This is a genomic window from Pseudomonas sp. B20(2017) (assembly GCF_002113125.1).
Classification (GTDB): domain Bacteria; phylum Pseudomonadota; class Gammaproteobacteria; order Pseudomonadales; family Pseudomonadaceae; genus Aquipseudomonas.
Genome location: NZ_NEJP01000007.1, coordinates 1 through 56,442 on the forward strand (window position 1 = coordinate 1; position 56,442 = coordinate 56,442).

The 56,442-nt window shown below is 61.9% G+C and carries 52 protein-coding genes and 1 pseudogene (1 of these 53 only partly in view); 28 read left to right on the forward strand and 25 right to left on the reverse strand.

The window, feature by feature from the left end; translation table 11 throughout:
* Positions 1 to 375 precede the first annotated feature (375 nt).
* Entirely contained in the window at positions 376 to 1,869 is a 1,494-nt protein-coding gene (locus CAF63_RS11955; RefSeq protein ID WP_085690637.1) for a CoA-acylating methylmalonate-semialdehyde dehydrogenase, read from the reverse strand.
* Between the two features lie 77 nt (positions 1,870 to 1,946).
* Entirely contained in the window at positions 1,947 to 3,296 is a 1,350-nt protein-coding gene (locus CAF63_RS11960) for an aspartate aminotransferase family protein (RefSeq protein WP_085690636.1), read from the reverse strand.
* A gap of 139 nt (positions 3,297 to 3,435) precedes the next feature.
* Between CAF63_RS11960 and CAF63_RS11965 the strand changes: the two genes are divergently transcribed.
* From CAF63_RS11965 to CAF63_RS11990, 6 genes are all read left to right on the forward strand, one after another.
* Positions 3,436 to 4,356, forward strand: a complete 921-nt coding sequence (locus tag CAF63_RS11965; protein WP_085690635.1) for a LysR family transcriptional regulator — start codon at positions 3,436 to 3,438, stop codon at positions 4,354 to 4,356.
* Between the two features lie 95 nt (positions 4,357 to 4,451).
* Positions 4,452 to 5,102 carry a TetR/AcrR family transcriptional regulator gene (locus CAF63_RS11970; protein ID WP_085690634.1) on the forward strand — a complete coding sequence of 217 codons (651 nt, stop codon included), beginning with the start codon at positions 4,452 to 4,454 and terminating at the stop codon, positions 5,100 to 5,102.
* Positions 5,103 to 5,110: 8 nt separating this feature from the next.
* Positions 5,111 to 5,692 carry a YigZ family protein gene (locus CAF63_RS11975; RefSeq protein ID WP_085690633.1) on the forward strand — a complete coding sequence of 194 codons (582 nt, stop codon included), beginning with the start codon at positions 5,111 to 5,113 and terminating at the stop codon, positions 5,690 to 5,692.
* A 537-nt stretch (positions 5,693 to 6,229) separates the two neighbouring features.
* Complete coding sequence (locus CAF63_RS11980) at positions 6,230 to 7,780, forward strand: ABC transporter ATP-binding protein (protein ID WP_085690632.1); 1,551 nt, start codon at positions 6,230 to 6,232, stop codon at positions 7,778 to 7,780.
* 12 nt (positions 7,781 to 7,792) lie between these two features.
* Entirely contained in the window at positions 7,793 to 8,899 is a 1,107-nt protein-coding gene (locus CAF63_RS11985) for an ABC transporter permease (RefSeq protein WP_085690631.1), read from the forward strand.
* Positions 8,899 to 9,825, forward strand: coding sequence for an ABC transporter permease (locus CAF63_RS11990; RefSeq protein WP_085609257.1), 927 nt, complete (start codon positions 8,899 to 8,901; stop codon positions 9,823 to 9,825). The genes CAF63_RS11985 and CAF63_RS11990 overlap by 1 nt, the downstream gene beginning before the upstream one ends.
* Here CAF63_RS11990 and CAF63_RS11995 read toward each other — a convergent pair.
* Entirely contained in the window at positions 9,822 to 10,238 is a 417-nt protein-coding gene (locus CAF63_RS11995; protein WP_085690639.1) for a hypothetical protein, read from the reverse strand. The genes CAF63_RS11990 and CAF63_RS11995 overlap by 4 nt on opposite strands.
* Positions 10,239 to 10,321: 83 nt before the next feature.
* Here CAF63_RS11995 and CAF63_RS12000 point away from each other — a divergent pair, with 83 nt between their 5' ends.
* From CAF63_RS12000 to CAF63_RS12010, 3 genes are all read left to right on the forward strand, one after another.
* The gene (locus tag CAF63_RS12000) at positions 10,322 to 10,672 is read left to right on the forward strand and encodes a MerR family transcriptional regulator (RefSeq protein ID WP_011332318.1); all 351 of its coding nucleotides are present in this window, start codon (positions 10,322 to 10,324) and stop codon (positions 10,670 to 10,672) included.
* A 36-nt stretch (positions 10,673 to 10,708) separates the two neighbouring features.
* Positions 10,709 to 11,395, forward strand: a complete 687-nt coding sequence (locus CAF63_RS12005; protein WP_085690638.1) for an SDR family oxidoreductase — start codon at positions 10,709 to 10,711, stop codon at positions 11,393 to 11,395.
* Positions 11,396 to 11,654: 259 nt separating this feature from the next.
* Positions 11,655 to 13,013 (forward strand): 8-oxoguanine deaminase, encoded by a 1,359-nt coding sequence (locus CAF63_RS12010; protein ID WP_085690630.1) that lies wholly within the window; start codon positions 11,655 to 11,657, stop codon positions 13,011 to 13,013.
* 142 nt (positions 13,014 to 13,155) lie between these two features.
* On the opposite strand, the gene CAF63_RS12015 is transcribed toward CAF63_RS12010, so the two are convergent.
* Positions 13,156 to 14,247: a calcium:proton antiporter gene (locus tag CAF63_RS12015; RefSeq protein WP_085690629.1), complete on the reverse strand. Its 1,092-nt coding sequence runs from the start codon at positions 14,245 to 14,247 to the stop codon at positions 13,156 to 13,158.
* A 287-nt stretch (positions 14,248 to 14,534) separates the two neighbouring features.
* On the opposite strand from CAF63_RS12015, the gene CAF63_RS12020 reads away from it, so the two are divergent.
* The 3 genes from CAF63_RS12020 to CAF63_RS12030 all read left to right on the forward strand — a co-directional run bounded on the left by CAF63_RS12020 (position 14,535) and on the right by CAF63_RS12030 (position 17,774).
* Positions 14,535 to 15,608 carry a BMP family ABC transporter substrate-binding protein gene (locus tag CAF63_RS12020; RefSeq protein ID WP_085690628.1) on the forward strand — a complete coding sequence of 358 codons (1,074 nt, stop codon included), beginning with the start codon at positions 14,535 to 14,537 and terminating at the stop codon, positions 15,606 to 15,608.
* Between the two features lie 166 nt (positions 15,609 to 15,774).
* Positions 15,775 to 16,740 carry a 2-oxoglutarate and iron-dependent oxygenase domain-containing protein gene (locus CAF63_RS12025; RefSeq protein ID WP_085690627.1) on the forward strand — a complete coding sequence of 322 codons (966 nt, stop codon included), beginning with the start codon at positions 15,775 to 15,777 and terminating at the stop codon, positions 16,738 to 16,740.
* An 80-nt stretch (positions 16,741 to 16,820) separates the two neighbouring features.
* Positions 16,821 to 17,774 carry an adenosine deaminase gene (locus CAF63_RS12030; protein WP_007958502.1) on the forward strand — a complete coding sequence of 318 codons (954 nt, stop codon included), beginning with the start codon at positions 16,821 to 16,823 and terminating at the stop codon, positions 17,772 to 17,774.
* A gap of 120 nt (positions 17,775 to 17,894) precedes the next feature.
* Here CAF63_RS12030 and CAF63_RS12035 read toward each other — a convergent pair whose 3' ends face one another.
* The 3 genes from CAF63_RS12035 to CAF63_RS12045 form a co-directional block, all read right to left on the reverse strand.
* Positions 17,895 to 19,277, reverse strand: coding sequence for an MFS transporter (locus CAF63_RS12035; RefSeq protein ID WP_085690626.1), 1,383 nt, complete (start codon positions 19,275 to 19,277; stop codon positions 17,895 to 17,897).
* Positions 19,278 to 19,403: 126 nt separating this feature from the next.
* Positions 19,404 to 20,138, reverse strand: coding sequence for a helix-turn-helix transcriptional regulator (locus CAF63_RS12040; RefSeq protein ID WP_007958496.1), 735 nt, complete (start codon positions 20,136 to 20,138; stop codon positions 19,404 to 19,406).
* 305 nt (positions 20,139 to 20,443) lie between these two features.
* Positions 20,444 to 21,373: a LysR family transcriptional regulator gene (locus tag CAF63_RS12045; protein WP_085690625.1), complete on the reverse strand. Its 930-nt coding sequence runs from the start codon at positions 21,371 to 21,373 to the stop codon at positions 20,444 to 20,446.
* A gap of 116 nt (positions 21,374 to 21,489) precedes the next feature.
* On the opposite strand from CAF63_RS12045, the gene CAF63_RS12050 reads away from it, so the two are divergent.
* The 3 genes from CAF63_RS12050 (at position 21,490) to CAF63_RS28830 (ending at position 23,168) form a co-directional block, all read left to right on the forward strand.
* Entirely contained in the window at positions 21,490 to 21,783 is a 294-nt protein-coding gene (locus CAF63_RS12050) for a putative quinol monooxygenase (RefSeq protein WP_011332308.1), read from the forward strand.
* Positions 21,784 to 21,814: 31 nt separating this feature from the next.
* A complete protein-coding gene (locus CAF63_RS12055) occupies positions 21,815 to 22,828 on the forward strand; it encodes a zinc-binding alcohol dehydrogenase family protein (RefSeq protein ID WP_085690624.1) in 1,014 nt (337 codons plus the stop codon).
* A gap of 166 nt (positions 22,829 to 22,994) precedes the next feature.
* Complete coding sequence (locus CAF63_RS28830) at positions 22,995 to 23,168, forward strand: hypothetical protein (RefSeq protein WP_166496092.1); 174 nt, start codon at positions 22,995 to 22,997, stop codon at positions 23,166 to 23,168.
* 10 nt (positions 23,169 to 23,178) lie between these two features.
* Here CAF63_RS28830 and CAF63_RS12060 read toward each other — a convergent pair whose 3' ends face one another.
* Together CAF63_RS12060 and CAF63_RS12065 are read right to left on the reverse strand one after the other, a co-directional pair.
* The gene (locus CAF63_RS12060; protein WP_085690623.1) at positions 23,179 to 24,381 is read right to left on the reverse strand and encodes a multidrug effflux MFS transporter; all 1,203 of its coding nucleotides are present in this window, start codon (positions 24,379 to 24,381) and stop codon (positions 23,179 to 23,181) included.
* 103 nt (positions 24,382 to 24,484) lie between these two features.
* Positions 24,485 to 24,682, reverse strand: coding sequence for a heavy-metal-associated domain-containing protein (locus tag CAF63_RS12065; protein ID WP_007958490.1), 198 nt, complete (start codon positions 24,680 to 24,682; stop codon positions 24,485 to 24,487).
* 148 nt (positions 24,683 to 24,830) lie between these two features.
* On the opposite strand from CAF63_RS12065, the gene CAF63_RS12070 reads away from it, so the two are divergent.
* The 3 genes from CAF63_RS12070 to cueR all read left to right on the forward strand — a co-directional run bounded on the left by CAF63_RS12070 (position 24,831) and on the right by cueR (position 28,237).
* Positions 24,831 to 25,214, forward strand: coding sequence for a hypothetical protein (locus CAF63_RS12070; protein WP_085690622.1), 384 nt, complete (start codon positions 24,831 to 24,833; stop codon positions 25,212 to 25,214).
* A 219-nt stretch (positions 25,215 to 25,433) separates the two neighbouring features.
* Complete coding sequence (locus tag CAF63_RS12075; RefSeq protein WP_085684870.1) at positions 25,434 to 27,827, forward strand: heavy metal translocating P-type ATPase; 2,394 nt, start codon at positions 25,434 to 25,436, stop codon at positions 27,825 to 27,827.
* Positions 27,824 to 28,237, forward strand: coding sequence for a Cu(I)-responsive transcriptional regulator (cueR, locus tag CAF63_RS12080; RefSeq protein ID WP_011332302.1), 414 nt, complete (start codon positions 27,824 to 27,826; stop codon positions 28,235 to 28,237). The genes CAF63_RS12075 and cueR overlap by 4 nt, the downstream gene beginning before the upstream one ends.
* Here cueR and CAF63_RS12085 read toward each other — a convergent pair.
* Positions 28,191 to 29,405 carry an MFS transporter gene (locus CAF63_RS12085; RefSeq protein ID WP_085685428.1) on the reverse strand — a complete coding sequence of 405 codons (1,215 nt, stop codon included), beginning with the start codon at positions 29,403 to 29,405 and terminating at the stop codon, positions 28,191 to 28,193. The two genes, cueR and CAF63_RS12085, sit on opposite strands and share 47 nt — an antisense overlap.
* A 59-nt stretch (positions 29,406 to 29,464) precedes the next feature.
* Positions 29,465 to 30,361 carry a PA4780 family RIO1-like protein kinase gene (locus CAF63_RS12090; protein WP_085684872.1) on the reverse strand — a complete coding sequence of 299 codons (897 nt, stop codon included), beginning with the start codon at positions 30,359 to 30,361 and terminating at the stop codon, positions 29,465 to 29,467.
* Between the two features lie 598 nt (positions 30,362 to 30,959).
* On the opposite strand from CAF63_RS12090, the pseudogene CAF63_RS29230 reads away from it, so the two are divergent.
* Together CAF63_RS29230 and CAF63_RS29235 are read left to right on the forward strand one after the other, a co-directional pair.
* Positions 30,960 to 31,892: pseudogene (locus CAF63_RS29230) on the forward strand (cache domain-containing protein); the annotation flags it as partial.
* A gap of 129 nt (positions 31,893 to 32,021) precedes the next feature.
* Positions 32,022 to 32,750 carry a methyl-accepting chemotaxis protein gene (locus CAF63_RS29235; protein ID WP_371807402.1) on the forward strand — a complete coding sequence of 243 codons (729 nt, stop codon included), beginning with the start codon at positions 32,022 to 32,024 and terminating at the stop codon, positions 32,748 to 32,750.
* Between the two features lie 49 nt (positions 32,751 to 32,799).
* On the opposite strand, the gene CAF63_RS12100 is transcribed toward CAF63_RS29235, so the two are convergent.
* Positions 32,800 to 34,077, reverse strand: a complete 1,278-nt coding sequence (locus CAF63_RS12100) for an acetyl-CoA C-acetyltransferase (RefSeq protein WP_085684876.1) — start codon at positions 34,075 to 34,077, stop codon at positions 32,800 to 32,802.
* 279 nt (positions 34,078 to 34,356) lie between these two features.
* On the opposite strand from CAF63_RS12100, the gene CAF63_RS12105 reads away from it, so the two are divergent.
* From CAF63_RS12105 to CAF63_RS12120, 4 genes are all read left to right on the forward strand, one after another.
* Entirely contained in the window at positions 34,357 to 35,709 is a 1,353-nt protein-coding gene (locus CAF63_RS12105) for a 3-oxoacyl-ACP reductase (RefSeq protein WP_085684878.1), read from the forward strand.
* 2 nt (positions 35,710 to 35,711) lie between these two features.
* The gene (locus CAF63_RS12110) at positions 35,712 to 36,566 is read left to right on the forward strand and encodes a MaoC family dehydratase (protein WP_085684880.1); all 855 of its coding nucleotides are present in this window, start codon (positions 35,712 to 35,714) and stop codon (positions 36,564 to 36,566) included.
* A 306-nt stretch (positions 36,567 to 36,872) separates the two neighbouring features.
* A complete protein-coding gene (locus CAF63_RS12115) occupies positions 36,873 to 38,420 on the forward strand; it encodes a collagen-like triple helix repeat-containing protein (RefSeq protein ID WP_178081285.1) in 1,548 nt (515 codons plus the stop codon).
* Positions 38,421 to 38,553: 133 nt separating this feature from the next.
* On the forward strand, positions 38,554 to 40,221 hold the full coding sequence (locus CAF63_RS12120) for a ShlB/FhaC/HecB family hemolysin secretion/activation protein (protein ID WP_085684882.1): 1,668 nt from the start codon (positions 38,554 to 38,556) through the stop codon (positions 40,219 to 40,221).
* Between the two features lie 41 nt (positions 40,222 to 40,262).
* On the opposite strand, the gene CAF63_RS12125 is transcribed toward CAF63_RS12120, so the two are convergent.
* From CAF63_RS12125 to cpaB, 8 genes are read right to left on the reverse strand one after another with little or no spacing between them, the layout of a single operon-like run.
* The gene (locus tag CAF63_RS12125; protein ID WP_085684884.1) at positions 40,263 to 40,532 is read right to left on the reverse strand and encodes a DUF3613 domain-containing protein; all 270 of its coding nucleotides are present in this window, start codon (positions 40,530 to 40,532) and stop codon (positions 40,263 to 40,265) included.
* A gap of 16 nt (positions 40,533 to 40,548) precedes the next feature.
* Positions 40,549 to 41,271, reverse strand: a complete 723-nt coding sequence (locus CAF63_RS12130; protein WP_085684887.1) for a tetratricopeptide repeat protein — start codon at positions 41,269 to 41,271, stop codon at positions 40,549 to 40,551.
* Between the two features lie 22 nt (positions 41,272 to 41,293).
* Positions 41,294 to 42,178, reverse strand: coding sequence for a type II secretion system F family protein (locus tag CAF63_RS12135; RefSeq protein WP_085684889.1), 885 nt, complete (start codon positions 42,176 to 42,178; stop codon positions 41,294 to 41,296).
* A 1-nt stretch (position 42,179) separates the two neighbouring features.
* Complete coding sequence (locus CAF63_RS12140; RefSeq protein WP_085684891.1) at positions 42,180 to 43,064, reverse strand: type II secretion system F family protein; 885 nt, start codon at positions 43,062 to 43,064, stop codon at positions 42,180 to 42,182.
* An 18-nt stretch (positions 43,065 to 43,082) separates the two neighbouring features.
* Positions 43,083 to 44,351 (reverse strand): CpaF family protein, encoded by a 1,269-nt coding sequence (locus CAF63_RS12145; RefSeq protein WP_085684894.1) that lies wholly within the window; start codon positions 44,349 to 44,351, stop codon positions 43,083 to 43,085.
* On the reverse strand, positions 44,348 to 45,538 hold the full coding sequence (locus CAF63_RS12150) for a pilus assembly protein (protein WP_085684896.1): 1,191 nt from the start codon (positions 45,536 to 45,538) through the stop codon (positions 44,348 to 44,350). Before CAF63_RS12150 ends, CAF63_RS12145 begins: the two co-directional genes overlap by 4 nt.
* Positions 45,535 to 46,758 carry a type II and III secretion system protein family protein gene (locus CAF63_RS12155; protein WP_085684898.1) on the reverse strand — a complete coding sequence of 408 codons (1,224 nt, stop codon included), beginning with the start codon at positions 46,756 to 46,758 and terminating at the stop codon, positions 45,535 to 45,537. Before CAF63_RS12155 ends, CAF63_RS12150 begins: the two co-directional genes overlap by 4 nt.
* 20 nt (positions 46,759 to 46,778) lie before the next feature.
* A complete protein-coding gene (cpaB, locus tag CAF63_RS12160; protein WP_085684901.1) occupies positions 46,779 to 47,720 on the reverse strand; it encodes a Flp pilus assembly protein CpaB in 942 nt (313 codons plus the stop codon).
* Positions 47,721 to 48,049: 329 nt separating this feature from the next.
* Between cpaB and CAF63_RS12165 the strand changes: the two genes are divergently transcribed.
* Both CAF63_RS12165 and CAF63_RS12170 read left to right on the forward strand, forming a co-directional pair.
* Entirely contained in the window at positions 48,050 to 48,268 is a 219-nt protein-coding gene (locus CAF63_RS12165) for a Flp family type IVb pilin (protein WP_178081286.1), read from the forward strand.
* 77 nt (positions 48,269 to 48,345) lie between these two features.
* Positions 48,346 to 48,753 carry a response regulator gene (locus tag CAF63_RS12170; protein WP_085684903.1) on the forward strand — a complete coding sequence of 136 codons (408 nt, stop codon included), beginning with the start codon at positions 48,346 to 48,348 and terminating at the stop codon, positions 48,751 to 48,753.
* Positions 48,754 to 48,775: 22 nt separating this feature from the next.
* Here CAF63_RS12170 and CAF63_RS12175 read toward each other — a convergent pair whose 3' ends face one another.
* On the reverse strand, positions 48,776 to 49,552 hold the full coding sequence (locus tag CAF63_RS12175) for a response regulator transcription factor (protein WP_085685437.1): 777 nt from the start codon (positions 49,550 to 49,552) through the stop codon (positions 48,776 to 48,778).
* Between the two features lie 125 nt (positions 49,553 to 49,677).
* Entirely contained in the window at positions 49,678 to 50,148 is a 471-nt protein-coding gene (locus CAF63_RS12180; protein WP_085684905.1) for a prepilin peptidase, read from the reverse strand.
* A 75-nt stretch (positions 50,149 to 50,223) separates the two neighbouring features.
* Between CAF63_RS12180 and CAF63_RS12185 the strand changes: the two genes are divergently transcribed.
* Together CAF63_RS12185 and CAF63_RS12190 are read left to right on the forward strand one after the other, a co-directional pair.
* Positions 50,224 to 50,670, forward strand: coding sequence for a TadE/TadG family type IV pilus assembly protein (locus CAF63_RS12185; protein ID WP_085684907.1), 447 nt, complete (start codon positions 50,224 to 50,226; stop codon positions 50,668 to 50,670).
* Positions 50,667 to 53,414 carry a PAS domain-containing sensor histidine kinase gene (locus tag CAF63_RS12190; protein WP_085684909.1) on the forward strand — a complete coding sequence of 916 codons (2,748 nt, stop codon included), beginning with the start codon at positions 50,667 to 50,669 and terminating at the stop codon, positions 53,412 to 53,414. The genes CAF63_RS12185 and CAF63_RS12190 overlap by 4 nt, the downstream gene beginning before the upstream one ends.
* Here the strand turns inward: CAF63_RS12190 and CAF63_RS12195 are convergent.
* The 3 genes from CAF63_RS12195 to CAF63_RS12205 all read right to left on the reverse strand — a co-directional run.
* The gene (locus CAF63_RS12195) at positions 53,411 to 55,399 is read right to left on the reverse strand and encodes a pilus assembly protein TadG-related protein (protein ID WP_085684911.1); all 1,989 of its coding nucleotides are present in this window, start codon (positions 55,397 to 55,399) and stop codon (positions 53,411 to 53,413) included. The two genes, CAF63_RS12190 and CAF63_RS12195, sit on opposite strands and share 4 nt — an antisense overlap.
* A gap of 150 nt (positions 55,400 to 55,549) precedes the next feature.
* Complete coding sequence (locus CAF63_RS12200; protein ID WP_085684914.1) at positions 55,550 to 56,107, reverse strand: DUF4136 domain-containing protein; 558 nt, start codon at positions 56,105 to 56,107, stop codon at positions 55,550 to 55,552.
* 54 nt (positions 56,108 to 56,161) lie between these two features.
* A protein-coding gene (locus CAF63_RS12205; RefSeq protein WP_085684916.1) for a DUF4136 domain-containing protein crosses the window boundary here: on the reverse strand, positions 56,162 to 56,442 show its final stretch. It continues 331 nt past the right edge of the window; only the last 281 of its 612 coding nucleotides appear in the window; its start codon lies beyond the right edge, outside the window — the gene reads right to left on this strand; it ends in the stop codon at positions 56,162 to 56,164.

Here is a 56,442-nt window from a genome sequence, read left to right on the forward strand (position 1 = left end):
AACAACTTCAACCACTTGCGCTTCCGATCTCTCGTTAGCGGGAGGCGAATTCTACAGCGTTACACGCTGCTGTCAACACCTCTTTTTCTCCACTTTCGACCGAGAAGATCGAACCGTTGAAAGCACCAGAACCAGCCGGCATTTCCAACTCCTTCCAGGCTTCGATGAACTGAAGCGACCCGCTCTCGAAACCTACTTAACTCATTGAATCTCAAGGAGTTTTCCGTTTCGGCTGCGCCGGAAGTGGGGCGAATTATAGAGACTCAGAATCTGCCGTCAACCCCTACTTTCATAAATCTGTCATATCAGTCAAAAAAGCCCTGAAACGCGAAGGCCGACCTTAAAAGGTCGGCCTTCTTTGCACTGCCCTTCTACTTACAAGCTAGGGAAAGCGAATTGCGAAGCCTCATGGCTCGCACGCTGCGGCCAGCGCTGGGTGATCGCCTTGCGACGCGTATAGAAGCGCACACCATCCGGGCCATAGGCATGCAGGTCGCCGAACAACGAACGTTTCCAACCACCGAAGCTGTGGTAAGCCACCGGCACCGGCAATGGAACGTTGACGCCGACCATGCCGACTTCAATCTCGTCGCAGAACAGACGCGCCGCTTCACCGTCACGGGTGAAGATGCAGGTGCCGTTACCGTATTCGTGATCGTTGATCAGCTGCATCGCCTCTTCCAGGCTGTTCACCCGGACGACACACAGCACCGGCCCGAAGATCTCTTCTTTATAGATACGCATATCGGGAGTGACGTTGTCGAACAGGCAGCCCCCCAGGAAGAAGCCTTCTTCGTGACCGGCAACGCTCAGACCACGACCGTCGACCACCAGGGTCGCGCCCGCCGCCACGCCGTCTTCGACATAGCCACTGACCTTGTCGCGCGCCTGACCGGTGACCAGCGGCCCCATGTCCAGACCGCAAGAAGTACCGGCACCGATTTTCAGCGCCTTGATCTGTGGAACCAGTTTGGCCACCAGTGCATCAGCCACCTGATCGCCCACACACACGGCTACCGAAATCGCCATGCAGCGTTCGCCGCAGGAACCGTAAGCCGCGCCCATCAGTGCGCTGACCGCGTTGTCCAGATCCGCATCCGGCATCAGTACCGCATGGTTCTTCGCGCCGCCCAGTGCCTGCACGCGTTTGCCGCGCTTGGTGCCTTCGGCATAGATGTATTCGGCAATCGGCGTCGAACCCACGAAGCTCAGCGCTTTGACTTCCGGCGCGTCGATCAGCGCGTCCACTGCAGTCTTGTCACCGTGCACCACGCTCAGCACACCTTTCGGCAGACCGGCTTCCAGCAGCAGTTGCGCGATCAGCAGGGTCGAGCTCGGATCACGCTCGGACGGCTTGAGGATGAAGCAGTTGCCGCAGACGATCGCCAGCGGATACATCCACAGCGGCACCATGGCCGGAAAGTTGAACGGGGTGATACCGGCCACCACGCCCAGCGGCTGGAAGTCCGACCAGGCATCGATGTTCGGGCCGACGTTGCGGCTGTACTCGCCCTTGAGGATTTCCGGCGCTGCGCAGGCGAACTCGACGTTCTCGATACCGCGCTTCAGTTCACCGGCAGCGTCTTCCAGAGTCTTGCCATGTTCTTCGCTGATCAATTGCGAGATGCGTGCTTCGTTCTGCTCCAGCAGTTGCTTGAAACGGAACATCACCTGGGCACGTTTGGCCGGTGGCGTGTTGCGCCAGGCCGGGAACGCAGCCTTGGCGGCATCGATGGCATGCTGGATGGTTTCGCGGCTGGCCAGCGGCAGCTTGTGGATAGCCTGACCGGTGGACGGGTTGAACACATCGACCGCGCGACCGTTCTCGGTCACCAGTTCGCCATTGATCAAATGCGGGATAACGCTCATCGGGGAACTCCTGAATTCTTGTGCGCAGACGCCCGCAAGGGGCGCCTGCCATTGGCGTATCTATATAGAAGGAAAAATCAGTCGAGCTTGTTCAGCACTTCGCCGACCGCGTCGAACAGACGATCAAGGTCCTGCGGCTTGCTGTTGAAGGTTGGGCCGAACTGCAGGGTGTCGCCACCGAAGCGCACGTAGAACCCGGCTTTCCACAAGGCCATGCCCGCTTCGAACGGACGCACGATGGCGTCACCGTCACGGCCCGCGATCTGGATTGCACCGGCCAGACCGAAGTTACGAATGTCGATGACGTTCTTCGCGCCTTTCAGGCCATGCAGGGCATTTTCGAAATGCGGTGCGACTTCGGCCACGCTCTGCACCAGGTTTTCCTTTTGCAGCAGGTCGAGTGCCGCCAGGCCAGCGGCACACGCCACCGGGTGCGCCGAGTAGGTGTAGCCATGCGGGAATTCCACGGCGTATTCCGGCGTTGGCTGGTTCATGAAGGTCTGGTAGATCTCGGAGCTGGCAATCACCGCGCCCATCGGGATCGCGCCGTTGGTGACTTGCTTGGCGATGCACATCAGATCCGGGGTCACACCGAAGGTGGTGGCGCCGAACATGGTGCCGGTACGACCGAAACCGGTGATCACTTCGTCGAACACCAGCAGGATGTTGTGCTGATCGCAGATTTCACGCAGACGCTTCAGGTAACCCTGCGGCGGAACCAGCACGCCAGCGGAACCAGCCAGAGGCTCAACGAACACCGCTGCGATGTTCGAAGCATCGTGCAGCTCGATCAGCTTCAACAGCTCATCGGCCAACGCGATACCGCCCTGCTCCGGCATGCCACGAGAGAAGGCATTGCTCGCCAGCAGGGTGTGCGGCAGGTGATCGACGTCCATCATCGCCTGACCGAACAGTTTGCGGTTGCCGTTGACGCCACCGAGGCTGGTGCCGGCGATGTTCACACCGTGATAGCCACGGGCGCGGCCGATCATTTTGGTCTTGGTCGACTGGCCTTTCAGGCGCCAGTACGCACGGACCATTTTCACCGCGGTATCGGCACACTCGGAACCGGAGTCGGTGAAGAACACGTGATTCAGGTTGCCCGGCGTCAGGTCGGTGATTTTCTCCGCCAACTGGAACGACAGCGGGTGGCCGTACTGGAAGCCCGGCGAGTAATCGAGGGTGCCCAACTGCTTGGCCACCGCTTCCTGGATTTCCTTGCGCGTATGTCCGGCGCCGCAGGTCCAAAGACCGGACAGCGAGTCGTACACCTTGCGGCCCTTGTCGTCGATCAGCCAGCTGCCTTCGGCACCGACGATCAGGCGCGGGTCGCGCTGGAAGTTGCGGTTGGCGGTGTAGGGCATCCAGTGCGCGTCCAGCTTCAGTTGGCTGGCCAGGGGCGACGGCGCGTTTTCAGGCATGTTCATCGGGCAAAACCTCGCAGGGCAATAGGCTTCAGAGAAACGGAAAGCGTTGTTGCAGCTAAATTGCCACGCGGATAAAGTCGGTGAAATTCAACTCTTCTAACCTTCAGTTAGAACTTTGCTAAACAATGAGAACAACAGCATGAGCAGCCGTCGCCCCGATCCACTGGCCCAGGTCAGTGACTTTGACATTCGCCTGCTGCGGATTTTTCGCAGTGTGGTGGAGTGCGGCGGCTTCTCGGCGGCGGAAACCGTGCTCGGCATCGGTCGCTCGGCGATCAGCCAGCAGATGAGCGATCTGGAACAACGCCTCGGCCTGCGTCTGTGCCAACGCGGGCGCGCCGGTTTCTCCCTGACCGAAGAAGGTCGCGAGGTCTATCAATCGGCGTTGCAGCTTTTAAGTGCGCTGGAAAGTTTCCGCACCGAGGTCAACGGCCTGCACCAGCACTTGCGCGGCGAGTTGATCATCGGCCTGACCGACAACCTCGTCACCCTGCCCCACATGCGCATCACCCACGCGCTCGCGCAGTTGAAGGAGCGCGGGCCGGACGTGCAGATCCAGATCCGCATGATCGCCCCCAACGAAGTCGAACAAGGCGTACTCGACGGACGCTTGCACGTCGGCGTGGTGCCGCAGGCCAGCGCGTTGTCGGGACTGGAATATCAGCCGCTGTACAGCGAACGTTCGCTTCTCTACTGTGCAGTGGGTCATCCGCTGTTTTATGTCGACGATAAACAGCTGGATGACAAGCGCCTCAACAGCCAGGACGCCATCGCCCCGACCTTCCGTTTGCCGGCAGAGATTCAGGCGCACTATCAAGCCCTCAACTGCACCGCCAGCGCATCCGACCGTGAGGGCATGGCGTTCCTGATTCTGACCGGGCGCTACATCGGCTATCTGCCGGATCACTACGCCAGTCTCTGGGTACAGCAAGGTCGCCTGCGCGCGCTCAAGGCCAGTACCCGCTTCTACGATTTGAGTCTGGCTTCGGTCACCCGCAAGGGCCGTCGCCCTCATCTGGTACTGGAAAGTTTTCTCGAAAGCCTCGCCGCCACCCGCTGACGACCGGGGTTTTATTCGCCCGGGGCTTGTCCCGCGCCGGTGGTTGCGCTATCAACGCAACTGGTTGCACCCCACAGACCAACCCGGAAGTGCCTATGACCTTTGAAGTCCCCGCTCACGGTGGCAAACCTGCCAGCCGCATTCGTCAGAAGAACGAAGAGACCATCATCAAAGCCGCCGAAGACGAGTTCGCCCGTCACGGGTTCAAAGGCACGAGCATGAACACCATCGCCACCAAGGCCGGGCTGCCCAAGGCGAACCTGCATTACTACTTCACCAACAAGCTCGGGTTGTACGTGGCGGTGCTGAGCAACATCCTTCAATTGTGGGACAGCACCTTCAACACCCTGACGGCCGAGGACGATCCGGCCGAAGCGCTGACCCGCTACATCCGCGCGAAAATGGAATTTTCCCGTCGCCAGCCGCAAGCGTCGCGAATCTTCGCGATGGAAGTGATCAGCGGCGGCGAATGTCTGACCGAATATTTCAACCAGGATTACCGCGCCTGGTTCCAGGGCCGCGCCGGCGTGTTCCAGGCCTGGATCGACGCGGGCAAAATGGACCCGGTCGACCCGGTACACCTGATCTTCCTGTTGTGGGGCAGCACTCAGCATTACGCCGACTTCGCCACCCAGATCTGCCGCGTGACCGGTCGCAGCAAGTTGACCAAACAGGACATGGAAGACGCCGGCAACAACCTGATCCGCATCATCCTCAAAGGCTGCGGCCTCACTTCTTCTATATAAGTCGTTTTATGCCATTCACCCTCAGCGGCTTTTGCGAATTCCGCGAAGAGATTCGCAAAAGCCGTTTCATCACTTTCGCCGCGCCGATCGGCAGACCCGCTGAGGCGCAAGCCTTCATCGAGCAGCACAGCGACTTGAACGCTTCGCACAATTGCTGGGCATGGAAACTCGGCGATCAGTACCGCAGCAACGACGACGGCGAACCCGGTGGCACTGCCGGGCGACCGATTCTCGCGGCCATCGAAGCGCAGGATTGCGATCAGGTCGCGGTGCTGGTGATCCGCTGGTACGGCGGCATTCAACTGGGCACCGGCGGTCTGGCCCGGGCCTATGGCGGCGGCGCCAACAAATGTCTGCAAGCCGCGCCGAAGATCGAGTTGATCAGTCGCGTGCCCGTGCGTTGCGCCTGCGCCTTTGGCGAACTGGCGCTGGTGAAACTGCGGGTCGCGGATCTGGGCGGATTGGTGATCGAAGAAAACTTCACCGCCAATGGTGTCGAGTTACAACTGGCCGTGGGCGAAGCGCACATCGAACTCTTGCAGAATCAGTTGGCCGACCTGAGCCGTGGGCGAATCCTGCTGCAGCGTTGAAGCCCCGCCATGTTTTAGGGCACAAGCCGATTAGCTTATACCCGAGACTTGCCCACATCCGCTGTGCACCCGGCTGTGGATAACCTGAGCACAGGATGCTGTAACCCTTCTGTCACGTGGCTTTGCGGGATTTGCTCACTTTTCGTCCAATCGCCCATCACAACGAACAATTTCACGTAAAAACAATCGCTTAGCGTTGTTTATCGCCTTTAGAAGAAAGGCCGGCAGTGCTTATGCCCGGGATTTTGTCTTGCGCACAAATACTGTGGAGCAACCTGTGGATAAGCCGTTCATGGCTGGCGCAGTCGCAGGTTCTGCATGGCTTCTGCGGGATTGCTCGTTTTTTGATCAGCCCGGTGCGGGCAAAACTGGAGCCTGATCAAAGGCTTTGCCCTCAAGTGGTGCCGCGCAAGACGTCGAATTCATTTCACAGGCTCTACGCCACAGGCTGGCAAACAGCGGTCGTGCAGGTTCCTGACTCAATGGCCAGGAAATTGCTTTATCCACAGGCACAACTCCAAGCGACCCGAGCCTGTCATGTCAAACCCCACGCCCATACCGCGCCTGCAACTGCGCCATATCAGCAAACGTTATCCCGGTTGCCTCGCCAATGACGCCATCGACCTCAGCATCGCTCCCGGTGAAATCCACGCACTGCTCGGTGAAAACGGTGCAGGCAAAAGCACCTTGATGAAGATCATCTACGGCGTCACCCAGGCCGATTCGGGCGAGATGCTCTGGCAGGGCCAACCGGTGACCATGCGCAACCCGGCCCAGGCGCGGCAGTTGGGCATCGGCATGGTGTTTCAGCATTTTTCGCTGTTCGAGACTCTGAGCGTTGCGCAAAACATCGCACTGGCGATGGGCCCGGCGGCCGGTTCGCCGAAACAGCTTGAAGCGAAAATCTCTGAAGTGTCGCGCCGATATGGCATGGCGCTGGAACCCCAGCGACTTGTCCACAGCCTGTCGATCGGCGAGCGGCAACGGGTCGAGATTGTTCGTTGCCTGATGCAGGACATTCGCCTGCTGATTCTCGATGAGCCGACCTCGGTGCTCACGCCGCAGGAAGCCGATGAGTTGTTCATCACCCTGCGCCGGCTCGCGGCCGAGGGCTGCAGCATTCTGTTCATCAGCCACAAACTCGGCGAGGTGCGCGCCTTGTGTCACAGCGCCACGGTGCTGCGTGGCGGTCGGGTGGCCGGTCATTGCGTACCGGCCGACTGCACTGATCGGCAACTGGCGCAATTGATGGTGGGAGAAGCCGCGACATTGATCGGCGAGTTCACGAAAGCCACCGGCGGCGCGGCGTTTTTGCAGGTCAGCGGATTGAACTGGTACAACCCGGACCCGTTCGGCTGCTCCCTGAGCGACATCGACCTGCAGGTGCGCAGCGGTGAAATCGTCGGCATCGCTGGCGTGGCAGGCAACGGTCAGGACGAGTTACTCGCATTGCTCAGCGGCGAACAGACACTGCCCCGCGACGCAGCGCAGACCATCCGCTTCCGAGAACACGCCGTCGCCGATCTGCGCCCGGATGCGCGACGCAAACTCGGTCTGGCGTTCGTCCCCGCCGAACGCCTCGGGCATGGCGCGGTGCCGGACATGAGCCTGGCGGACAACGCCCTGCTTACCGCCTTCCAACAAGGCCTGATCAGCCACGGCTTGATCGAGCGCGGCAAAGTCGAAGCCCTCGCCGAAACGATCATCCAGCGCTTCGGCGTGAAAACCCCGGACACTCAAACCGCTGCCCGCAGCCTGTCCGGCGGCAACCTGCAGAAATTCATCCTCGGCCGGGAAATCCTCCAGCAACCGAAACTGCTGATCGCCGCGCATCCGACCTGGGGCGTGGATGTCGGCGCGGCGGCCACCATTCATCGGGCGCTGATTGCCCTGCGCGATGCGGGGGCGGCGATTCTGGTGATCTCCGAAGACCTCGACGAACTGTTCCAGATCAGCGATCGCCTCGGCGCGCTGTGCGGCGGGCGTCTGTCGGCGTTGCAGGACACCGCGCTGACCCGACTCAGCGACGTCGGCGGCTGGATGGCCGGCCAGTTCGACACCCCTCAATCACAACCGGCCACGGTTTAACGGAGTTTTCCCATGTTGCTTTCCCTCGAACCCCGTGGCCGGCAATCGCGCTTGATGCTGTGGTGCTCGCCAGTGCTTGCGGCGACGCTGACGCTGATCTGCGGATCGTTGCTGTTCGTCGCCCTTGGCCACGATCCACTGAAAACTTTGCACACCTTGTTGATCGCCCCGGTCAGCGACCTGTACGGCGTCTCCGAACTGCTGGTCAAAACCCTGCCGATCCTGCTGTGTGCGCTGGGCCTTGCGGTGGCCTATCAGGCGCGGATCTGGAACATCGGCGCCGAAGGCCAGTTGCTGCTCGGCGCCCTGGCCGGCAGTGCGCTGGCGGTGAACATCATCGACATGCAAAGCCGCTGGGCGCTGGTGCTGATCCTGCTCACCGGCACCCTCGCCGGCGCCGCGTGGGCCGGGCTCACTGCCTGGTTGCGCACACGCTTCAACGCCAACGAAATCCTTACCAGCATCATGCTCAATTACATCGCGCTGAACCTGTTGCTGTTCTGCGTGCACGGGCCGCTGAAAGATCCGGCCGGGTTCAACTTTCCCGAGTCGGCGATGTTCAGCGATGCCAGCCGCCTGCCGCTGTTGATGGAGGACGGTCGGGCGCATATCGGCGTGTATTTCGCCTTGCTTGCGCTGGTTGCGGTGTGGGTGTTGTTGCAGAAAAGCTTCGTCGGTTTCCAGATCAAGGTCTTGGGGCTGGACAAGCGTGCGGCAGGATTTGTCGGGTTTCGCGAGAAGCGTCTGATCTGGCTGGCGCTGTTAATCAGCGGTGGATTGGCCGGGCTTGCCGGTGTCTGCGAAGTCACCGGGCCGATCGGTCAACTGGTGCCGCAAGTCTCGCCGGGCTACGGCTATGCGGCGATCACCGTGGCGTTTCTCGGGCGGCTCAATCCCATCGGGATTCTGTTTTCCAGCCTGTTGATGGCGCTGCTGTACATCGGTGGCGAGAGCGCACAGATGACGTTGAATCTGCCACAGGCGATCACCCAGCTGTTCCAGGGAATGATGCTGTTTTTCCTGCTGGCCTGTGACGTGCTGATCCTCTATCGGCCACGTCTTAACCTGCGCTGGGTACGGCGCACTTCTACCACCGCCGTAACCGCCGGAGCGCTGTGATGGATATCGATCTGCTGAGCAATATTTTCTACGCGATGGTGCGCTGCGGTACGCCACTGCTGTTGGTGGCGCTGGGTGAATTGATTTGCGAGAAGAGCGGCGTACTCAACCTTGGCCAGGAAGGCATGATGCTGTTTGGCGCGGTGATCGGTTTCATCGTCGCGTTCAACAGCGGCAACCTCTGGTTGGGCGTGGTGTTGGCGATGCTTGCCGGGATGTTGCTGTCGTCGCTGTTTGCCCTGGTGGCGCTGGTGTTCAACGCCAATCAGGTGGCGACCGGGCTGGCGCTGACGATTTTCGGCGTCGGCCTGTCGACCTTTGTCGGCGCGGCGTGGGTCGGCAAACCGCTGGCCGGTTTCGAGCCGCTGGCCATTCCTTACTTGAGTGAAATCCCGCTGATCGGCCGGATGCTGTTTGCCCAGGATCTGCTGGTGTACCTGTCGTTCGCACTGTTTGCGCTGGTGGCGTGGGTGATCGTGAAAAGTCGCGTCGGGCTGATCATTCAAGCGGTCGGCGAGAATCCTGATGCGGCGAGTGCCATGGGCTTGCCGGTGCTGACCGTGCGCACACTGGCGGTATTGTTTGGCGGCGCGATGGCCGGACTGGCCGGGGCTTATCTGTCGCTGGCTTACACGCCGATGTGGGCCGAGAACATGACCGCCGGACGCGGCTGGATCGCCCTGGCGCTGGTGGTGTTCGCCAGTTGGCGGGTGTGGCGGTTGTTGCTCGGCGCGTATCTGTTCGGACTCGCCAGCATCCTGCACCTGGTGGCGCAGGGGTTGGGGCTGGCGATTCCTTCGAGCCTGCTGGCGATGCTGCCGTACGTCGCAACCATTCTGGTGCTGGTGCTGTTGTCGCGGGACGCGGTGCGTACGCGGTTGTATGCGCCGGTGTCACTCGGGCAGCCGTGGCAGGCCGGACACTAAGCCGTGACGGCTCGCGACACCGGCCGAACCGGCAACGCCTGAGCGATGCCCCACGCCACTTCGAGCACCAGGAAACCCACCACCAAAGAACTGGCGCCGTGGGCCAGGGCATACGTCATCCACCCGGCAAACAGAAACCGGGCCACCGCGTCATAGCGCCCATAAACCGGCTGCGGATCACGAATCCGCAGCACCGCCCACAAGCACACCACCGAACCGAACAGATTGGCTATCAACAGGTGCGCCGGTTCGAACGGCGGCAGCTCGCCGGGCAGCTCCAGCGCCTGACTCAGTGCCGTCAGCAACCCATGCAACACAGCAAAACTCCACGGCGTGACAAACGCCGCCGTCACGATCAAGTCATACCAGGCACTGCCGCGCACCACCTGCCGATATTGCGTTGAAGTCCACATCATCCTTGCTCCAAAAATTCAGGGAGCAACTACGGTAAAGCCTGGAGTATGCTCCAGGGTCAAACACTTTCGAGACCTGCAAGATGCGCATCGGTGAGTTGGCCCAGGCCTGCGATGTCAGCCGTGACACGCTGCGTTTTTACGAGGAGCGCGGATTGATCGCGGCGCAACGCAGCGCCAACGGTTATCGCGACTATCCGCCGGAGATGGTGCAACTGGTGCTGTACATCAAGACGGCGCAACGTCTGGGCTTTACCCTTGGCGAGATCGGCAATAGCGTTGGCGCGTTGTGGCACTCGCCAAACCCCGACACCACCGTCACGCAACTGCTGCAAGACAAACTCAAGCTGGTCGAAACCCGCATGGCCGAGCTCGGTGAGTTGCGCCAGGAATTGCAACATCGGCTCGGTCAACGTTGTCCATTGAACCCGTGATCTTTCAACTTTCAAGGAAAGCCCATCATGTCCGCACTGAATCCTGCCAAGCACGCACTGATCATCGGCGCCTCCCGTGGCCTGGGCCTGGGACTGGTGAAAACCCTGCTGGCCGACGGCTGGCAAGTCACCGCCACGGTTCGCAACCCGTCGAACGCCGAGGCTCTAAAAGCACTGGGTAACGTGCAGATCGAAAAACTCGACATGGACGACCAGCAAGCGGTGATCGCCCTGAGCCAGAAGCTCAAGGGCGAGACCTTCGACCTGCTGTTCGTCAACGCCGGGGTCAAAGGCCCCGACGTGCAGACCCCGGGCGGCGCGACGCTGGCGGAAGTCGGCCAGTTGTTCTTCACCAACGCGGTGGCACCGATCAATCTGGCCCAGCGCTTCGTCGGGCAGATTCGCGACGGCAGCGGCGTGCTGGCGTTCATGAGTTCGGTGCTCGGCAGCGTGACCATGCCCGACGCGCCGGAACTGGCGCTGTACAAGGCCAGCAAGGCGGCGCTGAACTCGATGACCAACAGTTTCGTCACGCAACTGGGCGATCAGAAACTCACCGTGCTGTCGCTGCATCCGGGCTGGGTGAAAACCGACATGGGCGGCGAAGGTGCCGACATCGACGTGGAGACCAGCACCCGTGGTCTGGTGGATCAGGTGGACGCGTTTGCCGGCAAGGGCGGCCATCACTTCGTGAACTACAAGGGTGAAACCATTCCCTGGTAAACACCGAGGATCTAAATGTGGGAGCGGGCTTGCTCGCGAATGCGGTGTGTCTGCGCGAGATTTTCCACCAGATACGACGCTTTCGCGAGCAAGCCCGTTCCCACATTGGAATTGTGAGTTGTCTGGTCGGGTTGGGCTTGCCCGTCGCAACATTTTGTTCGAAACTCCGCACCTCGTCCTTCGCGGCGACCCTGGATCAGCAGACAGGGCAACACTGAGCTGGCAACCCTGAACCCAACTTTCAGAGGAGCCGGCCACAATGCCTGCGACCCGTATCTGGTTGAAAAATCCCCTCGCCATTTTCACGGCCAACGGTCTCGATGCCCGTGGTGGTCTGGTGCTGCAAGACGGTGTGATCACCGAAGTGCTCGGCGCCGGCCAACAGCCATCGACCCCATGCAATGAAGTGTTCGACGCTCGTGAACACGTGATCCTGCCGGGCCTGATCAACACCCATCACCACTTCTATCAGACCCTGACCCGCGCCTGGGCGCCAGTGGTCAACCAGCCATTGTTCCCGTGGCTGAAAACCCTGTACCCGGTATGGGCGCGCCTGACGCCTGAAAAACTCGCCCTCGCCACCAAAGTCGCACTGGCCGAGTTGCTGTTGTCGGGTTGCACCACCGCTGCCGACCATCACTACCTGTTCCCGGATGGCCTGGAAAACGCCATCGACGTGCAAGTCGAAACCGTGCGCGAACTGGGCATGCGCGCCATGCTCACCCGTGGTTCGATGAGCCTCGGCGAGAAGGACGGCGGCCTGCCTCCGCAGCAGACCGTGCAGGAAGGCCAGGTGATTCTCGACGACAGCCAGCGGCTGATTCACGAGTACCACGAACGTGGCGACGGCGCGCAAATCCAGATCGCCCTGGCGCCGTGCTCGCCGTTCTCGGTGACCCCGGAAATCATGTCCGCCAGCGCTGAACTGGCAAACAAACTCGATGTGCGTCTGCACACCCACCTTGCCGAAACCCTCGACGAAGAAGACTTCTGCCTGCAACGCTTCGGCCTGCGCACGGTGGATTATCTGGACAGCGTCGGCTGGCTCGGCCCGCGCACATGGCTGGCCCACGGCATCCACTTCAACCCCGACGAAATCGCCCGGCTCGGCGCAGCCGGCACCGGAATCTGCCATTGCCCGAGCTCGAACATGCGCCTGGCGTCCGGCATCTGCCCGAGCATCGAGCTGACCGATGCCGGCGCGTTGTTCGGTCTCGGTGTGGATGGCTCGGCGTCCAACGATGCGTCGAACATGATCCTCGAAGCGCGTCAGGCCCTGTACATCCAGCGCCTGCGTTATGGCGCCGAAAAGATCACTCCGGAACGTGTGCTGGGCTGGGCGACCAAGGGGTCGGCGAGCCTGCTGGGTCGCAGCGACATTGGTGAACTGGCGGTCGGCAAGCAGGCGGATCTGGCGTTGTTCAAGCTCGATGAACTGCGCTTTTCGGGCAGTCATGATCCGATCTCGGCGTTGCTGTTATGCGGCGCGGATCGTGCGGATCGGGTGATGGTCGGCGGCAAGTGGCGCGTGGTTGACGGGCAGGTTGAAGGGCTGGATCTCAAAGGCCTGATTGCCGATCACAGCCAGGCGGCTCGGCAGTTGATCGCCGGTAACTGATCCAAGCGGAAGTCTCTGATCGTTCCCACGCGGAGCGTGGGAATGCAGCCATGGACGCTCTGCGTCCGACGGTGGGACGCAGAGCGTCCCGGTATGCATTCCCACGCGGAGCGAGGGAACGATCGGTCAGCGATGGTCGCCTTCAAAGGCCGAGCAGCGACAACATGATGAACGTCGCAAACAGCACAAAGTGAGTCATGCCCTCGATGGCGTTGGTCTCGCCGTCATTGAGGTTGATCGCGCTGACGATCAGCGTGATGAAGATCATCACCGTCTGCACCGGCGTCATCGCCATCTGAAACGGCTGCCCCGTGTAAAGGGCCATCGCCTCCATCACCGGCACGGTCAGAATCACCGTCGATAACGAAGCGCCCATTGCAATGTTGACTACCGACTGCATACGGTTGGCCAACGCCGCGCGCAACGCGGTCAGGATCTCCGGCGCTGCCGAGATCGCCGCCACCAGAATCGCCGTGATCACAGGTGGTGCGCCCGTGCCTTCCAGGCCCAGATCGAGGGTCTTGGACATCACCTCGGCCAGTGCGCCGATCACCACCACACCGAACACCAGAATGCCGATCGACAGCGCCAGGCTGACCGGTTTCGGCTCCTGTTCCACGGGCTCTTTCTTGCGACGTTTGTCCGGGTAGCTGTAGCTGAAAAAGTAGCTGTGCGGCCCGACCTGCATGCGCAGGAACAACGCATAAAGCAACACCATCGCGCCGATGGTGAAGGCCGAATAGATTTTCCAGTTGGCCTCGGGAATGAACTCCGGCACCACCATCGACACGCCCATGGCGGTGAGGATCATCACGCTGTAACTGCGGGCCGAGTCGTCGTTGTAGGACTGCTCGCCATGCTTGATCCCGCCCATCAGCGCGGCGAGGCCGAGGATGCCGTTGATGTCGAGCATCACCGCCGAATAGATCGTGTCGCGTACCAGTGTGGCCGAAGCTTCGTTGCTCATCATGATCGCCAGGATCACCACTTCCACCAGCACGGCGGCGAGGGTCAGGATCATCGTGCCGTACGGGTCGCCGACTTTTTCAGCGAGCAATTCGGCCTGATGGGCAACGCGCATCGAGGCGGCCACGATGAACGCGATCAGCACCAGCCCGGCCGTCAGGGCAACGATCTGGCCGCTGTGCAGCAACCAGTGCTCCAGCGGATAGGCAACACAGGCGGCGATGACGGCCAACAGCAGAAAGCTTTCTTGCTTGAGGATGGTGAACATGACGGGCCTTTTTGCCGAAGAGTGCGAATGAGCTACTGACTGCGGGGCGGCGCTAACGTTTCGTTACACCTTAGCGCACCAGTGGATGGCGTCCGTACACGAGCATGCACTTTTTTCGGCCCGGCCGGCCTCATCGCGAGCAAGCGCGCTCCCACAGGGATCGCGGTGCTTTTGTGGGAGCGAGCTTGCTCGCGAAGGCTTCGCCGCGATTCCGACTCGATTTGTTGTCCGCCTGGTCAGCCTTTTGCATTGCCCTCCCCACACACAACAAAAGGGAGTTCGCGTTCATGCAAAAACGTCCACTGCAAACACTGCTGTGCATCGCCATGGGCCTCGGCCTCAGCCTGAGCGCCAGTGCCGCCGATCCACTGAAAGTCGGCTTCGTCTACATCGGCCCCATCGGCGACCACGGCTGGACGTATCAGCATGAACAGGGGCGCAAGGTGCTGGCGGAAAAACTCGGCACGCAGATCACCACCAACTATGTGGAGAACGTCGCCGAAGGCGCCGATGCCGAGCGGGTGATCCGCAACATGGCCAAGGACAACTACGACCTGATCTTCACCACCTCTTTCGGCTACATGAACCCGACGGTGAAAGTCGCCAAACAGTTTCCCAAGGTGACCTTCGAACACGCCACCGGCTACAAGCAGGACAAGAACCTCGGCACCTATCTCGCGCGTACCTACGAGGGCCGTTACGTCGGTGGTTTCCTCGCGGCGAAGATGACCAAGACCAAGAAGATCGGCTACGTCGCTTCGTTCCCGATCCCGGAAGTGATCCGCGACATCAACGCTATTCAATTGGCCCTGAACAAGTACAACCCAGGGACCGAGATCAAAGTGGTGTGGGTCAATTCGTGGTTCGACCCGGGCAAGGAAGCCGACGCTGCCAACGCCCTGATCGATCAGGGCGTGGACGTGGTGTTCCAGCACACCGACAGCCCGGCGCCGATCCAGGCCGCCGAACGGCGTGGTGTTTATGCCGTGGGCTACGCTTCGGATATGGCGCACTTCGGGCCGAAGGCGGTGCTGACCTCGATCGTCAACGACTGGGCGCCGCACTACATTCAGGCGACCCAGAGCGTGATCGACCACACCTGGAAATCCCAGGACTACTGGGGCGGGCTGAAGGAAGGCACGGTCGAACTGCCGATCAGCGATCTGGTGCCGGCACCGGTGAAGGCCGAAGCCGAGCAGATCATCGCCGACATCAAGAGCGGCGCCCTGCAACCGTTCACCGGGCCGATCAAGGATCAGGCCGGCGTCGAGAAAATCCCGGCGGGGGTCAGCGCCACCAACGCCGAACTGGCGTCGATGAACTACTACGTCGAAGGCATGAAGGCCGAGATGCCGAAGTAAATTCCAACATCTACCCTGTGATCGTTCCCACGCTCCGCGTGGGAATGCAGCCCGGGACGCGTCCCTGCCGAAAGCGGACGCGGAGCGTCCATTGAGGCATTCCCACGCAGACGGTTCGACGCCTCGACGTGGGAACGATCCCCCTTATACCTTTCAAGGATTGTGTATGGATCAGCTTCCGATCATCGACATCTCGCCGCTCTACTCCAACGATCAGAACGCCTGGCCGGCCGTCGCCGAACAGATCGACCACGCCTGCCGCGAATGGGGCTTCTTCTACATCAAGGGCCACCCGATTTCTGCGCAGCGCATCGAATCCCTGCTCGATCACGCACAGCGCTTCTTTGCGCAACCGGCAGAAGAAAAACTCAAGATAGACATCACCCAGACCGTCCATCATCGCGGCTACGGCGCCATCGCCACCGAGCAGCTCGACCCGGACAAACCCAGCGATCTCAAGGAAACCTTCGACATGGGCCTGCACCTGCCGGCCGATCATCCCGAAGTGCTGGCGGAAAAACCCTTGCGCGGCCCCAACCGCCATCCGGTCATACCCGGTTGGGAAGCGCTGATGGAACAGCACTACCTCGACATGCAGGCCCTCGCGCAAACCCTGCTGCGGGCCATGACGCTGGCGCTGGGCATCGAGCGCGACTTCTTCGATACACGCTTCAACGAACCGGTCAGCGTGCTGCGAATGATCCATTACCCGCCGCGCCACACCGCCAGTTCCGCCGAACAGCAAGGTGCCGGCGCGCACACCGATTACGGCTGCATCACGCTGCTGTATCAGGATGCTGCCGGCGGCTTGCAGGTGAAAAACGTCAAAGGCCAGTGGATCGATGCACCGCCCATCGACGGCACGTTCGTGGTCAACCTCGGCGACATGATGGCGCGCTGGAGCAACGACCGTTATCGCTCGACCCCTCACCGGGTCATCAGCCCGCTCGGCGTGGATCGCTACTCGATGCCGTTCTTCGCCGAGCCGCATCCGGATACCCGCATCGAGTGCCTGCCCGGTTGCCAGGACGCACAGCATCCGGCGAAATATCCGACCACCACCTGCGCCGAATTCCTGCTGTCGCGCTTCGCCGATACTTACGCCTATCGACGGGAGCAGGAAGCGGTGTGATGGATCGGTTGGTCAGGTTTTGCCAATTGTTTCGGCGGGCATCTGTAGAATGCCGTCATTGCACCTGATGAGAAAAGAATATGTACGACTGGCTCAACGCCCTGCCCAAGGCCGAATTGCACCTGCACCTCGAAGGCTCGCTGGAGCCCGAGCTGCTGTTCGCCCTGGCCGAACGCAACAAGATCGCCCTGCCGTGGAGCGACGTCGAAACCCTGCGCAAGGCTTACGCCTTCAACAATCTGCAGGAATTCCTCGACCTGTACTACCAGGGCGCCGACGTGCTGCGCACTTCCCAGGATTTCTACGACCTGACCTGGGCCTACCTGCTGCGCTGCAAAGAACAGAACGTGATTCACACCGAACCGTTCTTCGATCCGCAGACCCACACCGACCGTGGCATCCCGTTCGAAGTGGTGCTCAACGGCATTGCCGCCGCGCTGAAGGATGGCGAGCAGCAACTGGGCATCACCAGCGGCTTGATCCTGAGTTTCCTGCGCCACCTGAGCGAAGACGAAGCGCAGAAAACCCTCGACCAGGCGCTGCCGTTCCGTGATGCATTTGTCGCCGTAGGTCTGGACAGCTCCGAGATGGGTCACCCGCCGAGCAAGTTCCAGCGCGTGTTCGATCGTGCCCGTCACGAAGGTTTTCTGACCGTCGCCCATGCCGGCGAAGAAGGCCCGCCGGAGTACATCTGGGAAGCCATCGACCTGCTGAAAATCCAGCGCATCGACCATGGCGTGCGTGCCATCGAAGACGAGCGCCTGATGCAGCGGATCATCGACGAGCAGATCCCGCTGACCGTGTGCCCGCTGTCGAACACCAAGCTCTGCGTGTTCGATCACATGTCCCAGCACAACATCCTCGACATGCTCGAGCGCGGCGTGAAGGTCACGGTGAACTCCGATGACCCGGCGTACTTCGGCGGTTATGTCACCGAGAACTTCCACGCGCTGCACACTCACCTGGGCATGACCCAGGATCAGGCCAAACGCCTGGCGCAGAACAGCCTGGATGCGCGCCTGGTAAAACCGTAACAGCGCTGAAGATCCAATGTGGGAGCCAGCCTGCTGGCGATGAGGCCGTTACATTCAACATCTGTGTTGATTGAAAGCCCGCAATCGCCAGCAGGCTGGCTCCCACAATAGGGTCTGTATTCAGCCAGCGACCTGAGCTTCTGTCAGCTCTTCCAGCGTCTTGCCTCGGGTCTCCATCCCGAACAGCCACACCACCCCCGCCGCAATCGCAAAGCACAACGCACCCAGCGCAAACACCCCGCCCTGCCCGGTGATCGGGAACACCAGCCCGGTGACCAACGGTCCGAGCAGCGAACCCACGCGGCCGATGGCCGAGGCAAACCCCGAGCCCGTCGCCCGCGCCGAGGTTGGATACAGTTCTGGCGTGTAGGTGTAGAGCACCGCCCACATGCCGAACAGGAAAAACTGCATCAACAGCCCCGTGCCGATCAGCAGCGCCACGTTGCCGCCAAACACCGCGCTTTGTCCGTACAGAAACGCCATCACCCCGCCGCCGAGCAACGTGACGATGCACACCGGCTTGCGTCCCCAACGCTCCACCAGCCAGGCCGCCATCAGGAAGCCTGGAATCCCGCCGAGGGAAATCAGCACCGTGTAATACACCGACTGGGTGACCGCAAACCCCGACTGTTGCAGCAGCGCGCTGAGCCAGGAGGTCAGGCCGTAGAAGCCGAGCAGCGCGAAGAACCAAAGGCTCCAGATCATCGTCGTGCGCTGGCGGTACTGCGGCGACCAGATCTGTTTGAGCGCCGAAAGGAAATGGCCCGGCGGGGTCACGCTACGTGGCAGACGAACCGGCGCCGGCAATGCAGCACCGCCGAGTGAGGCCTGTACCCGCGCCTCGATGCCACACAAAACCTTGTTCGCTGCGTCATGTTTGCCGGCCTGTTCCAGCCAGCGCGGCGACTCGGGAATGAAAAAGCGGATCGCCAGCACGAACACTGCCGGCACCGCCAGCACCAGAAAGATGTCGCGCCAGCCAATCAACGGCAGCAGGAAATACGACAGCACACCCGCCGCAACGAACCCCAGCGGCCAGAAACCGTCCATCAAGGCGATGTAGCGCCCGCGACGCTGCGCAGGAATCAACTCCGACAACATCGACTGGGCAATCGGAAACTCCATGCCCATGCCGATTCCCAGCAGGATGCGGAACAGCGTCAGGCTCTCGACCGTCTGCGCCGTGGAACACAGGTAACTGGCCAGCCCCCACAGGACGATGCTCCATTGGAACACCGGTTTGCGACCGAACCGATCCGCCAGCAATCCGGACAGTGACGCCCCCAGCACCATGCCGAAAAAACTCGAACTGGCCAGCAGGCCAGCCTGCGCGCTGCTCAGGCCGAACTCGGCTTTGATCGAGCCGAGCAGGAAGGTCATCATCGCCAGATCCATGGAGTCGAAGAAAAACGCCAGGGCGATGATGATGAAGATGATCCGGTGATAACCGCTGACTGGCAGACGCTCCAGTCGATCTGCCGCGCTGAAGTTTCCCGTGTCCATGCCACCTCCTCAATCCGAAAAGTCCCCGGATCGAGTGTGCGCGATAGCGGTTGCGCGCCTGTGCCAGATGCGACGTGTTCGCAGCCGTTGGCGACGCTCGGTAGCAAATCAGTGGAAGAAAGCGCTCTACAACGCCATTTCCAGCTCGGTTTCACAGGCGAAACGGTGAATTTCCCGCTGGCCCGCCGCCGTCAGTTGCAAGGCGCGGGAATCGTTGGGCAGTACCAGCCAGCCCGATTGCATGAACAGCTGCAACAACGCCGCGCCCAGCGAGCCTCCCATGTGCGGGCGACGCTCGCTCCAGTCTGGACAGGCGCAAGCCACCTGAGCGTTGCGATGGGCCAGCGCTTGGATGTACACCCCGCGCCCGGCCAGTTGTGTCGAGCCTTTATGCGTGACCACCACTCGATGCTCAAGCTGCTCGATCCAGCCGGCATCGAGCAGCCGCTGGTACAGGTCGGCGGCCAGCGTTCCGCCCAGATGGTCGTCGCAAAACCGTGCGCGAAGCAGTGAGGAAGGAGCGGCCTGGGGTCTGACGACCGGCGAGGCACGCTTGAACACGTCGGGGATTTCTCGCGGAGCGCTGGCCAACGTGGCGCTGGCCAGCGCTTCGATGGCCGCGCCGATTTCGGGAGCCGCCAGACGAAAGAAGCGTTTGCGTCCGCGCGCCTCGACCTTCAACAGCCCCCCAGCGGACAAGCGCCCCAGATGCGCACTGGCTGACGAAGGCGAAAGCCCGGCCAGCAACGCCAGCTCCTCGGTCTGCCGCGCCGAGCCGTCCATCAACGCCCACATCATCGCGCTGCGTTTGGGATCGGCCAGCAACGTGGCGATCTGGCTGATGCAAGGTGCATGTTCCATCTATTCACTCCCTGTTGAATCGTATCGTCTACAGCTCATAGACATCTTGACCAGTAATCAGTCGTCGGCCAAGGCGCGCAAAATACCTTGAGCCCAAGCGAGGCAGCGCGCCGCAGCGAGGAAACCGCAGCACTGTCGCGACCCTCGTCCCTACCCGGCCGGTTGCGGTCTGATCGTTCTCGCATCGGCCTTTTGGTGCGGGCATCAGGCGGCCGCTAGTATAAGCGGGTTGCTCGCGGCGTCCTGCGCCGGAGCGGCCGTGGTTGGTGATTGTTCCTGAGAGAAATTTCGCTATTTACCTGCGACTAATGGTCAGACTCCTGAAAAACGGGAAAACGGCTACTCAATTCGGCGCAACGGCTGGCGAGCATCTCCCTCAGAAGGTTCACCGGCTTACTCAATTGTGCGCGATGGGCGCACAGCAGATTCAGCGGAGCACGTTCGCAAAGCAGCTCCGGCAACAGCACTTTCAGCCGCCCCGCCAGCACATCACCGGCCACATCAAGCCACGATTTGTAGGCGATGCCGGCTCCTGCCACCGCCCACAGACGCACCACGTCGGCGTCGTCACTGAAGCGGTCGCCACTGACGGTCAGACCGACCTCGCGTTTGCCGTCGTGGAAATTCCAATGGTCGTGCACCCGGCCACCGAGCATATAAAGCAGGCAGTTGTGCTGCGCCAGCTGTTCCAGATGCAGTGGCTCGCCGTGCCGGGCCAGGTAGGCCGGTGATGCGCACAACACCCGTCGGTTGCGCGGGGCAATCGGCAACGCCACCAGACTGGAATCCTCCGGCTCGCCGTAGCGCAAGGCGATGTCCACCGGCTGGCGAAACAGGTCGGCGATGCGGTCACCCAGCAGCAGGCGCACCGTCAGTTTCGGGTGTTCGCGCTGAAAGTCATCGAGCCACGGCAACAGAAGATTGCGTCCGAAGTCCGAAGGCGCCGACAGTTGCAGAATGCCGCTGACCTGGTCCTGCCCGCTGGCCAGCAGGCGGCGCCCCTCATCCAGGTTGCTCAACGCAGCGCGGGCGTATTCGAGAAACCCTTCACCTTCGGCCGTCAGCCGCAGGCTGCGAGTGGAGCGCGCCAACAGCCGCGCGCCCAATTGCTGCTCGATCCGCTTGAGCGCAGCACTGGCCACGGCGGCGGACATGTCCATCACCCGCGCCGCCGCCGACAGGCTGCCCAGATCCGCCGCACGGACAAACAACTGCAAGTCATCGAAACGCAGCATCTCAGCCCCGATTATCAAAAAAACATTGAAAGAGACTGCTCTTTTAGCCGGTTTTATCTCGGGCAGAAATAGCCAATCATGCCATCCATCGAATTCATCCCGTCCCGGAGTCGAACATGTCCCAGCCTTTCACCGCCATCGCCACCCTGATTGCCCGACCTGGCCAGCAGGACGCCCTCGAACAGCACCTGCGCGCCCTGATCGAACCGACCCGCGCTGAAGCCGGTTGCGGTCAGTACGAACTGCATCAGGACCTGGCCAACCCACTGGCCTTCTACATGATCGAACAGTGGGCCAGCGACGAAGCCTTGCAAGCCCATGATGCCAGCGCGCATATCCAGCATTTCCGCAGCCAGGCCGAGGCGTTCCTCGAACACTTCGAACTCAAGCGCCTGCGCGTCATCGCCTGAAGCCTCCCTTTATTCACTTTCGGAGTTCTCCATGAAAGCCATCGCCTATTACGCTTCGCTCCCGATCAGCGACGAAAAATCCCTGCAAGACATCGAACTGCCAGAACCGGTAGCCGGCCCCCGCGACCTGCTGGTGGAAGTCAAAGCGATTTCGGTCAACCCGGTCGACACCAAGGTTCGCCAAAACGTCGCGCCGGAAGGCGGCGCTGCCAAAGTGCTCGGCTGGGACGTGGCCGGCGTGGTCAAGTCGGTCGGCAGTGAAGTGACATTGTTCAAGGCCGGCGACAAGGTGTTCTACGCCGGCTCCATTGCCCGGGCCGGTGGCAACAGCGAACTGCACGTGGTGGATGAGCGGATTGTCGGCCACATGCCGAAAACCCTCAGCTTCGCCGAAGCTGCCGCCTTGCCGCTGACCGCCATTACGGCGTGGGAATTGTTGTTCGAACGTCTGCAGATTCGCGAAGGCAACACTGACGAAGGCCAGAGCCTGCTGATCGTCGGCGCGGCCGGCGGCGTCGGTTCGATCCTCACCCAACTGGCCAGCCAGTTGACCGGCCTCAAGGTGATCGGCACCGCCTCCCGCCCTGAGACCCGCAACTGGGTGACAGAGCTGGGCGCTGATCTGGTGATCGATCACAGCCAGCCGTTGAGCGAAGAACTGAAACGCGCCGGTGTGGCCAACGTGACCCACGTCGCCAGCCTGACCCAGACCGAACAGCACCTGGACCAACTGGTCGAGGCCTTGGCGCCGCAAGGCAAACTGGCACTGATCGACGATCCGAAAGCGCTGGACGTGACCAAACTCAAGCGCAAGAGCCTGTCACTGCACTGGGAGTTCATGTACACCCGCTCGCTGTTCGAAACGCCGGACATGATCGAGCAGCACAAACTGCTCAATCGAGTGGCCGGGCTGATCGACAACGGCACCTTGAAAACCACGGTAGGCGAGCACTTCGGCACAATCAACGCGAGCAACCTGCGCCGCGCCCACGAATTGCTGGAAAGCGGCAAGGCCAAGGGGAAAATTGTTTTAGAAGGTTTCTAAAACTCGCGAGACCGCAGCCTTCTCCAGCCTCCGATGTGGCTGGCCCGGGGGCTGCGGTGTTTTTTTGCCGTCAGTCAGATGCTTGACCCTTGTCACAATTGCGATCGTATTCAGGACTACAATCGAGTCCTCTGCGATGCAATCTTTTACGTACGGGAGGTCAGCAATGAAGATCCTGATAAAAGAAGTGGCAAAGTCCCAGTGGCAAGTTCGTCTTGACCAGCACGCCGTGACCTTCCGCAGTGAGGCCGAAGCGCTGGCCTTCACCCGCACTCTCGAAGCGCGTCTGCACGCGCCCCATCGGATTCCCGACCCCGGTCAGCAGCGCGCTGTCGGTTGAGGCCTTCGTTTCAGATTTCAGCCTGCGCCTTTGCCAGCGCCCGGGCATTCTGTATGCGCCGGGTGAGCATCGCTGCGCACACCACCAGCAAACCACACAGGCTGATGACCATGGCCATCGGCACGGCGGTGCCATCGTGCAGGATCCCCACCAGCGCCGAAGCCCCGGCGGCAACGCTGAACTGCAGGCTACCGAGCAACGCTGAAGCACTGCCGGCGCGACCGCCCTGCCCGTTCATCGCACACGCCGCCGCATTGGGGCTGATGCAGCCAAGGCTGGCCACGCAGATGAACAAAGGAATCAGCAGTGGCCACAGTGCCTCGGTGTGCAAGGCGCTGACCGCAAGCAGCGTCAGCCCGGCGCCCAGGTAAACCCAGACCGCCCGCGACAGCAGAAAGGCCGGACCGCGCTTGGCCAGCAGTCGCGCATTGACCTGTGCGACCAGAATGAACCCGGCCGCATTGGTGCCGAACAGCCAGCCGAAATGTTCGGCCGGCACGCCGTACAGTTTGATGAATATGAACGGGGAGCCGGCGATGTAGGCAAACATCCCGGCGATGGCGATGCCGCCGGTCAGGGCATGGCCCATGTAGACCGGATCCGCCAGCAGCCGGCCGTACTGACGCAGGGCGCCAGACAACGGCTGACGCGGAACATGCGCCGGCAGACTTTCCGGCAGGCCGAGGGCTACCGCCAGTCCGGCCAAGGCACTGAAACCGGTCAGCATCAGGAAGATCGACTGCCATCCCGACGTGTTCACCAGCAGGCCGCCGAGCATTGGCGCCAGAATCGGTGCCAGCCCCATCACCAGCATCAGTTGCGAGAAGACTTTCGCCGAGCCCACCGCATCGCATTTGTCGCTGACCACCGCCCGGGCAATCACCATCCCCGCACAGCCGCCCAGCGCCTGCAAGAGCCGCGCGCCGATCAGCCATTCCAGATTCGGCGCGTAGGCGCAGGCCACTGACGCCAGCGTGAACAGCGCCAGACCAATGAGCAGCGGAATCCGCCGACCGAAGCGATCCGCCAACGGCCCGTAAGCCAGTTGGCCTATGGACAGGCCGAAAAAGTAAGCCGACAGCGTCAGCTGGACGTGTTTCTCATCCGTGCCGAACGCCAGCGCCATGGTTGGAAAGGCGGGTAAATAGAAGTCGATCGCCAACGGACCGAAAGCGGTCAGGGCACCGAGAATCAGAAGGGTACGGAAGTTCATCAGGCGTCCAGGTCGGGCGGGCAGTTGAGTTGAGTGCAGCCCGACAGTCTAGCCGCGCGAGGACGCCTTGAACATTCCGGTAGCTCGCTAACTATTAAAAAGATCAGGCGAGTTTGATGGCGTAGCCTTCTTCGCTGATCGCCTCGATCACCTGCTCGGCGCTCAGCGCACTTTCGACGCCGACTTCCTTCGCCGCCAGATCGACCCGCACGCTCGCGGCCGGATCCTTGCTCTGCACCGCCTGGGTGACGGCTTTGACACAGTGACCGCAGGACATGCCTTCAACAGTGAACACTTGCATGGAATGACTCCTTTGAGTGAGGTTGCCGGCAGTTTCAGGCTTGCCACGATGGCAAGGTCAAGTTCTGCAAAAAACTGCCGGGCTGGCAATCGGCGCCGCGCTCGGCCAAGCTGCACGCATCAATGACATGAATTCAGGAGATTCAGCCATGCGCTGGTCAGCTTTCAGCCTGTTTGGCTTACTCAGCCTCTTTGCCGCGATCCCTTCGGTGCAAGCCGCCGGGGAAGATTACGGGGTGCTGATCATTTCCCGCGAACGCCTGGAAGTGGCGACCTCCTGCGAAATCGGCGTGTACATCCAGGATCAGCTGTCGGCACGCCTGTTTCAGGAGCAAAGCACATCGTTCAACCTGCCGCCGGGTAATGTCTCGCTGCGCCTGAAACTGCTGCCGGGACAAATGCCGGGCTGCAACCCGGGCATGCTCGCGCCGGGCTCGCAGGAGATCAAACTGCACGCCGGCGACATCCTGAAATTCCGCATCGCGATGAACCAGGAAGGCATGTACCTCAAGCCGACGGGCCTCGGTTACTAAGGCCTGCCGCTCGTTCCCACGCTCTGCGTGGGAATGCAGCCCGGGACGCTCTGCGTCCCAAAGCGTGACGCGGAGCGTCACAAGAGGCATTCCCACGCAGAGCGTGGGAACGATCGAGTACGCGGGCGGTGGCGGGTGGCGGGTGGCGGAAACTGGTGCTTGACCTTGCCAGCATGGCAAGGTTGATCCTGTAGGCATCCACTACAGGGAGTACGACCGATGTCCGATTCCATCACGTTTGATCTGCCCATCAGCGGCATGACCTGCGCCAGTTGCGCCGGCCGCGTCGAGCGGGCGTTGAGCAAAGTCAGCGGCGCCAGTGCCGTCAGCGTCAACCTTGCCACCGAGCAGGCCAGGGTGCAGGCCCCCGGCGACAGCCTGCCGGCGCTGGTCGAGGCAGTCGAACGCGCCGGTTACAGCGTGCCGCAGCACACCGTGGAATTGAACATCGACGGCATGACCTGCGCGTCCTGCGTGGGTCGTGTCGAACGCGCCCTGAATAGGGTTGCGGGGGTGCAAAGCGTCAGCGTCAACCTCGCCAATGAGCGCGCTCATCTTGAATTGCTCGGCGCGGTCGACCCGCAAACCTTGATCGCCGCCGTGAGCAAGGCCGGTTATTCGGCCAGCCTCTTCGAACTCGAACACCCTCAATCTGACAATCGCCAGCAACGCCTGAACCATGAGCGCTGGGCATTGATCTGTGCGATCGCCCTCGCCTTGCCGCTGGTGCTGCCGATGCTGCTGCAACCGTTCGGCATTCACTGGATGCTCCCGGCCTGGGCGCAGTTCGCCCTCGCGACCCCGGTGCAATTCATCTTCGGCGCGCGCTTTTATGTGGCCGCGTGGAAAGCCGTGCGCGCCGGCGCCGGCAACATGGACTTGCTGGTGGCGTTGGGCACCAGCGCCGGTTATGGCCTGAGTCTCTACGAATGGGCGACCGCCGCCGGACGCATGCCGCATCTGTATTTCGAAGCCTCGGCAGTGGTCATCGCTCTGGTGCTGCTCGGCAAATATCTGGAAAGCCGCGCCAAACGCCAGACCGCCAGCGCCATCCGCGCACTGGAAGCGTTGCGCCCGGAGCGGGCAATTCAACTCATCGATGGCCGCGAACAGGACGTCGCCATCAGCGCCCTGCGCCTCGGCGATCGGGTATTGGTCAAACCTGGCGAGCGTTTCCCGGTGGACGGCGAAGTGCTGGAGGGCCAGAGCCATGCCGACGAAGCATTGATCAGCGGCGAAAGCTTGCCAGTGCCCAAACAACCGGGCGACAAGGTCACCGGCGGTGCGATCAACGGCGAAGGCCGCTTGCTGGTGAGCACCACGGCGCTCGGCGCGGAAAGCGTGCTGGCGCGGATCATCCGTCTGGTGGAGGACGCTCAGGCGGCGAAGGCACCGATCCAGAAACTGGTGGATAAAGTCAGTCAGGTGTTTGTACCGACGGTTCTGCTGCTGGCCCTGGCCACGCTGATCGGCTGGTGGCTGTACGGCGCGCCGCTGGAAACCGCGCTGATCAACGCCGTCGCGGTGCTGGTGATCGCCTGCCCGTGTGCCCTCGGTCTGGCGACACCAACCGCGATCATGGCCGGCACCGGCGTGGCCGCGCGTCACGGGATTCTGATCAAGGACGCCGAAGCACTGGAGCGTGCCCATGAAGTCAGCGCCGTGGTGTTCGACAAGACTGGAACTCTGACCTCCGGCACGCCGCGCATTGCGCATTTCAGTGCAATCGACGGTGACGAAAATGCCCTGCTGACAGCGGCCGGCGCGCTGCAACGCGGCAGCGAACATCCGCTGGCCAAAGCGGTGCTGGATGCCTGTGCCGAACGTAGCCTGAACGTACCGGATGTGAGCGACAGCCAGTCCCTGACCGGGCGCGGCATCGCCGGCAGCCTCGATGGCCGACGCCTGGCGCTGGGCAACCGGCGCTTGCTGGAAGAAAGCGGTCTGAACGCCGGAAACCTGAGCGAGTCCGCCAAGGCCTGGGAAACCGAAGGCCGTACGCTGTCGTGGTTGATCGAGCAAAGTCCGGAGCCCCGCGTACTCGGTCTGTTCGCCTTCGGCGACACCCTTAAGCCCGGCGCGCTGCAGGCGGTGCAACAACTGGCCGCCCAGCGCATCCACAGCCATCTGCTGACCGGCGACAACCGCGGCAGCGCCCGGGTGGTCGCCGAAACGCTGGGCATCGAAAACGTCCACGCCGAAGTGCTGCCGGCGGAAAAAGCCGCCACCGTCGCCGAACTGAAAAAAACCGGGGTCGTGGCCATGGTCGGTGACGGCATCAACGACGCACCGGCGCTGGCCGCCGCCGACATCGGCATCGCCATGGGCGGCGGCACCGACGTGGCCATGCACGCCGCCGGCATCACCCTGATGCGCGGCGACCCACGGCTGGTGCCGGCCGCGCTGGAGATCAGCCGCAAGACCTACGCGAAGATCCGCCAGAACCTGTTCTGGGCCTTCGTCTACAACCTGATCGGTATTCCGCTGGCGGCGTTCGGCTTCCTCAATCCGGTGCTGGCCGGCGCGGCGATGGCCCTGTCGAGCGTCAGCGTGGTGAGCAATGCGCTACTGTTGAAAACCTGGAAACCCGAGGATCTGGAGGACAACCGATGAACATCGGCCAAGCGGCCCGCCACAGTGGCCTGAGCGCGAAGATGATCCGTTATTACGAGTCGATCGGTCTGCTCAAGGCTGCCCATCGCACCGACAGCGGTTATCGCATCTACGGCGACGATGACCTGCACACGCTGGCGTTCATCAAGCGCTCGCGGGACCTGGGTTTTTCGCTGGAGGAAGTCGGCAAACTGCTGACGCTCTGGCAGGATCGCCAGCGTGCCAGCGCCGATGTGAAGGCCCTGGCGCGCCAGCACATCGACGAGCTGAATCAGAAAATCCGCGAACTCGGCGAACTGCGTGACACCCTGCAGGATCTGGTCGAGCACTGCCACGGCGACCATCGCCCGGACTGCCCGATCCTCAAGGAACTGGCGTCGGGCTGCTGCGCGCAACCCGCGCGCGCCTGAGCAGCAGGATTTTCATCGACAGCACTGTGGCGAGGGGAATGCCGTGGAACAACAGCACCACGGCACCCGGCGCCCACCACGCATAGAACGGTGCGGCGATCAGCATGCCGACGCCGAACCCGGTCATCTGCAACAGAGTCAGGAAGCTGAAGATCGGCAGGCGCAGGGGCTCCGGTTCCCGCTGCAGCCGTGACATCAGGCCGACTTCCGAAAACCCGTCGCCCAGTCCGGCCGGCAGCGAAAACAGCAACAGACCAACGACGCTGTGCTGCTGGAACATCAGGATGAATCCGCAGGACATCAGTAGCACGCCACCGAAATAGCGGCGCTCCAGTTGGATGTTTTCCGAGCCGTTGAGGCGACTGGCGATCCGCGCGCCGAGCAGTTTGCCGGCGGCCCACACCGCGAGCATCAGGCCCAGCGTGGTGCTGGCTGAATCCGGCGTCAGCAGTTTGGAGATGATCGGGAAGCCGACGTTGTGAGCAGCGCTGCCAAGGGTGTCGACCATCGTGACAGCCAGCATCGCCGCCACCACTGGAGCACTGCGCAGGCCTTGCAACAACGCCGACCACTCACCCTGTTTAGCGCTGGATTCGAGCACCGGCTCCGGTGCACTGAACCGCAGCGGCGCAATCAACACTGCCGCTAACAGATAGGTCATCGCGTTCAGCGCAAACACCGTTTCAAAACCAAACCCTGCGACCAGCAACCCGGACACCAGACTGCCGCCGACCATCGCCATGGACGAGGCGGACGTGATCCAGGCATTGGTCTTGAGCAACTGCGCCGGCTCGATCAATCGCGGCAACTGGCTGTTGAGGCCGATGGCGAACATCGAATTGCCAAAGCCCAATCCGAATGCAATCAGCGGTAGCAACAACACTTGTTGACTGACCGGAACGATCAGCAACAACCCGAGCACAGCGGCGCGCAGCAGATCGAACGCAATCAGCGGCAAGCGGCCACTGCATCGACGATAAAACGCGGTGCCGATCAGACTGGCGAAAATCCCGCCGCCCACGCGACTGGCGAGAAAAATCCCCACGCTCATCGCGCTGTTGCTCAGCAGGTAGACATAAGTGGCCAGCGCCACCATGTTCAGGAACGCGCCGAAATCGGAAATCAGCCGCGCCGTGATGATCAGCCGGGCATTGCAGGAAGTGGTGATCACAATCAATCCTTGAATGTGTAAAACCCGGCCGAAGCCGGGTTTTCTTTTTCAGATGCTCACTGCATCCACGGTGGCGGAGGCGGTTCGTCGGACTTGCCCTTGGGCTCGTCGTCCGCCGCGCGGATGGCTTGCTTGCGCTCCTCATCCAGACGCGCCGCTTCGATCTCGCGCAGCACCCCGCCGACATCGGCCAGGTCCTCGGGATCGTCGAACTCGCCGGTCAGCACGCTGGCCGGGTGCAACGTACCCGCTTCGTACAACGCCCACATTTCCTTGGCGTATCGGGTCTTCTTCAACTCCGGGGCAAAACGTCCGAAGTAGGACGCCATGTTGCCGACGTCACGCTCGAGCATGCTGAACGCGTGGTTGTTGCCGGCGGCGTCCACCGCTTGCGGCAGGTCGATGATCACCGGGCCGGTCGGTGTCAGCAGCACGTTGAACTCCGAGAGGTCACCGTGCACCAGACCGGTACACAACATCAGCACGATCTGCGAAATCAGGAACGCGTGATATTCGCGGGCCTGATCCGGCTCCAGCACCACATCGTTCAGACGCGGCGCGGCATCGCCGTATTCGTCGGCCACCAGCTCCATCAGCAGCACGCCTTCGAGGAAGTCGTACGGCTTGGGCACCCGCACCCCGGCGTTGGCCAAGCGGAACAGCGCCGCGACTTCGGCGTTCTGCCAGGCGTCTTCGGCTTCCTTGCGCCCGAACTTGGAACCCTTGGCCATCGCCCGGGCCTGTCGGCTGTTACGAACCTTGCGGCCTTCCTGATACTCGGCCGCCTGGCGGAAACTGCGTTTGTTCGCCTCCTTGTAGACCTTTGCGCAACGTAACTGATTGCCGCAGCGCACCACATAAACAGCTGCTTCTTTACCACTCATGAGAGGGCGCAGCACTTCGTCGACCAGACCGTCCTCGATCAGGGGTTCAATGCGTTTTGGAGTCTTCATCAGCTTTTATTGTGGGTCCTTTATTACCAAACACGCGAATGTCACTCGTTATACGGCAATCCTCGCATCACGGGGAGGGGTTGCCGACCTGTGAACCTGTGGATGCACACACTGTGCCGGATAAACCGGGCCGATCCGCCTCTTTATCGGCCGCTGCGAATCATAGCCGAGGCTGTCGAAGTTGTTGGCGACAGGACTTGAGGGCATTTGCGACAGAATCTGACATCCCGCTTCCTATGCCTCGTAAGAAATTTCTCTTGAGGCCTCAATTTCCCTCTGCCGCGGCCGAATTCCTCTGAGACAGAGGAATTTGTCCGACAATCGTTCCAAAAAAATCTTCGATGTCGCACTCAAGGAAACGAGTGAGAACCAACGTTTTTCGGCTGCCAATAACCGCGAGTCATCTGCACTGCGTGGGCCTACAAGAAAATCTGGAGCGCGGATGAACATCAAACAGAAGTTGACCTGGGCGTTTGCAATCATCGCCTGCTTGCCTGTGGTGCTGGTCGCCACGCTGGTGGTACTGAACCTGCGCAGCGATGCCCGGGACGATTTTGTCGACGGCAGCGGGCGCGAGATCCGTCAGGTCAGTAATGCCATGCAGTTGTTTTTCGACGGCATCAGCCAGAACGTCGATTACCTGGCGGCGCAACCATTGGTCAAAAACGCCGACGGCAGCGTGCGCAGCCGCATGAGCGCCAATGCCTCCGATACCTCGGATGGCGAGATCGACAAGCAACTGTTTGCCCTGTTCGAAGGGCTGGCGAAATCCCACCCGGCCTACTCCTACGTTTCCTATGGCCTGAGCAGCGGCGGCTACGCGTTCTGGCCGGGCGACCCGAAAATGGCCAACTACGACCCGCGTACCCGCCCGTGGTACAAGACCGCCATGGCCAACCCGGGCAAGACCCTGCGCACTGAAGCCTATTACTGGGCCGGCGATGACGCAGTACTGGTCAGCACGGTGCGCGCGGTGGCCAACCAGTTGGGCGCCCAGGGTGGCGTGGTCAACATTGACGTGTCGCTCAAGCAACTGACCGAGATCGTCAAACAGATCAAGCTCGGTGAAAGCGGTTACCTGATGCTGATGGAAAACACCGGCACGGTGCTGGTCGATCCGAAGCAACCGGAGCACAACTTCAAGAAGCTCGACAGCCTCGGCGACGGTTACGCGCAACTGGCCAAGGCCGGCAAAGGCCTGGTGGAAGTCGAACTCAACGGCGAACGCTACATGGCCAACGTCTGGCCGTCGGAGCAATTGGGCTGGACCTTCATTGGCCTGATCAAGCAAAACGAGGTAATGAGTTCCGCCACCCAACTGACCTGGCTGATCGCGGTCATCGCTGCCGTGCTGGCGGTGCTGTTTGCCGTGGTCGGCGCCAGTTTTGCGAGCCTGATCGTGCGCCCGATCCGCAGCGTGGCCAGCGGCCTGGAAGGCATCGCCCAAGGCGAAGGCGACCTGACCAAGAGCCTCGATATCCGTGGCAGCGACGAAACCGCGCAACTGGCCAACTGGTTCAACCAGTTCCTCACCGCAATCCGCAGCCTGATCCAGCACATCGGCGGCGCGGCCGGAAAAATCCTCGCCACATCGCAGAGCTCGACCCGGGTCTCCGGCGATATGGCCGAAGCCGCCGGACGTCAGCGCGAAGCGGTGGACATGGTCTCGACCGCGTTCCACGAAATGGTCGCCACCGCCAACGAAGTCGCGCGCTCATGCAGCCAGGCGGCGGAGTCGGCCGACAGCGGCCAGCGCCAGGCTCGCGAAGGTCAGCAGCAGATCGATGCAGCAGTAAACAGCGTCGATCAACTGAGCCAGGAACTGGAGCAGTCTGCGCAGTCGATGCAACAACTGGAACGCGACAGCAACGACATCCAGTCGATCCTCGGCACCATCCGTTCCATCGCCGAACAGACCAACCTGCTGGCCCTCAACGCGGCCATCGAAGCAGCGCGGGCCGGTGAGCAAGGGCGTGGTTTTGCGGTAGTGGCCGACGAGGTTCGTGCACTGGCCAAACGCACGGCTGACTCGACGGCGGAAATCGACGGGTTGCTGGGCAACCTCGCCAAACGCACCAGCGCGGTGACCCAGCAGATGCGCGCCAGTCTTGATGTGTCGCAGCAATCGGTAGCGCGAATCGGTGAGGCGCGGGAGAGCTTTGGGCAGATTCGTGAGTCGGTGGATGTGATTCGCGACATGAACACGCAGATCGCGACTGCGGCGGAAGAGCAGCATCAGGTGGCCGAGGACATCAACCGCCACATCAGCCAGATTCATGGTGATGCGCAGTTGGTGGCGGAGCTGGCGAATTCGGCGCGGCTGGATTCGCAGAGTCTGGCGGGGTTGTCGAATGAGCTGGATGGGTTGGTGCGCAGGTTCCGTACCTGAGTGACCTTTGGGATCCCCCCTCCCTTTGGGAGAGGGGATTCTTGTTCTTTCAGCGCTCGATGATCGCCGTCACACCTTGCCCCCCCGCCGCACAAATCGAAATCAACCCCCGCCCCTGCCCCGCCGCATCCAGCAACTTCGCCAAATTAGCCACAATCCTCCCGCCCGTCGCGGCAAACGGATGCCCCGCCGCCAGCGAGCTGCCCTTGACGTTCAAGCGGCTGCGATCAATCGAGCCCAGCGGCGCGTCCAGTCCCAACCGGGTCTTGCAGTACTCCGGATCTTCCCAGGCCTTCAACGTGCACAACACCTGCGCAGCAAATGCCTCGTGGATTTCGTAGTAGTCAAAGTCCTGCAAGGTCAAGCCATTGCGCGCCAGCAAGCGTGGCACCGCGTACACCGGAGCCATCAAAAGTCCTTCGGCACCGTTGACGAAATCCACCGCCGCCGCTTCGCCGTCCCGCAGATACGCAAGGACCGGCAGGCCGCGTTCCTTCGCCCATTCTTCGCTGCCCAGCAATACCACTGACGCGCCATCGGTCAGCGGCGTGGAGTTGCCCGCAGTCAACGTGCCCTTGGCGCTTTTCTCGAAGGCCGGTTTCAAGGTCGCGAGTTTCTCCAGGGTCAGGTCCGGGCGCAGGTTGTTGTCGCGGGTCAGGCCGAGAAACGGGGTCATCAGGTCGTTGTGCCAGCCTTCGCTGTAGGACGCCGCCAGTTTGTGGTGGCTTTCGAAGGCCAGTTGATCCTGTTCTTCGCGGGGGATATTCCAGGTCTGCGCCATCAATTCGCAGTGCTCGCCCATCGACAGGCCGGTGCGCGGTTCGCCATTGCGCGGGAATTCGGGGATCAGGTGTTTAGGACGCAATTGCAGGAAGGTCTTGAGCTTGTCGCCGGTGGTCTTGGCGCGGTTGGCTTGCAGGAGGATCTTGCGCAGGCCTTCGCTGACGTTGATCGGCGCATCCGACGTGGTGTCGACGCCGCCGGCGATGCCGCAATCGATCTGGCCGAGGGCGATCTTGTTCGCCACCAGCAACGCGGCCTCCAGACCAGTGCCGCAGGCCTGCTGAATGTCATAAGCCGGAGTGGCCGGCGACAGGCGCGAGCCGAGTACGCATTCGCGGGTCAGGTTCATATCCCGTGACAATTTCAGCACCGCGCCTGCGACCACTTCGCCGATGCGCTGGCCGTGCAGGTTGTAGCGTTCGATCAGGCCTTCGAGGGCGGCGGTGAGCATCACCTGATTGCTGGCGGTGGCGTAGGGCCCGTTGGAACGGGCGAACGGAATGCGGTTGCCACCGATGATCGCGACGCGGCGCAGCTGACTCATGAAATGCTCCTTGTTGATCCAGATTCATGGAGAACCCTTGTGGGAGCTGGCTTGCCAGCGATAGGGCCGGCACCTCCAACATCTTCAGTGGCTGACACTCCGCCATCGCGGGCAAGCCCGCTCCCACAGGGTAAGTGGTGTACTTGCTATCGGGTTCGGCCACAAAAGCGCCGAGGGCAAACTACTCTGCTGTTCTAGCGTAGGCCTTATTGCGTGGATCGAACGATTGATTGCCCTTCGCAGTCCACACTTTGAACCCCATCTTCTGGAGAGCGTTCCATGTCTGACCGCTATATCGACTTCGCCAACTCGTCCATCGGCCACCGTCTGGTCGGGGCCTTGGGCCTGCCGTCGCCGGTGCGGCTGGAACGCTGGCAGGCCGGGCGCCTGCGGCCGGTGGAGGGTGCGCTGCTGATCGGCGGCGGGCCGCTGGCCGAGCGGGTCAGCACCTTCGCCAATCGCCTGACCGATGCGATCTACCGCTACGGCGACCAGCCGGCGACCGCCACCCAATGGATTCCCGGTCACGGCCCGAAACTCAAGGCCGTGGTGTTCGACGCCAGCGATTTGCAGCACACCGACCAGCTGAAGCAACTGCGTGAGTTCTTCCAGCCGCTGATGAAGAACCTCGACAGCAGCGCGCACCTGGTAATCCTCGGCCGCGCTCCGGAAACCCTGCGCGAACCGTTCGCCGCCAGTGCGCAGCGCGCGCTCGAAGGCTTCTCCCGCTCGCTGGCCAAGGAGCTGCGCAGCGGCGGTACGCTGCAACTGATCTACGTCGGCGACGGCGCCGAGGATCAGCTCGAAGGGCCGCTGCGGTTTTTCCTCTCGCCGAAAAGCGCGTTCGTGTCCGGGCAAGTGATCCGGCTGACGGCCTGCGCCACTCAGGTCACCGACTGGACGCGCCCATTGGCCGGGCGCAAGGCGCTGGTCACCGGTGCGGCGCGCGGCATCGGCGCCTCCATCGCCGAAACCCTGGCCCGTGACGGCGCCGAAGTGATCCTGCTCGACGTACCCCCCGCGAAAACCGATCTGGAAGCCCTGGCCGCTCGCCTCGGCGGGCGCGCCATCACCCTCGACATATGCGCCGAAGACGCGGCGACGCAACTGATCGAAGAGCTGCCGGACGGCCTCGACATTCTGGTCCACAACGCCGGCATCACCCGCGACAAGACCCTGGCCAACATGACCCCGGAATTCTGGGACGCGGTGCTGGCGGTCAACCTCAACGCGCCGCAAGTGCTGACCAAGGCCCTGCTCGATAGCGGCACCTTGCGCGATAACGCCCGGGTGATTTTGCTGGCGTCGATCAGCGGCATCGCCGGCAATCGCGGGCAGACCAATTACGCGGCGAGTAAGGCAGGCCTGATCGGGCTGGCCCAGGCCTGGGCCCCGACGCTGCTGGAACGTGGCATCAGCATCAACGCCGTGGCGCCGGGTTTCATCGAGACCCAGATGACCGCGCACATCCCGTTCGGCCTGCGTGAAGCCGGGCGGCGCATGAGTTCGCTGGGCCAGGGCGGCCTGCCGCAAGACGTCGCCGAAGCCGTGGCCTGGCTGGCGCAACCGGGCACCGGCGCGTTCACCGGGCAAGCGCTGCGGGTGTGCGGCCAAAGCGTTCTGGGGGCCTGAACATGACCATCGAATGGCAAACCCTGCACCACGAGCCGAGCCTGCCGGGGCTGTACGCCCGGGCGGCGACCCGACGCAAAATCACCGGCACCACACTGCCTCACAAAGGTTTGCGCTGCGCCGTCGAAGTGGATGGCAAACGTCTGGCGGCGTATCGCGAGGTCTGCGGTTTCACCGATGACGGCCTGCTGCCGCCGACCTATCCACATATCCTGGCGTTCGCCCTGCAGATGCAATTGCTGACCGCCAAGGAGTTTCCGTTTCCGCTGCTGGGGCTGATTCATCTGAGCAACCGCATCCGCGTATTGCGGCCAATGGGCGGGATCAGTCGCGCGCAAGTCAGTGTCCGGGTGCATAACCTGCAACCGCATCCAAAGGGCGCGACCTTCGATCTGCTGACCACCCTCGACGATCAACTCGGCCCGTTGTGGGAAGCCGAAAGCCGGATGCTCTGTCGTGGCGTGAAGCTCGAAAGTGAACCGGTCGAGCAGACTTGGGAGCCGACGCTGCCCCTCGCGCAAGTGGCGCAATGGAAGGCCCCGGCGGACATCGGCCGGCAGTACGCGAAAGTCTCCGGCGACTACAACCCGATCCACCTGAGTGCCGCCAGCGCCAAACTCTTCGGTTTCCCTGCGGCCATCGCCCACGGTCTGTGGAACAAGGCCCGCACCCTGGCGGCACTGGCGGATCATCTGCCCAAGGCCAACCTTGAGGTCACCGTGCACTTTCGCAAACCGGTGCGCCTGCCGAGCGAGGTGAGTCTGTTCGCCAGCGCGGCCGGTTCCAGCGGTGAATTACGCCTGATCGGCGCCGGGGATCTGGAGCACATGGTGGGCAACTGGCAACCGGTTGCCTGACATCGAGGGCGGGAAAACCTGCTCAATTGTGTATATATCACTTAAGTTTTGCCGCGCCGCACACGCGACGTCGCCGAATTTCCAGCCTTGATTTTCAAGGCTTTTTTTTACGCGCCTATATCCTCGGTATTAGTCGTTAGGCGGCATTCGCGGCCGCCTGCATAAAGGCGTTAATACCAACTGGAGAATGGCATCGATCCAGCCTTGCGACTGATATGAGCACAACGGACGAAGGCATTGCCGGCAACAGAACCGGCAAGCCGTCGAAGACAACGAACGTTGTGACAGGTGCAAGGAATAACGCTCATGAAAACTCAGATGAAAGTTCAAGCGTCTTGGTGCAAATCGGCAACAGCACTCGCCCTCATTCTCTCCCTCGGTCTGGCCGGTTGCAGCAGTGGCGGTGGCGGTCATCACAGTAGTTCCGGCAGCTCTTCCCCGAGCGATTCCACCACTGGCACGGGTGGCACTGGAGGAACGGGTGGAACCGGCGATACTGCGGGCACCGGTGGCACTGGCGGAACAGGGGGAACGGGCGGCACCACCACGCCGACCAATCCTACAGATCCGACCAATCCAACCAACCCGACAGATCCAACCAACCCGACCAATCCGACCACCCCTGCGCTGGTCACCACCACGCTGGTGCAGGACGTCGGCAATACCGTAAGCGGCGTCGGCGATGGTGTCGGCCAGGTCGGTGACTCCCTGAGCGGCGTGCCGGTCGTTGGCGGCGTGGTGCAAAGCGCAGCCAAAACCGCAGGCAACGTGGTGACCACGCTGGGCGATGGCGTTGCCAATGGCATCGGCAAACTGGCAAGCACCGACAATGGTCTCGGCGTCACCGCTTCGGCAGTTGGCGGCGTGGTACAGGATGTCGGCAATGGCGTGTCCGACCTGAGCGGCAAACTGGCGACTGCTACCGGCAGTGTTCCGGTGGTTGGCGGAGTGGTCACCCGCGTCGCACCGGTGCTCAACGGCGTCGGTGAAAGGGTCACGATGCTCGGCGATACGCTGAGCACCGCTACTACCACCGGCCCGCTCGGCTCGGTGACCAAAGAAGTGGGCAGCAAATTGGTGCCGGTGATTGCCATGGTCGAAAGCACCACGGACAAGCTCGGTAGCGCGACAGGTTTGGGTGTCCCTCTGAACGGGGTGATCCAGAAGGTTGGCAGCACGGTCGACGGTTTGGGCAACAATGTGACCGGTGCGGGTAACGGAAACGCATTGACCAACACCGTCGGCGGCGCGCTGAGCAACGTCGGCACGGCAGTTGGCAAGGCCGGCGGCCTGGTCGACAACGGCACCGGTTCAGGGACTGGCGGTGGCCTGGGCAACAACGGCCTGCTGCAAACCGTGGGCGGCGCGGTCGTCAATGTCGGCAACGGCTTGAGCACCGGCAACGGCACGCTCGCCGCACCTGGCGGTGTGCTGGCATCCGTCGGCAATACCGTGGCCTCGCTCAACACGGCACTCGGTGGCTCGGGTTCACCGATCACCAGCCCGACGACGCCTTTGGCAACCTTGGGTAATAACGTTGGTGCCGGACTTGCTCCGGTCACCACGGCGGTCACCAGCCTGACCCAGAATGTCGGCGCCGCGACCGGGCTGGGTACCCCGGTCGCCGGCCTCACCGGCCAGGTCGGCGGTGCCGTCGGCAACCTCGGCAACACGATTGCCGGCACCAACAGCAACCCGGTAGTGGCGGCGGTCGGCAACACCGTCACCACAGTGGGCAACACCGTCACTGCGGTGGGTGGGCTGGTCAACGGCGGCACCACCACCGGAACCGGCGGCGGACTGGGTGGTGTCCTCGGCGGCCTGACCGGTGCCTTGGGCGGCAACAAACGCTGATTTGCACCTGGCCGATTCGACGGCCGAACCTACAGCGCCTACGCTTGGTTGAGGGCGGAAGATTCCCACGAGTCTTCCGCTTTTTTCTTAGGAGAAACCCGCCAGGTGCCGGGGTTTGAACATGGAGTGTCCTATGCGCGTCATAGCGTCCCTGCTATTCCTCAGCCTCAGTTCCGTCACGTTCGCCGACTCCCTGCCGAGCTTCCTCAACAGCAACGAAACCATCCGCAACCTGCCGGTGCCGAACCTGCCCGCCGATGCCTACCGACCGAGTGCCGCACCGTTGCAAGTGCCAGAACCCGGCGCCGTCACAGAACCGCTGATGATGAGTACGAAGATCAATCTGCGAACCGTGCAGATCGAAGGCGGCACACTCTACCCGCTCAACGAACTGGCGGAGATCTACAAACCCCTGATCGGTCGCGAAGCCAGCCTCGCCGACCTGATCGAAGCGACCCGCAACATCACCCGTCGTTACCAGAATGACGGCTACCTGTTGTCCTATGCGTTCCTGCCGCAACAGACCTTCGAGGACGGCGTCGCCAGAGTGGTGTTGGTGGAAGGCTACGTGCGGGACGTTCAGGTGCAGGGCGACATCGGCCGGGTCAAAGGTCTGCTCGACAAACTGATTGCGAAAATCCAGGCCGAACGCCCGCTGACCCGCAAGACCTTCGAACGCTACACCACGCTGATGACCCGCATTCCCGGCGTGACGATCCAGGCCCAGGTGCCACCACCTGGCACCACCGACGGTGCAACGACGCTGGTGGCCCAGGCCAGCCGCAAACCGTTCACCAGCACCCTGAGCACCACCGAAGACAACCGCAACGGCACTCAGGCCCTGCTGGGCGTGAGCAGCAACTCACAAACATCGATGGGCGAGCAACTGACCCTCAGCGGCCTGTTCCCGCCGGGAGATGATCACGAACATTACTACCGGCTGGACTACAACCAGTTCATCAATGACGAAGGCGCGCAACTGAACCTGTCCGCTTCGCGCTACCGCGCCGATCCCGGCACCAACGTGTTGCTGAGTAACGGCCTGCAACTCAAGCCACACCGTGAAAACGATCGTTACTCGCTCGGTTTCACCCTGCCGCTGATTGCCGCCTCGAATGAGCTGCTGACCGCCGGATCGCGCTTTTATGCTGTCAATGACAAGACCCGCTACAACGTCATCGGCTACCCGCTGAGCGTCGAAGAACGCACCGACATCCGCGCCCTCGCCTTCGAAAGCGACTGGCGCAAGGCCGATGCACGGCAACTGCGGATCCTCAGTGGCGGCGTGTATCAGGGCTTCGACAGCCTGGGCGCGCACACCAACAACAGCGCCACCGATCTCGACTTCTTTCGGGTGCGCGTTTCGGGCGTGCAGAGCGACAAATTCCTCGATAACTGGCAAGGGGTACTGTCGGCCGCACTGTACTGGAGCGACGACACCCTGCCCGACAGCGAACGCGCCGTTTTCGGCGGCCAGAATTTCGGCCGCGGTTATCCCGACGATCAGGCGTCGGGCGACAAGGGCTGGGGCGTGGCTTACGAGATCAACTACAGCTTCAACCGCGACGGCAACTGGGTGCGCATCCTGCAACCGTACTTCGTGCTCGACCGCTCGCGCAGCTGGTTCAACGAATTGCCGGTGCAGGCCAACAACCTGTCATCGGCAGCGTTCGGCCTGAGATTCGGCGATGCGAAGTACTACAACATTGCCCTGGAAGCGGCCAAGGCGATGTCGGATGAAGCGCTGGACACCTTCAATCGCCGGCCGCGCTACAGCATCAGTTTCAGTTATCAGTTATAGGCCGCTGTCGCAGGCAACTGCGGTTGCCTGCGACAGTGCGACTACTGCTTGTCGATCTTGCCACCCGCATCCGGGTCGTAGAAGTCGGGAATCTCATACTTGTACTTCTTCAGCCAGCGCTGCATTGCCAGCTCACGTTCGGTGGCCGTGGCCGCCTGAGGATCGGGGGACGCCGCCTTGTTGCGGCTTTGCAGCAACAGCCAGCCTTCGGTTTCCTGCTGCTGGGCCGAGGCCGGGCCGGCATCGATTGCCAGTGCACCGAGCGGCAGACTCAGCAGACTCAGGCAGCAAAGAGTCTTGAACGTGTTCATGGCACCTCCTTGAGGCTCACTTGATCGTCGCCGGTTGCGCATCAACTGCCACCGCGACCTGATTGCCAGCGACGGGTCTGGCCTTGACCGGCGACTTGAGTTTCTCCGCGCGTTCCTGGGCATCGGTGAACTGTTCCGGGGTCAGGTGCGCGCGGCTGACCACTTCCGCGGCTTGCTGCCAGTTGTTCTGATAGAGCAGCAGGGTCACCAGATTCAGCGTCGCCAATTGATTGTTCTGTTTCAACTCGATGGCCGTCAGAAACTCGAAGCGAGCGTCCTCGAGCCGCAGCTGATTGAGGTACACCACGCCCAGATCGTTGCGGATGTCTTCATTGGTTGGCGCCAGTCGCGCCGCCCGTTGCAGGTGGGCCTGCGCCTGGCCGTTGTCGCCACGGGCGGCGTACAACTGGCCCAGGCCATGTTCGGCGTCGGCGTTCAGGCACGTGCCGAGCAGGCTGCGATACAACGGCTCGGCTTCGCTGCGTCCCAGCAGGCGATAGACCTTGGCCTTGCGCAGCCGCACCTCGACGAGGTTGTCGGGCAGCCCCTGCAGGTTGGCCAGACTGGCGTGCAGCTTGCCGTCGTTGACCAGGTCATCCGCCAGGTTCAGCGACAGCTCCTGCTCGGAACTCAACTTGCTGCAATTGGCCGGCGCCAGCATCGTCGTCCACGGCGCCTGACCGTCCGTTGCACAACCGCCAAGCAGCAACAGACTTGCCACAACCATCAGTGCTTTCATCCATCGCTCTCCATTGCCATTGTCAGGACGCAAACGCCCGGGTGATTGCGGTGAAACCGGGGCCTGCCAAAACGATCAGCAAGGCCGGAAACAGCAGCAGCATCATGACCACCGACATCTTCGCCGACATCTTCGAAATGTATTCCTGCAAGCGTGTCAGGCGTCGGTCATCCAGCAGTTGCTTGAGCGTCAGCAGCGATTTCATCGCGCCGCCGCCCTGTTGAATCAGTTGTTGCAGGATCACGCAGGTGTCGGTGAACTCATCCACCGCCAGCATCACGGCCGCCTTGTTCAGCTCTTGTCCGAGTTCCAGGCCCGAGTCGACCCGGGCCAGAATCAGGTGCAGTTCGCTGGTCAGTTCCGGCAGCAGTTTCTGCCCTTCAATGCTGAGCACGCGCAGGGCCTGTTCGACGGCCATGCCGGACTCGAACAGGATCCGCAGCAACGGAATGAACGTCGACACTTCCACCGCAATGATTTTCTGCCGGCGGGCAGCGGCATACGCCAGCAGGCGTTTGGGCAGCAAATAGCCGACGCCGGTGGCGATCATCGGCACCAGCCAGCCGTTGGGAGCGAGGGGGAAAAACACTTCTTTCAAAAACACGCCCAGCCCCAGTGTCAGCAGCGGCGTGCCGATCTGGCAGGCGGCAAACAGCGAGCGCTCGCTGGCCCGACGCCAGCCGAGGCGGCTGAGCAGAATCTGGGTTTCACTGTCGATGCTCACCGAGCGCTGTCCGAACCGGCTGCTGCCCAGTGCCCGCAGCCAGTTGCCGAAACGGTTCTCGCGCACCAGGTGCCCCTGCAGACGCTGGTTGACCTGACGTACCCGACGCCGCTCGGTCAACAGGTGATTGCCGACCAGCAACAACGCCCCGAGCAACAGCATGAGACTGGCCAGCATCAGCATGTCAGACACTCCTCAACATGCGCCACAGCGCCAGGCAACCGGAAACCTGCAATACCACCGCGACAATCAGCATGGTCCGGCCGCCCGAGTCGTTCCACATGCCGAGCATGTAGCCGGGATTGGTCAGCACGAAGTAACTGACCAGGATCACCGGCAGCGATCCGAGCACCCAAGCGGTCATCCGGGTTTCGCCGGTCAGCGCGCGCAGTTGGCGGGCCCCCTGGTCGCGTTCGCGGATCAGTTTGATCAGGTTCTCCAGCAATTCGCTGGCGTTGCCGCCGTAGCGGTGGTTGACCTTCAGGCCCAGGGCGAACATGCGCAGTTCGTCCTGCTCGTAGAGCTCGGCGAAATCGCTGACCGCGTCCGGCAGGTTCACTCCCAGCTGCACGTTGCGCTGCACCCGGCCCATCGCGGCTTTCAACGGGTCCTCACTGGCTTCGATACCGCCCATTACTGCATCGCTCAGGGTCCGGCCGGACTTGAGGCTGCGCACGGTGTGATCGAGCAACTGCGGCAGCTGTTCGATCATCCGATTGAGCCGGCGCCGATACCGCCACGCGATGTACAGCCGCAAAATCAGCGGCGGCGCCAGTATCAGCACCAGCAAACCGATCCAGTCGGCCATCAGGTAACCCAGCATCATGGCCACGACCCACAACGACAGCCAAAGCCCGAAGTGCTCGTCAGGCCGGCCGAGGCCCGCCCGCAGAAACATCCGCTCCAGCCCGGTCCACGAGGCTTTTTCGGCGACGCCCTGGGGTTGCCCGGCGGCGAGGCGCGAGAGCACCCGTTCGTTGGCGGTCTTGCGCACACCCTGCAGGAACAGGCGAATCGACAGCCCCAGTAACAGCAGGCAGAGGACGATCAGAATCACCGGTCCGATCATGACGAAGGCTCCATGCGTTCAGCCCAGACTCGACTCGTGCCGCAACTTGTCGCCGGCCGGGTTGACCGCCTCGCGCAAGAAGCCGAAACCGGTGCGTCGATCCAGCCGGAACAGGGTGTTGGTGACGTAGACATCTTCGCGCACGCCGACCACTTCCACCACTTCACTGACACAGCGGCGGCCATCGGGCATGCGGGTCAATTGAATGATCACGTCGAGTGCCGCGCAGATCATCTGCCGCAGGGTGCGTTCGGCCACCGTGCGCCCGGTCAGGCCAACCAGGGTTTCCAGACGCAGCAATGCATCCTGGGCGTTGTTGGCGTGGACCGTGCTCATCGAGCCGTCGTGACCGGTGTTCATCGCCGTCAGCACGTCGAGCACTTCGACGCCACGGATCTCGCCGAGAATGATCCGGTCCGGGCGCATCCGCAGGGCGTTGCGGATCAGGTCGCTGGCCTTGACCTCGCCGTGGCCCTCGGCATTCGGCGGGCGGGTTTCCAGACGCACAACATGAGGGTGGCCGAGCTGCAGTTCGGCGACGTCTTCGATGGTCACCAGTCGCTCATGAGGGTTGATCAATTGGCTGAGGATATTCAGCAGCGTGGTCTTGCCGGTGCCCGTGCCGCCGCTGATCAGGATGTTGCAGCGCTTGCCCACGGCCTCCTGGAAGCACTCGAAAATCGGCAGGTCGATGGTTTGCATCGCAATCAGGTCGCTGCTCTTGAGCATGTCCTTGCGGAATTTCCGAATCGACAGACAGGGGCCGTCGAGGGCGATCGGCGGGATGATCGCGTTGACCCGGCTGCCGTCCGGCAGGCGCGCATCGACCATCGGCGAAGACTCGTCCAGCCGCCGACCGAGGGGCGCGAGAATGCGCTGCATGACCCGCTCGACGTGGTGTGCATCGATGAAGCGCAGGTCACTCAGATGCAGTACACCGTCGCGCTCGACGAACACCCGGTGCGGGCCGTTGACCAGAATCTCGGTCACGACGGTGTCGCGCAGCAACACTTCCAGCGGGCCGAATCCGGTCAGTTCATCGACGATTTCTTCCGCCAGCCGCTCCATCTCGTAACGCGAAATCGCCAGGTGCAAACGGGCAATGTATTCGGCGACCTTGTCGGTGACGAATTGCGCCAGCAATTGCCGCGAACCTTCCAGGAGGTTTTTCCCGGACTCCTCGATGGCATCGATGATGTAGCGATGCAGGACCAGTTTCAGGCCTTCGTGATCGGTGTTGCCCGACTGCCCGCGCGCCGGCGCACCGAAGAGTTTTTCCGGGCTCATGAGGTGCCTCGCAACCGGTCGAACCAGGTGACCTTGGGTTTGGCCAGGCCTTCGGAGCGTTTGGCCAGCCGTTCGCCGAGTACCCGCAGGTTCTGGGTGAGTTTCTCCCGGGGCGCCAGTTCAAACAGGCTGACGCCCTGGTTCTTGGCGTTCAGGCGCAGCTCCGGACTGAAGGCCAGCACCGCGATCACTTCCAGGTTGAAGGTCTTGCCGAGGGTGTCCGCATCCGGCGCGACGTTGCTCAGATAGCGATCGACCAGCAGCCGCCCGTGATCGAGCTTCATGCCTTTTTCGCGCCACAGATTGAACACCGCCAGGTTGCGCCGGCAATCGAGAACATTCTGGTCGGTGTACCAGATCAGCTTGTCGCAATGGCTGACAAAGGTGCGCAGGGCTTCGCTATCAGGCTGGCCGGTGAGGTTCACGACAATGTGCTGGAAGTGCTGGCGCAAGGCGCTGAGCAGCATGTACAGCTCGGCGGCGCTGGTGCTTTCCAGTGGTTCGTCATTGTCGGCGTAGGCCAGAATCCGCAGACCCGCTTCGGCGCTGGTGAACGCACTGTCGATCAGCGTCGCGTCGAGCCTGCGCAGGTGGCGCAAGGCATCGCCGAAGTGGAACGAACTCTCCAGCCCCAGCAGCGCCAGGCTGTCGCCACGGGGCAGCCCGAGATCCAGCAGCAGCGTTTGCTGCCCGCTTTTTTGCACCACCAGTGCCATATGGTTGGCCAGTAGCGCGCCGTCCGAACTGCTCTGTACGCCGTACAACACCGTCAGGCCGCCCAGTTGTGCATTGTGGGTCACCGGCGGCAAGCGTTTGCTCAAGCGGCGTACGAGCCCGGCCACTTCGCTGGAGCGCGAACCGTAAGCTACAAAGTCCCTCGCCCCGGCGCGCATCGCATTCAGCACAAGCTGGTTATCCATGCCGTCGCCCAAGGCAACGATTGCCAGCATCGGCTTGGCCTCCAGTGCACCTTCAATCAGCGCGCTCTGGGCCACCACGTGCTCACGGTCGAGGCCGACGAACACCAGGCTGGCGAAGGTCACATCCACCAGCGCGAGCAATTCGTCGAGGCTGCCGCCACCGGCACTGACCACCTGGCCCAACGGCGCAAGCGCGCTTTGCAACCACTCCAGATCGGTGTTGTTGCGGGTGATGGCGAGAAAGGTCTGACTCAGGCTCTGGCTCATTGGGACAACCCGCTGCGCTTGTCGAAGTTACCGTTCTCCAGGAAGAACATGCGGTAGAAATTAGGGTCGTAGTTGCGCAGTTTTTCACCAGGCAACGACGGCAGTTGTGCTTCCGCCGAGAGCGGACGAACCAGGTGCGGGGTAACGATCATCAGCAACTCACGCTCTTCGCGTTTGATCTGCGAGCTCTTGAAAAAAGCCCCGAGCACCGGGATATCGCCCAGCCCCGGAAACTTGTCGACCTGGGAACTGTTGGTGGTGCTGATCAGACCGCTGATGACAAAACTCTCGCCATCGGCCAAGGAAATGCTGGTGTCGGTGCGGCGGATGGCCAGGGCCGGCACCGTGGTGCCGGCGATGTTCACCGCTTTGCTGAAATCCAGTTCGCTGACTTCCGGTGCCACTTTCAGGGCGATGCGATCATGGCTGATGATGGTGGGCGTCAGGGTCAGGCGGATGCCGAATTCCTTGTATTCGATCGATACGTTGTCGCTGCCGGAACTGGGCACCGGAATCGGAATCTGCCCGCCCGCGAGGAAACTTGCGCTTTGCCCGTTCAGGGCGACCAGACTTGGCCGCGCCAGGGTGTAGGCGAAGCCGCTGCCCTCCAGGGCATTGATGATCGCCATGGTCTTGCCGCCGATCCATGAGAAGTTGAACAGCGAGTTGTCCACCGGCAGTCGCGGTTGCGGGACGCCATCGATGGTCGGCAGGGTTCCGGGTGAACCGAACAGGAAATTGCCACGGGTGCCGATCAGCGAAGCCGAGGCCTGTTTGAGCTTGGTGCGGCTGACTTCAACGAAGCGAATGTCGGTCTGCACCTGCGAGGGCAACAGCGCATCATCCGATGGCAGTGCACCGGTGCTGGTCAGTGCCGAGGTGGCGGCGCCCTTGACGAACACCATGCTCTGGCGCGGCTCGCTGGAGCAGCCGGTCCAGACCATGAGACTGGTAGCGCCCGGCGCCACGGCGGTGAGCAGGAACGAGGAATTGCCATTGGCATGCACGTCGGCGATTTTCGGATCGCCGATGGCCAGGCGTGTAATCGCCACCGGGGATTGCATGTCCTGCTGCCAGCCTTCGTTGATTTCGATTACCGGCGGCAAGCGCCCGAGGGCCGCGCAGTTGCCGGTGGCCGCGTGCGCGGCATTGATTGACAGTCCCATCAGCAGCAAGGCCCGGAGCGCGGGATTGAAGGTCGGCCAGGAACGACTCTGCATGCACTTGGATCCTTGCTCAGTCATGGGTTTTGTTGAGGGGTCTGATTGCCGCGAATCACTTCCACTGCGGGCCTTACCGCACCGCCGTGGTTGCCACCGGTAGCAGCCTTCGGCGCCGTCCCCAGCGCCAGCTGAGTGAACTGGAAAAGCTGGCTGTTGGCGGCGACCAGTTTTTCCGGTGCCTGACTTTCGCCGGCCCAATACTTGGCCAGGCGCTGTTCTTCACTGCTGCGCACGGCCAGGCGTAACGTCCCGACCTGAGTGGCGAGCATCATTCGACTCAACAATTGTTCAGGCACCGCCAACACCACGGTGCGCGCGGTGAGCCGGCGCTGGTCCTGCTTGATTTTGTCGTCGGCACTCATGGCGGGAGCGGACGGCTGGCCGTCGTTGGTCAGGCCGTACTGTTCGCCGACACCCAGCACGCGCATGGCCGGCACCACAATCTGTGCCGACTGCTGGGGGTTGCTGGCGTCCTGGCGCAGGAACAACAGCACATCGACGTAATCCCCGGGGATCAACTGCCCGGCCGCACCGATCACTTCATCGACCGACACGGCCAGCGCGCGCTCATCGCGGTGGATCATGCGCGCCAGTGTGCCGCCGGCCTGAAAGCTCTCTTCGTTGAGCCAGGTGCCGGCGCTCAGCTGGCGCCACGGTGTACGGCCCACCGCCTGTTCGAGGGTTCCGAGGCTGCCGGCTGGGGCGCTGCGCAGTTTTTCAACAACCAGATCCGCGGCGGTGAGTGGGGTAAATGGCTGGACGTCACGTACCAGCACCACGACAGGCTGGCGGGTCTGGTCTTCGGCGGCAGCGACGGTGTTTTCGACGGCGACCACTGCCGGCGTGGGAGCCTGCGTAACCGGAGCTGGCTGCCGGCTGAGCACCAGGCCCCAATATCCGACAACGATGGCACCCAGTAAAAGCACCGCTGCAAGGCCTATGGTCACACGACTGTTCACGACGGCTCTCCCTTTCCTGCACTACCAGCCGCACTTCCTGTCAAGGGAATATCGCAATCAGGCAGCGATGAACAACCAACGATTTCGCTATTTCCAAGCTAGCTGAAACAAGCCAAAACGCCATTACTGACAGGCAAATTACCCACGAAAGTATGGGTGCTGGCCAATTAGCAGTCGAAATACAGGGAAAGGCGGAGCGACTAATCCTTTATGACTAATCCGTTCTTACAGTTGTTGGGTAGGGGTTTGTTGACAATGCTCAAATGGCACGGCGAACGCTTTGCCGCCGCTGTTACATCGGCACCATGAGCGCAAAAAGGAGTGGGCACATGTTTCGAATGATCGTTGATTATTTAATGGCCAGAGCCCTGCTGTTTTACAAACATGAAGACGGTGCTTCGGCAATCGAATACGCCATTGTCGTGGCCATGGTCGCCGTGGTGGTCGTAACTTTTGTCACTCCACTGGGTGATCGGATGCTGGCCACCTTCAACAGCATTCTGGTGTCGCTGGGCGGCACTGCGCAAACCCGGCCAACCGTTCCTTGATCGACAGCACGGTTCCGCCAGCACCTTGCTGATGTCGCGCTACACTCGCTCTTCCATTCAGCTTTCAGGTACTGCCCATGAACGTGTCTTCTTCCCCACGCCAACAGTTGCTTCTGGTTGACGACGAAGAGGACGCGTTGCTGGAGCTGGCGGAGCTGCTGGAAGGCGAAGGTTTCGTCTGTCATACCGCCACATCGGTCAAACTCGCCCTGCATCACCTGACCCGCCATCCCGATATCGCCCTGGTAATCACCGATCTGCGCATGCCGGAGGAAAGCGGCATGTCGCTGATCAAGCGCTTGCGCGAACACACCTCACGCCAGCATTTGCCGGTGATCGTGACATCGGGGCATGCAGATATGGAGGACGTGAGCGACATGCTGCGGTTGCAGGTGCTGGACCTGTTCCGCAAGCCGATCTATCACGTGCGGCTGCTGGAAACCCTCGAAAACCTGTTTCCCAAGCCGAAGATGAATGCCGGCTGAAACGAGCGCCCGGCAGTTCGTTTCAGTGGGCAGTCACCCGCTGACGCAAACCGGGATTGCCCGGCGACAACGCCAACGCCAACTGCGTGCGGTTGTGCATGTGAGTCAGGCGCAACACTTGCGAAACGTAGAGCTTCACGGTGTTTTCGGTAATGCCCAGCTCACAGGCAATCTGATAATTGGTCTGCCCCTTGCCCACCAGGCGCGCCACGTCCAGTTGCCGTGGCGAGAGCTGATTGAAGATCGCCGGGATTTCCAGCTCACCGGCTTCGTGGGCGGTTTCGTCGCTGACCGGCGCCGGCCCGCGCCGCACTTTGTCCAGATCCTGGTAAAGATCATCGATGGACGACGACAGGTCCTGCAGCTTCTGATTCAGATGGCCCAGTTGCAGGGTTTTCTGCCGTTCCTGCAGCATCGCTTCCTGGCGTTGCAGGCCTTCGAGCAATTCATCCAGATTGACCGGTTTCTGGTAGTAGTCGGCGATCCCGGCGCGCAAGGCCTTGATCACGTCCTGCTTGTCGGCGCGACCAGTGAGCATGATGGCTTCGAACGCCCGGTGTTTGCCGGCCAGCCGTTGCAGCTCCTGCACCAGTTGAATGCCGTCCATGTCCGGCATGTGCAAATCGCAAAGCACCAGCCCGATCGCGATGTCGTCCGAAAAACGCTCGATCGCCTCTTTGCTGGACTCGCACGGCACGCAGCGGTAGCCGCTGCTCTCGAGAAATTCACAGAGCTCTTCGACGATCAAAGGCTGATCATCGACAACGAGGACTTTTACCACAGATGTAAGCTTGTTCACGTGCCACTCCATGCCCGGGCCAAAACTGACCATTCCTGTACTGTCAGCCACTGGCTGTATAACTCGCTCCTTTGAAAATAGACCCACTTTCCGACTATGTACATAAGACTAGTGGCATCTGGCGACTAATGGATCCAGGGCAGCGCAAGCACAAAGCCGACCAGCACGAACGGCGCAAATGGCAGCTTTTTTGACATGGATGGCGCCATATATCGAAGACGATTCCTAAGTCGTTGACTCATATGAAGCCAGAGTCTTGGCGCCACCAGCATCCAGACCACGCTCGCCGCACCGGCGCCGATGAAGATCCCGAGCAGCGACAAGCCGTCAGTCGAAAGGCCAAGAGCTGTCATTAATTTCACATCGCCTGCGCCCATTCGCCCCATGAAATACCCCGGCAGCGTGAACGCCAGCGCCACGACACAGGCCCAGCCGCCCTGCACGGCTTCGGCGCCCATCCAGGTCGTACCGAAAGACAACAGATAGATCAGCGCGAAAGCGGCGGCGCCCAGCGTCAGCGCGTTGGCAATCCTTCGTTGCCGGGCATCCTGGGCCGCGCAGGCCGTCAACCAGATCAGAAGGACAAAGCTTTGCATGCGGTAAAAACCGTCCGTTTTTGCTGAATGATTCTATGCTGATACTACGCAGTGACTGTCAGGGTAGACGCACGGATGAAAACCGGCTCTCGGAAGGCGCAAAAAGGTGCGGTGGCGATCGAATTCGCCTTGGTGTTCGTGATCTTTTTCGCGGTGTTTTATGGCCTCGTCAGCTATAGCCTGCCGTTCGTGCTGATGCAGACGTTCAACCAGGTCACCGCCGAGGCCATCCGCCGCGCGGTGGCGGTCGACCCCACGATTCCCAACTATTCCAGCGTACTGGTCACCACCGCCAATGCCGCGTTGACTCAGCAATTGTCGGCGCTGCCGTCGTCGTTGAACGTGGTGGTCGGCACGGATACATCTACGATCTATGACCCGACTCAAGGCACGCTCACCGTCAGCGTCAATTACCCGGTGAGCAAGCTCAATAGAGTCATCCCGTTTCTGGTATTGCCGGGCGTCGGCGCGGTCCCCAGCCTGCCCACCAACCTGACCGCCATTTCGAGCCTGAAATTTTGACTCCGGGTGACAACCTGCTCGGCCGCCTGCTCAAACGGAGCATGGTCGCCAGCGACTTGCCGGACGTGCTCGGCACCCCGCTGACGGGCCTGCACATCCACCTCGACAGCGACGGCGGCGTATTGCAAGTGGCCGGCCCGCTACGCCTGCTGCTGACGCAACAGTCGCCCCGTGACAAACCGTTGCCGTTGCGCGACTACCTGCTGGCGCACAGCACGCTGGCCATCGAGGGCCGCCCACAGGACTGGCAAGGTCAGTTGCTGGATCTGGACTTCCCTGGCCTGGGCGACCAGATCTTGCACCTGCGCGGCTGGGTTCAGCCACTGGGCAATGGCTGGCTGCTGCAACTGATCGACATTGGCGACCTGTTGTCCGAACGCCAGCAAGCGCATCAGCGCGAGGCGTGCCACATGATCGCCGAGCAGATCAGCAAGCAGCTGCGCAGCTGTAGCCTTGGTCGGTTGCCGGTGCTTGTCAGCGAACAATTGCAGGTGATCGCCCAGCGCTGGCAGATCCCGTGCCTGGCGCTCGCCCTGCTCGATGAACAGGAACAAGGCTGGCAGATCCATCAGCAATTTCACGCCCATGACGCACCGGCGCTGTGGCACGACGGCCAGCGTCTGGGCACGCCGCTCGACAGCCTCAATGGCACCGGCCCGCAGCGTCTGGGTGAGCATTACGGCCAGTACGAACACTCGCGGGTCCAGGGCCTGTTCGGCAATGCCGAAGGCTTCGCCGTGCCTTACAGCGATGATCGAGGCGTGATGGCGTGGCTGCTCTGTGGTTTTTACGCGGTGGACAAGACCGCGCCGTATCTGACCGACCGTGACTGGCTGATGCTGGCGGGCGCACTGGCCGGCCCTTTGCTCGGCCGCTTGCGCGAACAACAGCATCAACTGCAATTGGAACGGCTGGAGTCGTTGCAGACCCTGCTCGGCACAGGCTGGTGGGAAATCAGCACCAGCGAGCAGATTCACCTGTCCCCGTCGCTGACCGCCATCCTGCAACAGGGCCAATCGACGCTGACGCTCGATGCCTGGCTGACACTGATCCATCCCGCCGACCGTGAAGAAGTCCGCAGCCGCCTGCAAGCTTTGCAAATGCACGGGGAAATCCTTGACCTGTGCGTGCGCCTGCATGCTCGGGATCCCAGCCAGACACCCGCGTGGTATCGCCTTCAGGGACAAGTCACCGGCACCAGCGAGCATCGGCGGCTGGTGGGTTTCATGCTCGACATCAGCGACATCAAGAACCAGCAGCAACTGGCCGCCACCGCCCATGCGCGGCTGGACAACCTGATCGCCAGTTCGCCGGCGGTAATTTACATCCAGCACTACGTTGAAGGCGCCTTGCTGCCGGCGTTTTTCAGTGCCAGCCTGCAAACGTTGCTGGGCTGGAGCCTGGAGGACTGTGACGCCAGTGCGCTGGCAGAGCGGATTCACCCGGATGACCGGGCCCTGTACTTCGAACGTACCCGGCAACTGCTGCGTGAAGGCTCGGTGCGCGCCCGCTATCGCCTGCGCGACAGTCGCGGCGATTATCACTGGCTGCTCGACGAAGCCCGGCTGCTGCGCAATGACCTCGGCCTGCCAGTAGAAGCCGTCGGATTGTGGCTGGACGTCACCGAAGCGACGCTGGCCGCCGAGCAAGTCAGACAGAGTGAGGAACGCTACCGGATTCTGGTCGAGGACTCGCCGGCGATGATCTGCCGCTATCGTCCGGACCTGATCCTGACGTTCGGCAACCGCCCGCTGGCGACCTATCTGGAATGCGCCCCCGAAGCCCTGGCCGGGGTCGATCTGGGCAGCTGGATGTCCGACGCTCAGCGTGCGGCCTTCGTTGAACGCCTGGCGCAGTTGAGCCCGCAATCTCCCGTCAGCACCGCCGAAATCAACCTGCAATTGCCGGGGCGTGAACATGCGTGGTGGGTGTGGTCGGATCGCGGGGTGTTCGATGAGCACGGAACGCTGATCGAAGTACAAGCCGTTGGCCGCGACAACACTGAAGTGCGCCGCTCCCAACAGCAACTCACACAAAGCGCAAAAATGGCCACCCTGGGCGAAATGGCCACGGGCCTCGCCCACGAAATCAATCAGCCGCTGAACGTCATGCGCATGGCCATCGTCAACGTGCAGAAGCGCCTGAGCAACGGCGATGTGCAGATCGATTACCTGACCGACAAACTCAATCGCATCGACGCGCAGGTGCAGCGCGCCGCCAAAGTGGTGGATCACATGCGGGTGTTCGGTCGCCGTTCCGAGATAGAGCAGCAACTGTTCAACCCGGCCAGCGCCATCGAAGGCACGCTGTCGTTGCTGGCCGAGGGCATGCGTGGCAAAGGCGTGGATTTGCGCATCAGTGAAACTGCATTCGAGGTTCAGGTGCGCGGGTACGTCGATCAGCTTGAACAGGTGTTGATCAACCTGATGGTCAACGCCCGGGATGCGCTGCTGGGCAAACGCGAGTCCGACTCTGGGTTCAAGCCGTGGATATCGGTCTATGCCGAGCGCGACGAGCAGAAGGTGCGGCTGTGGGTCGAGGACAACGGCGGCGGTATCGACCCGCGCCTGCTGGAGCGGATTTTCGAACCGTTCTTCACCACCAAACCGATTGGCGTCGGCACCGGTCTGGGACTGTCAGTGAGTTACGGGATCATCGAGAACATGGGTGGGCACTTGAGCGTGCGCAACTCCTCGGACGGCGCAAGATTCTGCATCGAACTGCCGATCGCCCCCGACGACTAGATCACCAGATAAGCCTTGCCGGTCTGGCCGCAAGTCATGTTGGCACCGACGTCGACGTCCATCAGGTTGATCCCCAGCCCCTTGAGCAAATTGTTGAGCAGCGGATCCAGCAGCGGGCTCACCACGCTGGTAATCACCGGTTGCAGGGTCGTCGTGACATCGCTGATCAGGCTGGCGACGCCGGTGACGATCGCCCCCAGCGGATTGCTGCCCAAGGGTTTGTAAACGATCAGATTGATCCCGGCGAGAGTGCTTGCCAGGCTGTTGACGATGTTGTTCGAGGGCACGGCGGCAATCACGCTCGGCGGCAGTTTCAGGTTGGGTGGTGTGGCAAACGGCGTGCCGCTGGAAAACACCAGATCCTGAGAATTCTGCGCCACGCTGGTGTTGACCATGATCGCGATGCCGCCGGCGGCGTATTGCACGTGGGTGCTCGGATCGCAGCCGCCAAGGCCCAGAATCGTATGGCAGGTGATAATGCCCAGGTCCACCAGCGGCAGCGGAGTGACCGTGGGTTCGGCAGAGGATGAAAACGCGTTGGTCGGGTCGATCTTGCCCAGTTTGAGGTCGGCAATCGACGTGGTGGTGCGGGCGGTCAGGCTTTTGGTGCCGGTGTTGCCGCTCGGGCAGCTGTAGTCGGTGACATAGCTGACGGCGCCGCCGGCATCCAGGCTGATATCGACTTGTGGTGACGGCAACAATAACGGATCCATTCGCTGGCAACCGGAACAGACAAGTGAGTTAAGCAACGAGACCAGATTCAGGCTCAACAGATCATTGACGACCGTGGTCAGAGTGCCGACCAGCCCCAGTACCGCGTTGCTCAGCCCGGGCACCCCGGACAACACCGGCAGATTCACTGAAAGCATCGTGCGAATCTGCGCAGTGCGCACATAAATCCGGTTCGGTCCGGTGGGGTTGGCCCTGGCCAGCGCCGGATCGCCGATCGCGGAAAACTGCGGCGGCTCGATGACCTTGACCCGCACCGTGACATTCGCCAACCCCAACACGCTGATCGGCAGGGTCGCGGACACCGCACTCTTGCTGTTGGCCAGTTGAATCACACCCTGGACCAGCTGCAGCAACTGCAGATTGGCATCCAGTCCGGCGGCCGTGGTGCCGGTCTGCAATTGCAGGATGTCGCCGAGCTTTACCGGCGCGGCATTGATCGCCGCCACTTGCAGCTGGCCCAGCGCGGTAATCACTTCAGCGGTGGCGCCGTTGAGCTGGACCGCCGTAATCGCGGCCTGGATCAATTGGGTCACCGTGGCCTGGGTATTGAGCAACTGGGTGTAATTGCCGGCGGCCACGTTGAGATTGATTGCCAGTTGATTCAGGTAACTGAGCAGGTTGATGTCGGTGTTAAGCAGACCGTTCCAGCCCAGAGCCGTCAGGTTGACGTTGCCCCCGAGCAGCCCCGAGAACAGCTGATTGAGGATGTTCGATTGGGCGGTGTTGATGCTGGCCAGGTTACTGCGGATGTTCAACTGAGCGACGGTCGGCTTGGGTTTGGCCGCCACCGCCGAAGCATAAAGCACGGTGTTGAGACGAACCGGTGTACCGCTGAACAGCGCCTGCACGCCACCGGCGAAACTGGTGGTGACGGTGCGGTTGGCCGCAACCTTGACCGCCTCGGATTGCGTCGCGTCCACCGTAAACGTGCGCAGGCCGGTAGCGGCTGTCGCCAAGTTTCCGCAATCGATCACAAGGACGTTGGTGGCATCGGCGACAAACCCGTTGCGCGTCGCGCTTTGCCCTGCGTAACTGGCGGCGGTGAGGCCCGGCAGGCAATTGCCGCCACGGCTGACGGCTTCGAGGGCGGCGGTGTCCACCAGGCGCTGCAGTTTGCGTTGTTCCATGTACAGGCGGCCGGTGTCCACCACCAGCAGCATCAACACCAGCGCCAGGCTCAGCGTGGCGGCCGCCATCAGGCCGATGGCCCCGCGCTGCCGGGCTGGCCCGCCGCACTGCGGATGACGCAACATGGCGCACTCCTTTGCCGGCGCACTGCCGGGCGCAACCTCCATTGGTGGAATTGAGTGTAGACGCGCTGCATCGACACTGCTGGCAACGCGCCAGTTTCATCCACCCATAAAAAACGGGAGCCATGGGCTCCCGTCTTTTTTCAAACAAACTCAACGCGGTGGATAGTTGGACAGGATCCGCGCCACGGTCTCGCGGATCGCATTGCTGCGATCCGCCGGGTTCGGCGTGCGGCTGAGCATTTGCTCGTCGCTGCCACGCCACACCAGTTTGCCGTCCTTGCCGTCGAGCAGATCGACCTGAATGGTCGCCACCTTGTAGGTGATGTTGCGGGTTTCGTTGTACATCGGTGCCCCCCAGTACCCGTTCCACGGGCCACCCCAACCGCCGCCGTAGTTGGTGGTCACCTGTTGCTGCCGGTCCTCGACGATCAGGTAGGTCTGCACAAACAGATCGCCTCGGGCACCCGAAGCGGCCGGGCGCAGACCACGCTGATCCAGTTGGTCGGCGACGGCCTGCCGGATGCGTTGTTCGGTCAGGTCACTCTTGATTCTTGGATCGTCGGGGCGGTATTGCAGGGCGGGTTCTTTCCAGCTCCAGCTGCGATAAGCGGCAAAGTCGCGGCTGGCGTCGAAGTCATGATTGACCTGGTTGGCGGCGCAGGCACTGAGCAGCGCGGCCACGGCCAGTAAAGCGAGACGGCGGAACATGGTTTTTCTCCGGTGGAAGACATGAACCTTGGGGAGCTTCACATTGGCAGGAAGCTAACTGGGAGGATACGCCGACATCGCCTTTTCGACAGCCTCCCGAATCGCGTCGGTGCGATCACTCTGATTGCCCTGGGTGCCGGTTTCCGCGCTGGCACTCCAGACTGGCTGACCGCTGCCGGCGTCGAACAGATCGACTCGCACCACCACGACCTGCTCCTGATAGGTACGAATGATAGGCACCGAGTTGTACATCCCGTAGCCACGGCCATAGCGGTCGTAACCGCCATAGCCGCCGTAATAGCCGTAATCGTCCTGAACCTGACGCAGGCGGGTTT

Bases quoted from the DNA above. Each gene is read 5' to 3' on its own strand.
- CAF63_RS12150 (WP_085684896.1), bottom strand. From the start codon at position 45,538: ATGAGCCAGAGCCTGAGTCAGACCTTTCTCGCCATCACCCGCAACAAC.
- CAF63_RS11955 (WP_085690637.1), bottom strand. From the start codon at position 1,869: ATGAGCGTTATCCCGCATTTGATCAATGGCGAACTGGTGACCGAGAAC.
- CAF63_RS12060 (WP_085690623.1), bottom strand. From the start codon at position 24,381: ATGAACTTCCGTACCCTTCTGATTCTCGGTGCCCTGACCGCTTTCGGT.
- CAF63_RS12130 (WP_085684887.1), bottom strand. From the start codon at position 41,271: ATGAAAGCACTGATGGTTGTGGCAAGTCTGTTGCTGCTTGGCGGTTGT.
- CAF63_RS28830 (WP_166496092.1), top strand. From the start codon at position 22,995: ATGAAGATCCTGATAAAAGAAGTGGCAAAGTCCCAGTGGCAAGTTCGT.
- CAF63_RS11990 (WP_085609257.1), top strand. From the start codon at position 8,899: ATGGATATCGATCTGCTGAGCAATATTTTCTACGCGATGGTGCGCTGC.
- CAF63_RS12055 (WP_085690624.1), top strand. From the start codon at position 21,815: ATGAAAGCCATCGCCTATTACGCTTCGCTCCCGATCAGCGACGAAAAA.
- CAF63_RS12170 (WP_085684903.1), top strand. From the start codon at position 48,346: ATGAACGTGTCTTCTTCCCCACGCCAACAGTTGCTTCTGGTTGACGAC.
- CAF63_RS12110 (WP_085684880.1), top strand. From the start codon at position 35,712: ATGACCATCGAATGGCAAACCCTGCACCACGAGCCGAGCCTGCCGGGG.
- CAF63_RS12035 (WP_085690626.1), bottom strand. From the start codon at position 19,277: ATGGACACGGGAAACTTCAGCGCGGCAGATCGACTGGAGCGTCTGCCA.
- CAF63_RS11995 (WP_085690639.1), bottom strand. From the start codon at position 10,238: ATGTGGACTTCAACGCAATATCGGCAGGTGGTGCGCGGCAGTGCCTGG.
- cueR (WP_011332302.1), top strand. From the start codon at position 27,824: ATGAACATCGGCCAAGCGGCCCGCCACAGTGGCCTGAGCGCGAAGATG.
- CAF63_RS12090 (WP_085684872.1), bottom strand. From the start codon at position 30,361: ATGAAGACTCCAAAACGCATTGAACCCCTGATCGAGGACGGTCTGGTC.
- CAF63_RS11985 (WP_085690631.1), top strand. From the start codon at position 7,793: ATGTTGCTTTCCCTCGAACCCCGTGGCCGGCAATCGCGCTTGATGCTG.
- CAF63_RS12105 (WP_085684878.1), top strand. From the start codon at position 34,357: ATGTCTGACCGCTATATCGACTTCGCCAACTCGTCCATCGGCCACCGT.
- CAF63_RS11970 (WP_085690634.1), top strand. From the start codon at position 4,452: ATGACCTTTGAAGTCCCCGCTCACGGTGGCAAACCTGCCAGCCGCATT.
- CAF63_RS12025 (WP_085690627.1), top strand. From the start codon at position 15,775: ATGGATCAGCTTCCGATCATCGACATCTCGCCGCTCTACTCCAACGAT.
- CAF63_RS12125 (WP_085684884.1), bottom strand. From the start codon at position 40,532: ATGAACACGTTCAAGACTCTTTGCTGCCTGAGTCTGCTGAGTCTGCCG.
- CAF63_RS12145 (WP_085684894.1), bottom strand. From the start codon at position 44,351: ATGAGCCCGGAAAAACTCTTCGGTGCGCCGGCGCGCGGGCAGTCGGGC.
- CAF63_RS12045 (WP_085690625.1), bottom strand. From the start codon at position 21,373: ATGCTGCGTTTCGATGACTTGCAGTTGTTTGTCCGTGCGGCGGATCTG.
- CAF63_RS12120 (WP_085684882.1), top strand. From the start codon at position 38,554: ATGCGCGTCATAGCGTCCCTGCTATTCCTCAGCCTCAGTTCCGTCACG.
- CAF63_RS29235 (WP_371807402.1), top strand. From the start codon at position 32,022: ATGGTCTCGACCGCGTTCCACGAAATGGTCGCCACCGCCAACGAAGTC.
- CAF63_RS12100 (WP_085684876.1), bottom strand. From the start codon at position 34,077: ATGAGTCAGCTGCGCCGCGTCGCGATCATCGGTGGCAACCGCATTCCG.
- CAF63_RS12050 (WP_011332308.1), top strand. From the start codon at position 21,490: ATGTCCCAGCCTTTCACCGCCATCGCCACCCTGATTGCCCGACCTGGC.
- CAF63_RS12115 (WP_178081285.1), top strand. From the start codon at position 36,873: ATGAAAACTCAGATGAAAGTTCAAGCGTCTTGGTGCAAATCGGCAACA.
- CAF63_RS12195 (WP_085684911.1), bottom strand. From the start codon at position 55,399: ATGTTGCGTCATCCGCAGTGCGGCGGGCCAGCCCGGCAGCGCGGGGCC.
- CAF63_RS12185 (WP_085684907.1), top strand. From the start codon at position 50,224: ATGAAAACCGGCTCTCGGAAGGCGCAAAAAGGTGCGGTGGCGATCGAA.
- CAF63_RS12020 (WP_085690628.1), top strand. From the start codon at position 14,535: ATGCAAAAACGTCCACTGCAAACACTGCTGTGCATCGCCATGGGCCTC.
- CAF63_RS11960 (WP_085690636.1), bottom strand. From the start codon at position 3,296: ATGAACATGCCTGAAAACGCGCCGTCGCCCCTGGCCAGCCAACTGAAG.
- CAF63_RS11980 (WP_085690632.1), top strand. From the start codon at position 6,230: ATGTCAAACCCCACGCCCATACCGCGCCTGCAACTGCGCCATATCAGC.
- CAF63_RS12040 (WP_007958496.1), bottom strand. From the start codon at position 20,138: ATGGAACATGCACCTTGCATCAGCCAGATCGCCACGTTGCTGGCCGAT.
- CAF63_RS12030 (WP_007958502.1), top strand. From the start codon at position 16,821: ATGTACGACTGGCTCAACGCCCTGCCCAAGGCCGAATTGCACCTGCAC.
- CAF63_RS12165 (WP_178081286.1), top strand. From the start codon at position 48,050: ATGTTTCGAATGATCGTTGATTATTTAATGGCCAGAGCCCTGCTGTTT.
- CAF63_RS12010 (WP_085690630.1), top strand. From the start codon at position 11,655: ATGCCTGCGACCCGTATCTGGTTGAAAAATCCCCTCGCCATTTTCACG.
- CAF63_RS12200 (WP_085684914.1), bottom strand. From the start codon at position 56,107: ATGTTCCGCCGTCTCGCTTTACTGGCCGTGGCCGCGCTGCTCAGTGCC.
- CAF63_RS12065 (WP_007958490.1), bottom strand. From the start codon at position 24,682: ATGCAAGTGTTCACTGTTGAAGGCATGTCCTGCGGTCACTGTGTCAAA.
- CAF63_RS11965 (WP_085690635.1), top strand. From the start codon at position 3,436: ATGAGCAGCCGTCGCCCCGATCCACTGGCCCAGGTCAGTGACTTTGAC.
- CAF63_RS12135 (WP_085684889.1), bottom strand. From the start codon at position 42,178: ATGCTGATGCTGGCCAGTCTCATGCTGTTGCTCGGGGCGTTGTTGCTG.
- CAF63_RS12015 (WP_085690629.1), bottom strand. From the start codon at position 14,247: ATGTTCACCATCCTCAAGCAAGAAAGCTTTCTGCTGTTGGCCGTCATC.
- CAF63_RS12070 (WP_085690622.1), top strand. From the start codon at position 24,831: ATGCGCTGGTCAGCTTTCAGCCTGTTTGGCTTACTCAGCCTCTTTGCC.
- CAF63_RS12180 (WP_085684905.1), bottom strand. From the start codon at position 50,148: ATGCAAAGCTTTGTCCTTCTGATCTGGTTGACGGCCTGCGCGGCCCAG.
- CAF63_RS12075 (WP_085684870.1), top strand. From the start codon at position 25,434: ATGTCCGATTCCATCACGTTTGATCTGCCCATCAGCGGCATGACCTGC.
- CAF63_RS12140 (WP_085684891.1), bottom strand. From the start codon at position 43,064: ATGATCGGACCGGTGATTCTGATCGTCCTCTGCCTGCTGTTACTGGGG.
- CAF63_RS12000 (WP_011332318.1), top strand. From the start codon at position 10,322: ATGCGCATCGGTGAGTTGGCCCAGGCCTGCGATGTCAGCCGTGACACG.
- CAF63_RS11975 (WP_085690633.1), top strand. From the start codon at position 5,111: ATGCCATTCACCCTCAGCGGCTTTTGCGAATTCCGCGAAGAGATTCGC.
- CAF63_RS12155 (WP_085684898.1), bottom strand. From the start codon at position 46,758: ATGCAGAGTCGTTCCTGGCCGACCTTCAATCCCGCGCTCCGGGCCTTG.